The 56966-nt window shown below is 71.4% G+C and carries 49 protein-coding genes, 6 tRNA genes and 1 riboswitch (1 of these 56 running past the window's edge); of the genes, 29 read left to right on the top strand and 26 right to left on the bottom strand.

The features are described from left to right. Nucleotides 1-188, top strand: the end of a protein-coding gene (gene purL, locus QC283_RS35835; RefSeq protein WP_279565959.1) for a phosphoribosylformylglycinamidine synthase subunit PurL. The gene continues 2071 nt to the left of window position 1, outside the view; the window shows 188 of its 2259 coding nt (coding positions 2072-2259); its start codon lies beyond the left edge, outside the window; its stop codon occupies nt 186-188. A gap of 73 nt (nt 189-261) precedes the next feature. Here the strand turns inward: purL and QC283_RS35830 are convergent, their stop codons facing one another. Next, a complete protein-coding gene (locus QC283_RS35830) occupies nt 262-846 on the bottom strand; it encodes a Uma2 family endonuclease (protein WP_279565969.1) in 585 nt (194 codons plus the stop codon). A gap of 183 nt (nt 847-1029) precedes the next feature. On the opposite strand from QC283_RS35830, the gene QC283_RS35825 reads away from it, so the two are divergent. The 5 genes from QC283_RS35825 (at nt 1030) to purM (ending at nt 6674) form a co-directional block, all read left to right on the top strand. After that, entirely contained in the window at nt 1030-2274 is a 1245-nt protein-coding gene (locus QC283_RS35825) for a hypothetical protein (RefSeq protein ID WP_279565958.1), read from the top strand. A 10-nt stretch (nt 2275-2284) separates the two neighbouring features. Continuing rightward, a complete protein-coding gene (locus QC283_RS35820; RefSeq protein WP_279565957.1) occupies nt 2285-3082 on the top strand; it encodes a maleylpyruvate isomerase family mycothiol-dependent enzyme in 798 nt (265 codons plus the stop codon). Between the two features lie 44 nt (nt 3083-3126). Further along, on the top strand, nt 3127-3975 hold the full coding sequence (locus QC283_RS35815; RefSeq protein ID WP_279565956.1) for an META domain-containing protein: 849 nt from the start codon (nt 3127-3129) through the stop codon (nt 3973-3975). 62 nt (nt 3976-4037) lie between these two features. After that, a complete protein-coding gene (purF, locus tag QC283_RS35810) occupies nt 4038-5564 on the top strand; it encodes an amidophosphoribosyltransferase (RefSeq protein ID WP_279565955.1) in 1527 nt (508 codons plus the stop codon). A 42-nt stretch (nt 5565-5606) separates the two neighbouring features. Beyond that, nucleotides 5607-6674, top strand: a complete 1068-nt coding sequence (gene purM, locus QC283_RS35805) for a phosphoribosylformylglycinamidine cyclo-ligase (RefSeq protein ID WP_279565954.1) — start codon at nt 5607-5609, stop codon at nt 6672-6674. Nucleotides 6675-6830: 156 nt separating this feature from the next. Here purM and QC283_RS35800 read toward each other — a convergent pair whose 3' ends face one another. Together QC283_RS35800 and QC283_RS35795 are read right to left on the bottom strand one after the other, a co-directional pair. Then, nucleotides 6831-7085, bottom strand: a complete 255-nt coding sequence (locus QC283_RS35800) for a DUF3073 domain-containing protein (protein WP_279565953.1) — start codon at nt 7083-7085, stop codon at nt 6831-6833. A 404-nt stretch (nt 7086-7489) separates the two neighbouring features. Further along, on the bottom strand, nt 7490-8584 hold the full coding sequence (locus QC283_RS35795) for a Leu/Phe/Val dehydrogenase (RefSeq protein ID WP_279565952.1): 1095 nt from the start codon (nt 8582-8584) through the stop codon (nt 7490-7492). Nucleotides 8585-8803: 219 nt separating this feature from the next. Between QC283_RS35795 and QC283_RS35790 the strand changes: the two genes are divergently transcribed. Continuing rightward, nucleotides 8804-9655, top strand: coding sequence for a hypothetical protein (locus QC283_RS35790; RefSeq protein ID WP_279565951.1), 852 nt, complete (start codon nt 8804-8806; stop codon nt 9653-9655). A 544-nt stretch (nt 9656-10199) separates the two neighbouring features. Beyond that, complete coding sequence (gene bldC / locus QC283_RS35785) at nt 10200-10406, top strand: developmental transcriptional regulator BldC (protein WP_003949541.1); 207 nt, start codon at nt 10200-10202, stop codon at nt 10404-10406. A 492-nt stretch (nt 10407-10898) separates the two neighbouring features. Here bldC and QC283_RS35780 read toward each other — a convergent pair whose 3' ends face one another. The 7 genes from QC283_RS35780 to QC283_RS35750 all read right to left on the bottom strand — a co-directional run bounded on the left by QC283_RS35780 (nt 10899) and on the right by QC283_RS35750 (nt 19661). Continuing rightward, a complete protein-coding gene (locus tag QC283_RS35780; protein ID WP_279565950.1) occupies nt 10899-11093 on the bottom strand; it encodes a DUF6274 family protein in 195 nt (64 codons plus the stop codon). A gap of 222 nt (nt 11094-11315) precedes the next feature. Beyond that, nucleotides 11316-11390 (bottom strand) — tRNA-Asp (locus QC283_RS35775). Nucleotides 11391-11484: 94 nt separating this feature from the next. Beyond that, entirely contained in the window at nt 11485-15444 is a 3960-nt protein-coding gene (hrpA, locus tag QC283_RS35770) for an ATP-dependent RNA helicase HrpA (RefSeq protein WP_279565949.1), read from the bottom strand. A gap of 274 nt (nt 15445-15718) precedes the next feature. Next, entirely contained in the window at nt 15719-16966 is a 1248-nt protein-coding gene (locus QC283_RS35765) for an ABC transporter permease (RefSeq protein WP_279565948.1), read from the bottom strand. Continuing rightward, complete coding sequence (locus QC283_RS35760) at nt 16963-17646, bottom strand: ABC transporter ATP-binding protein (RefSeq protein ID WP_279565947.1); 684 nt, start codon at nt 17644-17646, stop codon at nt 16963-16965. The genes QC283_RS35765 and QC283_RS35760 overlap by 4 nt, the downstream gene beginning before the upstream one ends. After that, nucleotides 17643-19100: a peptidoglycan-binding protein gene (locus tag QC283_RS35755; RefSeq protein WP_279565946.1), complete on the bottom strand. Its 1458-nt coding sequence runs from the start codon at nt 19098-19100 to the stop codon at nt 17643-17645. Before QC283_RS35755 ends, QC283_RS35760 begins: the two co-directional genes overlap by 4 nt. A gap of 60 nt (nt 19101-19160) precedes the next feature. After that, nucleotides 19161-19661 carry a hypothetical protein gene (locus tag QC283_RS35750; protein ID WP_279565945.1) on the bottom strand — a complete coding sequence of 167 codons (501 nt, stop codon included), beginning with the start codon at nt 19659-19661 and terminating at the stop codon, nt 19161-19163. Between the two features lie 243 nt (nt 19662-19904). Here QC283_RS35750 and QC283_RS35745 point away from each other — a divergent pair, with 243 nt between their 5' ends. The 3 genes from QC283_RS35745 (at nt 19905) to QC283_RS35735 (ending at nt 21880) form a co-directional block, all read left to right on the top strand. Next, nucleotides 19905-20351, top strand: a complete 447-nt coding sequence (locus tag QC283_RS35745; protein WP_279565944.1) for a hypothetical protein — start codon at nt 19905-19907, stop codon at nt 20349-20351. Between the two features lie 154 nt (nt 20352-20505). Continuing rightward, a complete protein-coding gene (locus QC283_RS35740; RefSeq protein ID WP_279565943.1) occupies nt 20506-21468 on the top strand; it encodes a hypothetical protein in 963 nt (320 codons plus the stop codon). A 79-nt stretch (nt 21469-21547) separates the two neighbouring features. Further along, nucleotides 21548-21880 (top strand): helix-turn-helix domain-containing protein, encoded by a 333-nt coding sequence (locus QC283_RS35735; RefSeq protein WP_279565941.1) that lies wholly within the window; start codon nt 21548-21550, stop codon nt 21878-21880. A 118-nt stretch (nt 21881-21998) separates the two neighbouring features. On the opposite strand, the gene QC283_RS35730 is transcribed toward QC283_RS35735, so the two are convergent. The 4 genes from QC283_RS35730 to QC283_RS35715 all read right to left on the bottom strand — a co-directional run bounded on the left by QC283_RS35730 (nt 21999) and on the right by QC283_RS35715 (nt 24042). Then, nucleotides 21999-22072: transfer RNA gene (locus QC283_RS35730), tRNA-Phe, on the bottom strand. 24 nt (nt 22073-22096) lie between these two features. Then, a tRNA-Asp gene (locus tag QC283_RS35725) sits at nt 22097-22171 on the bottom strand. 35 nt (nt 22172-22206) lie between these two features. Continuing rightward, nucleotides 22207-22279 (bottom strand) — tRNA-Glu (locus QC283_RS35720). Between the two features lie 80 nt (nt 22280-22359). Then, nucleotides 22360-24042 carry a metallophosphoesterase family protein gene (locus QC283_RS35715; RefSeq protein ID WP_279565940.1) on the bottom strand — a complete coding sequence of 561 codons (1683 nt, stop codon included), beginning with the start codon at nt 24040-24042 and terminating at the stop codon, nt 22360-22362. Between the two features lie 143 nt (nt 24043-24185). On the opposite strand from QC283_RS35715, the gene QC283_RS35710 reads away from it, so the two are divergent. The 5 genes from QC283_RS35710 to QC283_RS35690 all read left to right on the top strand — a co-directional run bounded on the left by QC283_RS35710 (nt 24186) and on the right by QC283_RS35690 (nt 29802). Beyond that, the gene (locus tag QC283_RS35710) at nt 24186-24536 is read left to right on the top strand and encodes a metallopeptidase family protein (RefSeq protein WP_279565939.1); all 351 of its coding nucleotides are present in this window, start codon (nt 24186-24188) and stop codon (nt 24534-24536) included. Between the two features lie 164 nt (nt 24537-24700). Beyond that, nucleotides 24701-25264, top strand: coding sequence for a hypothetical protein (locus tag QC283_RS35705; protein ID WP_279565938.1), 564 nt, complete (start codon nt 24701-24703; stop codon nt 25262-25264). Nucleotides 25265-25653: 389 nt separating this feature from the next. Next, nucleotides 25654-27924: a DEAD/DEAH box helicase gene (locus QC283_RS35700; protein ID WP_279565937.1), complete on the top strand. Its 2271-nt coding sequence runs from the start codon at nt 25654-25656 to the stop codon at nt 27922-27924. Between the two features lie 161 nt (nt 27925-28085). Next, a complete protein-coding gene (locus QC283_RS35695; protein WP_279565936.1) occupies nt 28086-29621 on the top strand; it encodes an amino acid permease in 1536 nt (511 codons plus the stop codon). Nucleotides 29622-29729: 108 nt separating this feature from the next. Next, nucleotides 29730-29802 (top strand) — tRNA-Lys (locus tag QC283_RS35690). A gap of 80 nt (nt 29803-29882) precedes the next feature. Here QC283_RS35690 and QC283_RS35685 read toward each other — a convergent pair. The 5 genes from QC283_RS35685 to QC283_RS35665 form a co-directional block, all read right to left on the bottom strand. Then, on the bottom strand, nt 29883-30281 hold the full coding sequence (locus QC283_RS35685; protein ID WP_279565935.1) for a hypothetical protein: 399 nt from the start codon (nt 30279-30281) through the stop codon (nt 29883-29885). Between the two features lie 20 nt (nt 30282-30301). Then, nucleotides 30302-30649 carry a hypothetical protein gene (locus tag QC283_RS35680; protein ID WP_279565934.1) on the bottom strand — a complete coding sequence of 116 codons (348 nt, stop codon included), beginning with the start codon at nt 30647-30649 and terminating at the stop codon, nt 30302-30304. A 153-nt stretch (nt 30650-30802) separates the two neighbouring features. Continuing rightward, entirely contained in the window at nt 30803-32059 is a 1257-nt protein-coding gene (locus tag QC283_RS35675) for a M20 family metallopeptidase (RefSeq protein WP_279565933.1), read from the bottom strand. Nucleotides 32060-32080: 21 nt separating this feature from the next. Beyond that, nucleotides 32081-32737, bottom strand: a complete 657-nt coding sequence (locus tag QC283_RS35670; RefSeq protein ID WP_279565932.1) for a trimeric intracellular cation channel family protein — start codon at nt 32735-32737, stop codon at nt 32081-32083. A 30-nt stretch (nt 32738-32767) separates the two neighbouring features. After that, nucleotides 32768-33064, bottom strand: coding sequence for a GntR family transcriptional regulator (locus QC283_RS35665; protein ID WP_279565931.1), 297 nt, complete (start codon nt 33062-33064; stop codon nt 32768-32770). Between the two features lie 168 nt (nt 33065-33232). Here QC283_RS35665 and QC283_RS35660 point away from each other — a divergent pair, with 168 nt between their 5' ends. The 9 genes from QC283_RS35660 to QC283_RS35620 all read left to right on the top strand — a co-directional run bounded on the left by QC283_RS35660 (nt 33233) and on the right by QC283_RS35620 (nt 39715). Next, the gene (locus tag QC283_RS35660; protein WP_279565930.1) at nt 33233-33553 is read left to right on the top strand and encodes a hypothetical protein; all 321 of its coding nucleotides are present in this window, start codon (nt 33233-33235) and stop codon (nt 33551-33553) included. Next, on the top strand, nt 33553-33888 hold the full coding sequence (locus QC283_RS35655; protein ID WP_279565929.1) for a hypothetical protein: 336 nt from the start codon (nt 33553-33555) through the stop codon (nt 33886-33888). Before QC283_RS35660 ends, QC283_RS35655 begins: the two co-directional genes overlap by 1 nt. A gap of 79 nt (nt 33889-33967) precedes the next feature. Then, the gene (locus tag QC283_RS35650; protein WP_279565928.1) at nt 33968-34315 is read left to right on the top strand and encodes a DUF6247 family protein; all 348 of its coding nucleotides are present in this window, start codon (nt 33968-33970) and stop codon (nt 34313-34315) included. Then, nucleotides 34312-34533: a hypothetical protein gene (locus tag QC283_RS35645; RefSeq protein ID WP_279565927.1), complete on the top strand. Its 222-nt coding sequence runs from the start codon at nt 34312-34314 to the stop codon at nt 34531-34533. Before QC283_RS35650 ends, QC283_RS35645 begins: the two co-directional genes overlap by 4 nt. Next, complete coding sequence (locus QC283_RS35640; RefSeq protein ID WP_279565926.1) at nt 34533-35663, top strand: dihydrofolate reductase family protein; 1131 nt, start codon at nt 34533-34535, stop codon at nt 35661-35663. The genes QC283_RS35645 and QC283_RS35640 overlap by 1 nt, the downstream gene beginning before the upstream one ends. Nucleotides 35664-35730: 67 nt before the next feature. After that, nucleotides 35731-35804 (top strand) — tRNA-Met (locus tag QC283_RS35635). 194 nt (nt 35805-35998) lie between these two features. After that, nucleotides 35999-37207 carry a PP2C family protein-serine/threonine phosphatase gene (locus QC283_RS35630; RefSeq protein ID WP_279565925.1) on the top strand — a complete coding sequence of 403 codons (1209 nt, stop codon included), beginning with the start codon at nt 35999-36001 and terminating at the stop codon, nt 37205-37207. 243 nt (nt 37208-37450) lie between these two features. After that, a riboswitch (cyclic di-AMP (ydaO/yuaA leader) is annotated at nt 37451-37607 on the top strand. An 11-nt stretch (nt 37608-37618) separates the two neighbouring features. Further along, the gene (locus QC283_RS35625) at nt 37619-38653 is read left to right on the top strand and encodes a M23 family metallopeptidase (RefSeq protein ID WP_279565924.1); all 1035 of its coding nucleotides are present in this window, start codon (nt 37619-37621) and stop codon (nt 38651-38653) included. A gap of 117 nt (nt 38654-38770) precedes the next feature. Then, nucleotides 38771-39715 carry an aldo/keto reductase gene (locus QC283_RS35620; protein WP_279565923.1) on the top strand — a complete coding sequence of 315 codons (945 nt, stop codon included), beginning with the start codon at nt 38771-38773 and terminating at the stop codon, nt 39713-39715. 22 nt (nt 39716-39737) lie between these two features. Here the strand turns inward: QC283_RS35620 and QC283_RS35615 are convergent, their stop codons facing one another. The 4 genes from QC283_RS35615 to QC283_RS35600 form a co-directional block, all read right to left on the bottom strand. Beyond that, a complete protein-coding gene (locus tag QC283_RS35615) occupies nt 39738-41117 on the bottom strand; it encodes a PrsW family intramembrane metalloprotease (protein WP_279565922.1) in 1380 nt (459 codons plus the stop codon). A gap of 10 nt (nt 41118-41127) precedes the next feature. After that, the gene (gene trmB, locus QC283_RS35610) at nt 41128-41976 is read right to left on the bottom strand and encodes a tRNA (guanosine(46)-N7)-methyltransferase TrmB (RefSeq protein ID WP_279565921.1); all 849 of its coding nucleotides are present in this window, start codon (nt 41974-41976) and stop codon (nt 41128-41130) included. 229 nt (nt 41977-42205) lie between these two features. Next, nucleotides 42206-43429: an L-2-hydroxyglutarate oxidase gene (gene lhgO / locus QC283_RS35605; protein WP_279565920.1), complete on the bottom strand. Its 1224-nt coding sequence runs from the start codon at nt 43427-43429 to the stop codon at nt 42206-42208. 75 nt (nt 43430-43504) lie between these two features. Then, on the bottom strand, nt 43505-44929 hold the full coding sequence (locus QC283_RS35600) for an MFS transporter (RefSeq protein ID WP_279565919.1): 1425 nt from the start codon (nt 44927-44929) through the stop codon (nt 43505-43507). Between the two features lie 701 nt (nt 44930-45630). Here QC283_RS35600 and QC283_RS35595 point away from each other — a divergent pair. Continuing rightward, nucleotides 45631-47754, top strand: a complete 2124-nt coding sequence (locus QC283_RS35595) for an asparagine synthase-related protein (protein WP_279565918.1) — start codon at nt 45631-45633, stop codon at nt 47752-47754. An 80-nt stretch (nt 47755-47834) separates the two neighbouring features. On the opposite strand, the gene QC283_RS35590 is transcribed toward QC283_RS35595, so the two are convergent. Beyond that, entirely contained in the window at nt 47835-49907 is a 2073-nt protein-coding gene (locus QC283_RS35590) for a sigma-70 family RNA polymerase sigma factor (RefSeq protein ID WP_279565917.1), read from the bottom strand. A gap of 186 nt (nt 49908-50093) precedes the next feature. Further along, a complete protein-coding gene (locus tag QC283_RS35585) occupies nt 50094-50978 on the bottom strand; it encodes a TetR/AcrR family transcriptional regulator (protein WP_279565916.1) in 885 nt (294 codons plus the stop codon). Between the two features lie 374 nt (nt 50979-51352). On the opposite strand from QC283_RS35585, the gene QC283_RS35580 reads away from it, so the two are divergent. Beyond that, nucleotides 51353-52726, top strand: a complete 1374-nt coding sequence (locus tag QC283_RS35580; RefSeq protein ID WP_279565915.1) for an NAD(P)/FAD-dependent oxidoreductase — start codon at nt 51353-51355, stop codon at nt 52724-52726. A 195-nt stretch (nt 52727-52921) separates the two neighbouring features. After that, nucleotides 52922-54571, top strand: a complete 1650-nt coding sequence (locus QC283_RS35575) for an ATP-binding SpoIIE family protein phosphatase (protein ID WP_279565914.1) — start codon at nt 52922-52924, stop codon at nt 54569-54571. Nucleotides 54572-54639: 68 nt separating this feature from the next. Here QC283_RS35575 and QC283_RS35570 read toward each other — a convergent pair whose 3' ends face one another. Next, nucleotides 54640-55917, bottom strand: coding sequence for an MFS transporter (locus QC283_RS35570; RefSeq protein ID WP_279565968.1), 1278 nt, complete (start codon nt 55915-55917; stop codon nt 54640-54642). 136 nt (nt 55918-56053) lie between these two features. Here QC283_RS35570 and QC283_RS35565 point away from each other — a divergent pair, with 136 nt between their 5' ends. Next, nucleotides 56054-56602 (top strand): MarR family winged helix-turn-helix transcriptional regulator, encoded by a 549-nt coding sequence (locus QC283_RS35565; RefSeq protein WP_279565913.1) that lies wholly within the window; start codon nt 56054-56056, stop codon nt 56600-56602. Nucleotides 56603-56966: the final 364 nt, after the last annotated feature.

Genomic DNA, 56966 nt, shown 5'->3' with positions numbered 1-56966 from the left:
GCGCGGTCGTCGCCGTCCCGCGCTCGGAGGAGCTCCGCTTCACCGACATGTGCGGCGCGCGGGGCCTGCCCGCCACCCGCGTCGGCGTCGTCGACGGGGACGCGGTGGAGGTCCAGGGCGAGTTCTCGCTGCCGCTGGCCGAGCTGCGCACGGCGCACGAGGAGACGATCCCGGCGCTGCTCGCGTAGCGGTCGCGGGAGTTGTCACGAGCCGAGGTCCCGTCCGGTTGCTTCCGGGCGGGACCCCGTCGTTCTCGTCGCTTCAGCGCACGTAGTTCTTGAGGATCTCCGTGTCGAGTTCGATGCCGACCGGGTCGGGGAGGACCACCCGATCACCGAACTTCGCGACGCGTACGTCACGGTAGCCACCAACACTCCGGTCCGGAGAGCTGTGCACTGTGACCGTGCAGGAATCCCGGTCGATCAAGAGGTACACGGGAATTCCCGCCTCGCCGTAGGCGGTCGGCTTCTCGCGACGGTCTCGTCGGTCCGTGTCCGAGTCGTACGAGGTCACCTCGACGACCATGAGCGCTCCGTCCGGGTCAGCCCACTCCCCGTGTCCGGCGAAGTGGGCCTCCGCAGTGAGGATGGCATCCGGTTTCGCCCGGCTCCGCCGGTACGCGTCCACGCGTAGGCCTTGGCCCTGCGCCAGGTCCAGTTCGGGCCGACTCTGCATACAGCGCCGGGTCAGCCAAGACAAGATGGCGGTGTGGTCTCCGTCAGTCACTGCTTTGGTTCCGATCCGTCCGTCGATGAACTCCAACGTGACGGTCTCGGGAGCGGCGGAAGCGATCGTTTCGAACTCGTCCACCGACATCTGAGACGTGTGCTCGGCCATAACCGTCATGTTGCACCTCCTTCCAGGCGCGGACCAGTGTTTCCGTGGTTCGGCGCTCCACGTGCGGTTTTCCCGGCCGGACACACGTACGGGTGACCGCCCCGGGCCCCTCGGCGAGCCCACCGCGGCTGTTAGTTTCGTCGGGCGGTCGCGTGGCGGACCCGGGCCGCGATACGGGGAGACGGGGGAGCGGTGCGGGTTCCAGACGGTGTGCGCAAGTCCGTGAACGTCCTGCTGTGTCTGGCCGCCGTCGTGGCCATCGGCTGGAGCGGCCGCGAGATATGGCAGGTGTGGGACGGTCGGCGGCAGATCGACGAGGCCTGTGCGGGGCTCGTCCCGGCCGGGCGGGTGCTGGCGCTTTCCCCGGCCGGCGGCACGATCACCCACCGCGTCGCCGACGAGGGTGTGATCGAAATCGACGGCGGCCTCGATGCCGGGTCCGCACAGGACTGCGAGATCTTCAGCACCGAGGCCGGTGAGAAGGACGGCGAGGAGCGAGGCTCGCGGTGGTTCTTCACTGGAGCGGTGGGGGTACTGCCGGCGGGCCGCCCGCTGATCGCCGACGGGCCGCTGACGGAGCTCGTCGACAGCTACGGCGGTCCCACCCATCCCGACCAGCCGCTCGGCGGCGACATCGCCGGCTGGGTCACGGAGTCCGACGTCGTCGTCCAGCTGCCGTGCGCCGAGGGCAGGCTGGACGGACGGGTGGGGAAAGCCCTGTGGGCGCGGGCCTCGTTGCAGAATCCCGGGCGGCGGTTCACAGTCGACGGTCAGGTCAGCGCGCACGACCGCGACATCCTCGCCGAGACCGCCGTGATCACGGCCAACAACCTCGCCGGCCGGCTGGGCTGTGCCGACCGGCTGCCCGACGCGCCGGAGAACGTCCCCGCGCTGCCCGAGGGGCCGGTCCCGGCGGCGCGCGCCGAGGGCACCTGTGCCTGGTACGGCAAGGCCGGCTTCGCCCGCCGGGCGGGATTCCCGGACCAGGTCGTCGAGAGCCGCACGGACGACCGGCTGTGGGACCAGCGGTGCGGCCTCGTGCTCGGCGCGAGCCGGGCCAGCGCGCTTTACCGGGCCGAGGGGAGCGAGCACCACGTCAGCCGTCCGGAGCGTCTCGCACGATGGTTCGTCTCCCTGCACACCTACGCCGGCGAGAACGCGAGGAACCTCCTGCTCACCAGCACCGACCTGCGCGAGGACCCCGAGCCCGCGACACCCGGCCGGGCCGGACGCAGCACCGAGGACCCGATCTGGTGGGCGTCCTCCGTCTGCGACGGCAAGCCGCAGATCCACACCATGACCATCTCCCTGGGCTACGACAGCATCATGACCTCGCGGATGGAGCAGGTCTTCCGTGCCTACGTCGACGACGTGACGAACCGCCGGCACTGCACGGACCTGGTATTTCCCGAGAGCTCCACCTTCCGTGCCGACTAGGCTCACCGCCATGCCGCCCGTCAGGAAACGTCTCCGCGCCTACGACCCCGCCCGGACCCGTACCGCCGTACTGGCCCAGTTCGGGAACGTACGGGCGGCCGTCCGCACCCTCACCCCCGAGCAGTTCGCCCTGCCGACACGGCTCGGCGACTGGACCGTACGGGAGCTGGTGGCGCACGTCGGCATGGCCCTGACGGCGGTGGACCGGCTGCTCGGTGAGCCGGAGCCCGCACGGCAGGACGGGCACCTGCTCGACTGGCCGTTCGCGATCGCCGCCGACGCGGACGCCATCGCCGGCACCGCCCGGCGCCTCGCGGCCGAGCACCCCGACCTCGACGCCCACCTCGCCGAGACCGAGCGGCGCTTCACCGACCGCCTCGACGCCCACCCCGGTAGCCGGCTGCTGCCCACCAGCGCGGGCGCCCTGCCGCTGGCCGACTACGTCGTCACCCGCACCGTCGAGCTGGTCGTCCACACCGACGACCTGAACGCCGCCGTGCCCGGCCTCGACGTGCCGTACGACCGGCAGGCCCTGGCCGCCGCGACCCGGCTGCTGGCCGACGCGCTCGCGGCGAAGGCGCCCGGCGGCTCGACGGAGGTGCGGGTCCCGCCGTACGCCGTCGTGCAGTGCGTCGAGGGCCCCCGGCACACCCGCGGCACCCCGCCCAACGTCGTCGAGACCGACCCGCTGACCTGGGTCAGGATGGCCACCGGGCGGCTGGCCTGGAAGGACGCCGTGGCCGGGGCGAAGGTGAGCGCGAGCGGGGAGCGGGCCGACCTGGGGGAACTGCTGCCACTGCTCAGGTGAGCAGGCGGGGGGAACCGGATCCTCCGCGCCTCCGTCGAATCGGCATGTACAGGCAGAAGCAGCAGAGGCAGAAGCAGCAGAGGCAGCACGAGCAGGGGCAGCAGAAGCGGCGGCAGCAGCGCGGCAGGAGCCTGGCCGTCGCGGCCGTTGTCGCGCTCGTCCCGCTCGCGGCGGCCTGCGGCAGCGAGAAGGCGGACGGCGGCAGCGGCAGCGGATCCGTCGGCGCGGACAAGCCCGTCACCGGTGTCCGGTGGAGCATCGACAGCGTCACCGTGGACGGCACCACCCACAAGGCACCGGACGCGGCGCGCGTCCGGATCGACGACAGCGGCGAGGCGGTGGGCAGCACCGGCTGCAACACCTTCAGCGCCCGCGCCGCCGTCGACGGCGAGCGGGTCCGGCTGAGCGACGCCGTGTTCACCGAGAAGGCCTGCGACAGGACGCCCATCGGCTTCGAGAAGTCCCTCGGCCGCGCCCTCACCGCCGGTTCGCTCACCACCGACACGGCGGGCGAACGCCTGACCCTCACCACTTCCGACGGCGACACCGTCCGGCTCAGCAGGCAGCCGGACGCGTCCCTGTACGGCACGAAGTGGACCGTCACGGCCCCGGGGCCCGAGGGCCGCGCCCACCTCACCTTCGACCGGGACGCGAAAACCGTCGCCGGCCGCCTGCCCTGTAACCACGTCAACGCCGGGGCCACCGTCAGCGACGGACATATCACCCTCGGCGTCCCGTCCACCACCCGAATGATGTGCGAAGGCTCACTCATGGACGCCGAGAAGCGGATGCTCCGCTTCTTCGACGGCCGGGTCGACTACCGGATCGATCATGAAACCCTCACGCTGACCAGCGAAGACGGCACCACCGTCCGGGCCGTCGCCGACCAGTGAGCCACGCGTGAGCCGATGTCCCCAATTCGGACCAGTGGTCGACCTCGCCTACACTCGGAGACGTGCCACGTGGTGACGGTCGACTCAATCACGATCTGCTTCCCGGCGAGAAGGGCCCCCAGGACGCTTGCGGCGTCTTCGGTGTCTGGGCCCCGGGCGAAGAGGTCGCAAAGCTCACGTACTTCGGGCTGTACGCCCTCCAGCATCGGGGCCAGGAATCCGCGGGAATCGCGGTCAGCAACGGCTCCCAGATCCTCGTCTTCAAGGACATGGGCCTGGTTTCCCAGGTCTTCGACGAAACCTCTCTCGGTTCGCTCCAGGGTCACATCGCGGTCGGTCACGCCCGCTACTCGACCACCGGTGCCTCCGTGTGGGAGAACGCCCAGCCGACGTTCCGTGCCACCGCGCAGGGCTCCATCGCGCTCGGGCACAACGGCAACCTCGTCAACACCGCCCAGCTCGCCGAGCTGGTCGCCGACCTGCCCAAGCAGGACGGCCGCTCGACGCGGGTCGCGGCGACCAACGACACCGACCTGGTCACCGCGCTGCTCGCGGGCCAGGTGGACGACGACGGCAAGCCGCTGACCGTCGAGGAGGCGGCCGGCAAGGTGCTGCCCCAGGTGCGCGGCGCCTTCAGCCTCGTCTTCATGGACGAGCACACCCTCTACGCCGCCCGTGACCCGCAGGGCATCCGCCCGCTGGTCCTCGGCCGGCTGGAGCGCGGCTGGGTCGTCGCCTCCGAGTCCGCCGCCCTCGACATCTGCGGCGCCTCCTACGTCCGCGAGATCGAGCCGGGCGAGTTCGTCGCCATCGACGAGAACGGCCTGCGCACTTCCCGATTCGCGGAAGCGAAGCCCAAGGGCTGTGTCTTCGAGTACGTGTACCTGGCCCGCCCGGACACGGACATCGCCGGCCGCAACGTCTACCTCTCGCGTGTCGAGATGGGCCGCAAGCTGGCGAAGGAGGCCCCCGCCGACGCCGACCTGGTCATAGCGACCCCGGAGTCCGGCACCCCCGCCGCCATCGGGTACGCCGAGGCCTCCGGCATTCCGTTCGGCGCCGGCCTGGTGAAGAACGCCTACGTCGGCCGTACCTTCATCCAGCCCTCGCAGACCATCCGCCAGCTCGGCATCCGCCTCAAGCTGAACCCCTTGAAGGAAGTCATCAAGGGCAAGCGGCTGGTCGTCGTCGACGACTCCATCGTCCGCGGCAACACCCAGCGGGCCCTGGTCCGCATGCTCCGCGAGGCGGGCGCCGCCGAGATCCACATCCGGATCTCCTCCCCGCCGGTGAAGTGGCCCTGCTTCTTCGGCATCGACTTCGCGACCCGTGCCGAGCTCATCGCCAACGGCATGAGCGTCGAGGAGATCGGCACCTCCATGGGCGCCGACTCCCTGGCGTACATCTCCATCGACGGCATGATCGAGGCGACCACCATCGCCAAGCCGAACCTGTGCCGCGCCTGCTTCGACGGCGAGTACCCGATGGACCTCCCCGACCCCGAGCTGCTCGGCAAGCAGCTCCTGGAGACCGAGCTGGCCGCCGGGCCCGCCGGTACGGCCGCCACCGACGCCATCCGTCGCCCGTAGCCGTCCGCCTCCCTGCCGTACGACACGAAGGTTCTCATCGTCATGCCTGACACAACTGGTGCCAGCTACGCAGCCGCGGGCGTCGACATCGAGGCGGGCGACCGCGCCGTCGAACTGATGAAGGAGTGGGTGAAGAAGACACAGCGCCCCGAGGTCCTCGGCGGCCTCGGCGGCTTCGCCGGCCTCTTCGACGCCTCCGCCCTCAAGAACTACGAGCGCCCCCTGCTCGCCTCCGCCACGGACGGTGTCGGCACCAAGGTCGACATCGCCCGGCAGCTCGGCGTCTACGACACCATCGGCCACGACCTGGTCGCCATGGTCATGGACGACATCGTGGTGTGCGGTGCGGAGCCGCTCTTCATGACCGACTACATCTGCGTCGGCAAGGTCCACCCCGAGCGTGTCGCCGCCATCGTCAAGGGCATCGCCGAAGGCTGTGTACTGGCCGGCTGCGCCCTGGTGGGCGGCGAGACGGCCGAGCACCCCGGCCTGCTCGGCGCGGACGACTTCGACGTCGCCGGCGCCGGCACCGGCGTGGTGGAGGCCGACCGGCTGCTCGGCCCGGACCGCATCCGCAAGGGTGACGCGGTCGTCGCCATGGCAGCCTCCGGGCTTCACTCGAACGGGTACTCGCTCGTTCGCCACGTCCTGCTGAACGAGGGCGGCCTGTCCCTGGACGCGCACCTCGACGGCCTCGGCCGCACCCTCGGCGAGGAGCTCCTGGAGCCGACCAAGATCTACTCCCTGGACTGCCTGGCCCTCATGCGCACCACCGAGGTCCACGCCTTCAGCCACGTCACCGGCGGCGGACTCGCCGCCAACCTGGCCCGTGTGATCCCCGAAGGCCTGCACGCCGTCGTCGACCGCTCCACCTGGACCCCGGGCGCGATCTTCGACCTCGTCGGTACGACGGGCCGGGTGGAGCGCCTGGAGCTGGAGAAGACCCTCAACATGGGCGTGGGCATGATCGCCATCGTCCCCGAGGAGTCGACGGACGTGGCGCTGGCGACCCTGGCCGACCGCGGTGTGGACGCCTGGGTGGCCGGTGAGATCACCGACCGCGACGACCACGAGACGGGCGCCGCCCTCGTCGGCGACTACGCCGGCTGAGACGAGACGACGGCCGTTCGGGTGATGGCGAACGTGCGGGTGATGACGGCCGTGCGAGCGGTGCGCGCAGTGGCACATCGCCCGAACGGCCGTGCGGGTAGCACAGAACCCGGTCGGTGACGTGAGTCACCGACCGGGTGAGTGTTCAGTGCAGGGTCAAGCGCCGCGTCGCTGTTGCGGGGACTGGCCGTCCTCGTCGTGGTCGTCGTCCTCATAGAGGTCGGCGTACCGTGCGTACACGTCATCGTCCTGCTCATCGTCCTCGAATTGCTCGCCGCCGTTAGGCGGTTGCGGATTCGACGGCGATGCGCCCAGCTCCTCGGCCAGGCGGGAGAGATCAGTCCCACCGCTGTTGTACTTCAGCTGGCGGGCGACCTTCGTCTGCTTGGCCTTGGCCCGGCCGCGCCCCATGGCTCGACCCCCTCAACGACGGGGCTCGACGGCCCCAGAGTCTTGACACGCGTTCATGGTCCGGAACGGGCTCTCCGTGGAGAGACCGGTCCGTAGGGCTTCCACGGTACCTGAGCCCACGCCCATACGGTACGTCGCCCGTAGGACGTGGCTACGCCCAGGACCATCGAGGCGCCCCGTCCTCGCTGGTCAACGGCGATTTTAACCACCTTTCGACGGTCGACCCGCCGGGATAAGTGAGAGTTCTCTCTAACTGCCCCCCGGCGGGTACCGGTCAAACCTTCGAGGACCCTTCCCCGAACCAGCACGCGATCACCGGCCGGATCACCGCCGGATCACCGGCCGGATCACCGCCGGATCACCGGCCGGATCACCGCCGGATCACCGGCCGGACGGTCACGGGATCACTGCCCGGTGCGTGCCTCCGCCATCCGCTGCTCGGCGATCCGGTCGGCCGCGGCGGCCGGCGGAATACCGTCCTCCTTCGCACGTGCGAATATGGCCAGCGTGGTGTCGTAGATCTTCGCGGCCTTCGCCTTGCACCGGTCGAAGTCGAAGCCGTGCAGCTCGTCGGCGACCTGGATGACACCGCCGGCGTTCACCACGTAGTCCGGCGCGTAGAGGATCCCGCGGTCGGCGAGGTCCTTCTCCACCCCCGGGTGGGCGAGCTGGTTGTTGGCCGCGCCGCACACCACCTTGGCGGTCAGCACCGGCACGGTGTCGTCGTTCAGCGCGCCGCCGAGCGCGCAGGGGGCGTAGATGTCCAGGTTCTCCACCCGGATCAGCGCGTCGGTGTCGGCGACGGCGACCACCGACGGGTGCCGCTCGGTGACGGACCGCACGACGTCCTTGCGGACGTCCGTGACGACGACGTGGGCACCCTCCGCGAGCAGGTGCTCGACCAGGTGGTGGCCGACCTTGCCGACACCCGCGATGCCGACGGTGCGGTCGCGCAGCGTCGGGTCGCCCCACAGGTGCTGGGCGGCGGCCCGCATGCCCTGGTAGACGCCGAAGGAGGTCAGCACGGAGGAGTCACCCGCGCCGCCGTTCTCGGGGGAGCGGCCGGTGGTCCAGCGGCACTCGCGCGCCACGACGTCCATGTCGGCGACGTACGTACCGACGTCGCACGCGGTGACGTACCGGCCGCCGAGGGAGGCGACGAACCGGCCGTAGGCGAGGAGCAGCTCCTCGCTCTTGACCTGCTCCGGATCACCGATGATCACGGCTTTGCCACCGCCGTGCTCGAGACCGGCCATGGCGTTCTTGTACGACATTCCGCGCGCGAGGTTCAGCGCGTCGGCGACGGCCTCCGCCTCGCTCGCGTACGGGTAGAAACGCGTACCGCCGAGCGCGGGGCCCAGATCGGTGGAGTGGATGGCGATGACGGCCTTGAGGCCGCTCGCCCGGTCCTGGCAGAGCACGACTTGCTCATGTCCCCCCTGGTCCGAGTGGAACAGGGTGTGCAGTACATCAGCAGGTGCGCCGGTTACGTCGGTCACGGTGGTGACTCCTGTGTAGTTGCGGCGGGTGGAGAGGGTCCCCGTGCGGGTGGCGGGGACTGTGGCATGAGATTAGAGCCTGGGGGCGTCAGCCCGCCGCACAGTGCTCAGGATCACCTCCGCACGGAGTACGGGCGTGCGACGATTCGCGGAGGTTCCCGCGCGTTTGTGATCGGCTTCCGCAGGTTTTCGCCGCGGTGCGCGGGGGAGGGAGCAGGCGTGCCCAAGGTGTCCTCGGTGGTCGTCCCGTACGCGGCGTACCTGCGTGTGTACGAGCCGCTGGCCGCCTTCCCGGAGGCGGAGCGCGGCCACTGGACCCGCTATGCCCGCCGCGCCGACCTGCCCTCCTACCAGGACGAGCTCCGCCGTTCCCTGGCCGACCTGCTGCCCACCCCGCCCGTGGCGGTACCGGTGCACGAGAGCGCGGACGCCTTCGTGACCGAGGTCGACGGCGTGGTCTGCGTCTGCCCCTGGCGGACCCGGCTGCGCGGCTGGCAGGCACTGGGGGAACTGGCCGAGGACTTCCCGGAACCGGTGCTGGACGCCCTGCTCCCACCGGTCGTGCGCCGCGAGAGCGCCCAGGACTACGAGCGCTGGCTGGAGCGCAACCCGGACGCCCGCCCCTGGATCCGCACCGCGACCTGGCAGGTGCCGATCAACTGGTTCGTGCTGGTCTCCGACGCGGAGCGCGAGTACGACAAGGGTGGCGACGGCCAAGGGGCGACCGCGCCCGTGCTGCGCTACCGGACGCCGATGGTGCAGGCCCGCCGGCGGGTGGCCCGGGGGCTGCGAGCCCTGAAGGAGGCCATGGACGAGGGGCCGCTCATCGACGGCCTGGTGGACGTGGGGCGCTGGCTGGAGGAGTTCCATCCGCGGTCCCTGGTGGAGTTGGACTACGGCGGGCTCGTACACGCCCTCCCGGCCGGTGAGTTGGAGGACGACCACTCCGCCGCGGATGTGGCCGAGGGTATCGAGGCGCTCCGGCACGGCGACGGGGTCACGGCGGGGGCGGCGTACGGGCGGCTCGTGGAGCGCTGGCGGACGGTGCGGGACCGGCGGTCGGCGAACTGACGTTTGACGTACCGCCCGATGTGGGGTTTCGTCTTCCGATCCGACACCCGCCCGGAGTGGGCTGATCTTCCGGCAACAGGGGACGTAGGTCCCGATCCGGGCGTATGCGTCAAGCGTGACGGACCGCACGTACAGCACTCTTGCGCCGCTTCCCCCTCCTCATGCCAAAATAGGACAAGGAGTCCGGGGAGGGCTCCTTCCGTCCTGCTGTGATGCACTGTGGGCGGAATCTTCGCATTGCACGCTTTGGGGGGTCTGGTGTCAGGTCTGGTGACCTCTGATCGCTCTGTGACTGATCGTCACAGGGGCGTGACTGTCCGCTATGGCATGGTCCATCGGCTTCCGTCGCTGATGAACACCTGGGAGGGCAATTCCATCGGTTTGGCCGACGCGGCTGGACGGATGGTGTAGTTGTAGTGCCGAGGACAAGCCGTTCGTCCTATAACCGACTCGACTCGCGTCCGCCATTTCGGGCAACGCGGGTCAAGGTGCAGAATTTAGAGGAAAGAACCGAGAAGGTTCGGTTCTCCCGAGGAGGCCGCTCATGACCGCTCGCACCCCTGATGCCGAGCCGCTGCTGACCCCGGCTGAGGTCGCCACCATGTTCCGCGTCGACCCGAAGACGGTCACGCGCTGGGCGAAGGCCGGCAAGCTCACGTCGATCCGCACGCTCGGCGGGCATCGCCGCTACCGCGAAGCCGAGGTCCGCGCTCTGCTCGCGGGCATTCCGCAGCAGCGCAGCGAGGCCTGAACAACTGAATAACCGGGCAAAACGGCAGGTCCCCCAACCTGTCGGGACGCTCGGCACCACAGCTACAAACGATGCCGTTCCTGCCCCAACAGGGGTGCGTCGTGTGATCGCGCTGGACTCCGCCGGGTCCAGCGCGATCTTTTTGTGTCCGGCCTCGCGTCCGGCCGCGTCCGGCCGCGTCCGACCGTGCGGCAGGCCCGCCCCGGTGTCCGGTCCTGTGCCGGCCGGTGGGCGGCGGGCCGGCTGTCGTGAGCGGCCTTGTCGGAGTCTGGGGAGGGGTGTCGGATCCGCTGTGCGAGGACCCCGGAGACGGGTGCCATTGCACATATTAAATTGACTAGTTGTAGGAGAGCTGTAAGTGCCACGGTTTCAAAAACTCATGCGGTGACACCCGTCACACGGCGCGCTGCTTGTTGGCTCTGGCATATGTGCGCTATTGGAGGCGAGGACTCCAGCAGGTCGGCGTGGCAAGGGCGTTGAGGCCGGCGGGCTTCACCCGGTGGGCGCGCTTCCGTCCTCGGGGCCCTCTTGACGGCCCGTCGGCGACTGTGAGGCGGGCGAGTCCAACGCCAGCCGCAGCAGCCGGTGGCAGATCGGGCAGTGGCGCGTCAGGTGGCCGTACGACGACGCGGCCGACAGATGCGCGCGGAGCAGGGCCCGCGTCTCGTGCCTGACCGATGCCGCCATACGCCACCTCCAGGGGGCACACGGGGAACGTGCCCTGTCTTTGGAGTACCGAGCGAATGTGACGCCGTCAAGGCCGTGAGACGGGCACTGAGGGCTTTTGGTGGCCACGGGGCGGGAAGCGACGGAAGAGCGGCAGCGAACAGCGCCCCGGCCGCGGCCGGGGCGGGCGCGCGGGGCACACAAGAAGAGACCCGCACCGATCGGTGCGGGTCTCTTCTGCTGCGGTCCTGACGGGATTTGAACCCGCGGCCTCCACCTTGACAGGGTGGCGAGCACTCCAAACTGCTCCACAGGACCAGGTTCTGCGGCGCTTTTCTTGCGTTGCGCTGCGAGAAGAGACTCTACAGGAGGGTGAGCCCCTTGGTCGAACTCACCCTCCGTGCGGGCCTCGTCACGGCGCGAGCGCGTCGATCGCCTTCACGATCCGCTTGTCGGAGACCGGGTACGCCGTGCCCAGCGCGTGCGCGAAGTAGCTGACCCGCAGCTCCTCGATCATCCAGCGGACGTCCAGGACCTGACGCGGGACCGGCCGCCCCTGCGGCATCTGCTCCAGCAGCCACGCGTACTCGTCCCGCATCTCGTGGACCTTCTCCATCCGGGACGTGTCCCGCTGGACGCCGGTCGGCATCTGCTGCAGCCGCCGGTCGGCCGCGACCAGGTACCGCATCAGGTCAGGCAGCCGCCCGACCCCCGCCTCCGTGACGAAGCCGGGCTTCACCAGCGCGTCCAGCTGCCCCCGCACGTCCTGGAGGTTCGCCAGCAGCGCCGGGCTCTTCGTGGCCTTCAGACGGCGCCCACAGGCCTGCCAGGCGGCCAGCACCTGCTGCACCTGTCCCACCGTGCGGACGGTCGTGTCGACGATCTCCGCGCGGACCTTGTCGTAGAGCTTGCGGTACGACTCCTCGTCCCACACCGGCCCGCCGAAGTCCGCGATCAGCTTGTCCGCCGCGGCCATCGCGCAGTCGTCGAACAGGGCCTGGATCGAACCGTGCGGATTCGCGGACAGGTTCAGCTTCTGCTGGTTGGTCAGGCGATCGCTCGCGAACTTCGCGGGGCTGACCGGGATGTTGCGCAGGATCAGCCGACGCGTGCCCTTCCACATCGCCTGCGCCTGCTCGGCCTCGGTGTCGAAGAGACGTACGGAGACGGTGTTCGCCGCCGGACCGTCGTCGACCAGCGCCGGATACGCCTTCACCGGCTGGCCCGCCCGGCGCGTCTCGAAGACCCGGGACAGCGTGCCGATCGTCCAGTCCGTCAGCCCGGTGCGCTCCAGGGACTCGCCGCCACTGCGCTCGGCGGTGGCGGCCGCGGCCTGCGACAGCGCCTTGCGCGCCTTCGGCCTCAGCCGGACCTTAAGGACCTCCAGGTCCTTGTCCTCCGCCAGCTTGCGGCGCCGCTCGTCGACGATCCGGAAAGTGATCTTCAGGTGGTCGGGCACCCTGGCCCAGTCGAAGTCCTCCGCGTCGAACGGCACCCCCACCATGCGCTTCAGCTCCCGCGCCATGGTCACCGTCAACGGCTCCTGAAGGGGCACGGCCCGGTCCAGGAACGCCTGCGCGTAGTTCGGCGCCGGTACGTAGTGGCGGCGGATGGGCTTGGGCAAGGACCGGATGAGTTCCGTGACGACCTGCTCCCGCAGGCCCGGGATCTGCCAGTCGAAGCCCTCGTCCGTGACCTGGTTGAGCACCTGGAGGGGCACGTGGACGGTCACGCCGTCCGCGTCCGCCCCCGGCTCGAACTGGTACGTCACGCGGAACTTCAGCGGCCCCTGACGCCAGGAGTCCGGATAGTCGTCCTTGGTGACCGCACCCGCCTTCTCGTTGATGAGCATCTCGCGCTCGAAGTCGAGGAAGTCGGGCTGCTCGTGCCGTTTGTGCTTCCACCACGAGTCGAAGTGCGCACCCGAGACGACGTGTTCGGGCACCCGCTGGTCGTAGAAGTCGAACAGCGTCTCGTCGTCGACCAGGATGTCCCGGCGCCGCGCGCGGTGCTCCAGCTCCTCGACCTCGGTCAGCAGCTTGCGGTTGTCCGCGAAGAACTTGTGGTGGGTACGCCAGTCGCCCTCGACCAGGGCGTTGCGGATGAACAGCTCCCGGCTGACCTCCGGATCGATCCGCCCGTAGTTCACCTTGCGCTGCGCCACGATCGGCACGCCGTACAGCGTGACCTTCTCGTACGCCATCACCGCCGCCTGGTCCTTCTCCCAGTGCGGCTCGCTGTACGTGCGCTTGAGAAGGTGCCCGGCGAGCGGCTCCACCCACTCCGGCTCGATCTTCGCGTTGACCCGGGCCCAGAGACGGGAGGTCTCCACCAGCTCCGCCGACATCACGAACCGCGGCGGCTTCTTGAACAGCGCCGAACCCGGGAAGATCGCGAACTTGGCGCTGCGCGCGCCCAGGTACTCGTTCTTCGCGCCCTCCTTCACGTCCTTCATGCCGACGTGGGAGAGGAGTCCGGCCAGCAGCGAGACGTGGACGCGGTCGTCGGGGGCTGCGTTGTCCTCGTCGTTGAGATGGAGGCCCATCTGCTTGGCGACCGTACGCAGTTGCGTATAGATGTCCTGCCACTCGCGGATCCGCAGGAAGTTGAGGTACTCCTGCTTGCACATCCGGCGGAAGGACGACGAGCCCCGCTCCTTCTGCTGCTCGCGGACGTACCGCCAGAGGTTGAGGAAGGCCAGGAAGTCGCTGGTCTCGTCCTTGAAGCGGGCGTGCTGCTGGTCGGCCTGGGCCTGCTTCTCCGCCGGGCGCTCCCGCGGGTCCTGGATGGAGAGCGCCGCCGCTATGACCATGACCTCGCGGACACAGCCGTTCTTGTCGGCCTCCAGGACCATCCGAGCCAGCCGAGGGTCGACGGGCAGCTGGGCCAGCTTGCGCCCGGTGTCGGTGAGCCGCTTGCGTACGTCCTTCTGCGCCGGGTCCAGCGCTCCCAGTTCCTGGAGGAGCTGCACACCGTCGCGGATGTTGCGGTGGTCCGGCGGATCGATGAAGGGGAACTTCTCGATGTCGCCGAGGCCGGCCGCGGTCATCTGCAGGATGACGGAGGCGAGGTTGGTCCGCAGGATCTCGGCGTCCGTGAACTCCGGCCGCGCGGTGAAGTCGTCCTCGCTGTACAGCCGGACGCAGATGCCGTCGCTGGTGCGTCCGCAGCGGCCCTTGCGCTGGTTGGCGCTGGCCTGCGAGATCGGCTCGATCGGCAGCCGCTGCACCTTGGTGCGGTGGCTGTACCGGGAGATCCGGGCGAAGCCGGGGTCGATGACGTACTTGATGCCGGGGACGGTGAGGGAGGTCTCGGCGACGTTGGTCGCCAGCACGATCCTGCGCCCGGTGTGCTGCTGGAAGACGCGGTGCTGCTCGGCGTGCGAGAGCCGCGCGTACAGCGGCAGCACCTCCGTGAACTTGTACTTCTTCTTCTCCAGCGCGTCCGCCGTGTCGCGGATCTCCCGCTCGCCGGAGAGGAAGACGAGGATGTCGCCCTTGCCCTCGCCCATCAGCTCCTCGACGGCGTCGGTGATCGCCGTGATCTGGTCACGGTCGGCGTCGTCCCCGTCCTCCTCGAGAAGCGGCCGGTAGCGCACCTCCACCGGGTACGTCCGCCCGCTGACCTCGATGATCGGCGCGTCACCGAAGTGCCGGGAGAAACGCTCGGGGTCGATGGTCGCCGACGTGATGACGACCTTCAGGTCCGGCCGCTTCGGCAGCAGCTGGGCGAGGTAGCCCAGCAGGAAGTCGATGTTGAGGGACCGCTCGTGGGCCTCGTCGATGATGATCGTGTCGTAGGCGCGCAGCTCGCGGTCGGTCTGGATCTCGGCGAGCAGGATGCCGTCCGTCATCAGCTTGATGAAGGTGCCGTCCGGATTGACCTGGTCGGTGAACCGCACCTTCCAGCCGACGGCCTCACCGAGCGGGGTGTCCAGCTCGTCCGCCACCCGCTCGGCGACGGTACGCGCGGCGATCCGCCGGGGCTGGGTGTGCCCGATCATGCCGCGCACACCACGGCCGAGCTCGACACAGATCTTCGGGATCTGGGTGGTCTTCCCGGATCCCGTCTCACCGGCGACGATGACGACCTGGTGATCACGGATGGCCTCCGCGATCACGTCCTTCTTCTGGCTGACGGGCAGCTGCTCGGGGTAGCTGACGGCGGGAACCCGGGCCCGGCGTTCACCGATGCGCTGCTCGGCCTTGGCCACCTCCGTCTCGATCTCGGCGAGAACGGCGGCGCGGGCCTCCGGCTTACGGATCTTCCGCGCACCCTCGAGCCTGCGGCCGAGCCGGTGCGCGTCGCGCAGGGACAGCTCGGTCAGCCGGGGGGCGAGGGTGCCGAGGGCGGGGGCAGGATGCGTAGACATACGGATTCCAGGATCTCATCCCGGGGAAAATCCTGGCGAACGCTTTTGCCGCCGCCGCGGCCGCGCGTGCGGGCCCGCCTACGCCCCCGTGTACAAGAAGGCCCGGAATGAACGGCGGAGTACCCGCTGACCTGGTCCGTTGCCCTGGGTCCGGCCATGGTCCGGTGTGGCCCGGTGTGGCCCGGGAGCGCCGGAAAGAGAAGCCGCGCCCCTGAAGGGGAGAACCCTCAGGGGTGCGGCCGGCGTTCCGGGTGGGCGCCGCAGGCCTCACCGGTCAGCGCCGGAGGGCCTCCACCGGCTGGATGCGCGAGGCCCGCCAGGCCGGATAGAGGCCGGCCAGCACGCCGGTGACCAGCCCGATCAGCGGGGCGGCGGCGACGGTCGCGGGGTGCACGACCGGCGTCCAGTCCCGGGCCAGAGCGACGGCGACCACCGTCACGGTGCCCAAGCTGGTGCCCACCAGGCCGCCGAGCGCGCCGAGGGCTCCGGACTCGGCCAGGAACTGGGCGGTGATGTGCCGGGCGCGGGCGCCCAGGGCGCGGCGCAGCCCGATCTCGCCGGTCCGCTCCAGTACGGCGACCAGGGTGGTGTTGGCGATGCCGACCGCGCCGATGACCAGGCAGATCCCGGCCAGCAGCAAGAAGAGCTGACTCAGGTCGGAGCCCACGGTCGAGCGCAGGGTCTTGGGGTCCGGGGGCGGGATGGCCTTGAAGTACTCGGGGTGGTCGGGGCGCAGCGCGGTGGCCGCCTCGGTGGCGACCTGCTGGGCGGCGCCCAGTTCGGTGGCGACCAGCATGCCGGACTCGGTGGGTCCGGGGGCGCCCCAGATCCGCTCGGCGGTGGTGCGCGGGACGACGACGGAGAGCAGCAGGTCGGCCTTGCGCTCCACATCGTCGACGATACCGACGACGGTGAACGCCTCTTCGCCGATGAACAGCGCGGGATGGGTCTCCAGGGTGGTGATGCCCAGCCGGTTCGCGGTTCCCGCGCCGATCAACGCGACCCGGCCGGCCCGGGCCATCCGCTCGTCGTACAGCCGCCCCTCGGCCAGGGTCGGCACGGCGGCCTCGAGGACGCCGGGCGAGGCTGCGACCACGTCGATCCGCTCGCCTCCGGCGTTGTCGCCGACGAGCGCGGAGCGGGTGGTGCTCGCCCGGTCGTCTCGTACGGTCCAGTAGACCCCTGCGGCCTTGACCCCGTTCACCCTGCGCATCCGGGCGTCGGCGTCCGCGGGGAAGGCGGGCCCGGTGAGCTGGTCGGGGTCGTCCACCGTCTCCTCGATCGTCACCTCGGTGGCGGTCAGCGCATTGAACCGGGCGTCGATCTGGGACGAGGTGGTCGCGGTCAGCCCGAGGATCGCCACGAACGTGCCGACGCCGAGCACCGTGCCGAGCGCGGTCAGCGCGGAGCGGGCGGGCCGCTGCAGCATCCCGGCCGTGGCCTCGGCGAGCAGGTCGCGGGGGGCGAAGGCGGAGGGTATGACGCCGACGGCGGCGCGTCGGCGACGGAAGCGCGGCTTCACGCGGTCACCCGCTGCTCACGCAGGACACCGTCGCGGATGGCCACGGTGCGGGCACCACGGGCGGCCACCTCCAGATCGTGCGTGATCAGCAAGATGGTCATCCCATCGGCGTGGAGTTCGTCCAGCAGCTCCAGGACCGCCTCGGCGTTGGCGGTGTCGAGGTTGCCGGTGGGCTCGTCGCACAGCAGCAGCGAGGGGCCGGCGGCCAGCGCCCGGGCGATGGCCACGCGTTGGCGCTCACCGCCCGAGAGGCGGGTGGGCAGCGAATCGATGCGGTGGCCGAGGCCCACGCGGACCAGGGCGTCGCGGGCGCGCGGGGCCCGCTCGGCGTGGGGGACGCCGTTGTAGACCATGGCCAGGGTGACGTTCTCCAGCGCCGAGCGGTGCGGCAGCAGATGAAAGGCCTGGAAGACGAAGCCGATGTGGCGACCGCGCAGCGCGGTTCGATCGGCGTCACGCAGCGCGCCGGTGTCGTAGCCGTCGAGGAGGTACGTGCCATGGGTGGGGGCGTCCAGTAGCCCGGCTATGTTGAGGAAGGTGGACTTGCCCGAGCCCGAAGGCCCGACGACGGTGACGAAATCCCCCGGCTCGACAAGCAGTTCACACGGCTTGAGAGCAAGCACGGGCGGCGGCCCCGGATAGGTGAGGCCGACCTGGCGGAACTCGATGACCGGCGTCACTGGCCCACCGCCGCCCTCTTCACACCCGTGATGACCTGCTCGCCCTTGTCCAGCCGGGCAGCGCCCACCGGCTCCACGGCGACGAAGCCGTCGCCCGCGGTACCCGTGCGCACCTCCACCCGGCGCTGCTCCTCGTCCGGCTGGAGCACCGTGACCGTGGTGCGGCCGTCGGCGCCCGCGGTCAGCGCGGTGATCGGCACGACCAGCGCCTTGCCGTCGGTACGGGCCGCCTCGATGGTCAGCCGCACATCCTGCCCGGCCAACTGGGCGTCCAGCGGCTTGTCCGGGTCGACCCGCAGCAGATAGCCGCTCTGCCCCGGCGCCGCCGGCACCTCACCCCCCGTCTCGCCCTCGCCGCGACCACCCCCGCCCCCGCCGCTGTCCGGCGCGGTCAGCGAATCGGCCAGCGAACCCACCTTCGCCTGCGCCTTGATGCCGGTGAGCTCTGAGTAGATCTGCACCCGCTGCCCCTTGCGCACCAGTCCCCGCTGATGCTCCGGCAGATAGGCCTGGACCGCGAGCTTCCCGCCGGACACCGTCAGCATCGTCCCGTCCACGGGCGCGCCCACCCGTCCCGGCACCGCATCCACCCGGGCGGGAAAGCCCTGCAGGTAGACCACTTCGCCGGCCGGCAGCCGGGGGCCCGACGCGGCCTGCGCGGCGGCCAGATCATCCCGCGTCTCGGCCAGATCGTCCCGCGCGTACTGCACCGCACGGTCCGCCCCCTCGCCCTCGGCGTCCTCGGCCTCCTCCAGGGCCCGCTCAGCCGCCGTCACCGCACCCTCGGCCGCCTCCAGCCCTTCCCCGTTGTCGTCCACGGCCGGCAGCGGGTCGTAACCTATCGCGGCGTAGAAGGAGGTGAGGGCGGCCTTCGTCCCTGCTCCGAAGGTCCCGGCGGTATCACCGCCCGTGCCGTGCCCCAGACCTCGCAGCGCCTCCTGCAACTGCTTCACGTCGTCGCCTTCGGCACCGGGCCTGAGGTCGCGGTAGACGGGTATCCGCCCGGGCAGGGCGAACACCGGCCGCCCGGAGACCTCGAGCAGCACCTGCCCGGCCTTCAGCCGATCGCCCTGCTTGACCGGCAACTTGGTCACGACGGGTGCGGCACCGTCCTCCCCGCCGGCCACCTGCGGCGCCACATCCACACTCTGTCCGGCGACGACCTGCCCGCGCACGATCACCGAAGACGTCAGCACCCGATGTTCCACCGGTGACGTCAACACCGACCGCTCCGGCGGCCTGGCGTCCGCCGCCGCCTGCGAAGGTGACTTGATCAGTGTGGAGGCCACCACCCCGGCCCCCGCGAGCAGCACCGCCCCACCCGCGACAGCGGCGATCCAGCGGCGCTTACGCGCGAGTCCGCCGGTGGGACTGCCGTCTGCGGCGGCAGTCTCCCCGACCTCCTGTGTCGTCTTTACGACGGGTTCGTCCCCAGCATCCGGTTGTGCGGTCACTTCGTCACATTTCCTTGTCGCACCCTGCAGGCCTGCTTCACGGTGTCCCAGCGGGGTCGGTCAGCCGCCGACGATGATGTCCTGGTCGTCGTTCTGGCCGGCACCGCACTTCTTCAGGGCCGCGACGAGGGCGTCGTTGTCGTCGTTCTCGGATCTGTCGTACGTGGTGAAACCCTCGGCCTTCATGCACGCGACGAAGGCCGGGTCCGCCTTCGCCGCCTCGCCTTCGTCCTCGGAAGTGTCCAGCGCGGGCAGGAGATCCGCACACTCACTCTCGGCCTTGGTCAGCACCGTCTTGCCCTCACCGGACTTGACCACACGGAGTTCGCCGTCGGGGGTGGTCTCGATCTTGACCCCGTTCTTCTCCAGGCACCCGTAGTAGTCACGTTCCGAGTCGCTCGCCGCCGAGGGCTCCCCCTTCGCCGCGGGCCTCGTGTCGGCATCGCTCCCGCTGCTCCCGCTGCCCGCGCCGTCCTCCTCGGCGCCGCCGCATCCTGCCAGGGCAGCGGCTGCCAGCAGTGCTGCGCACAGTGATCGCGTGACGCGCGGGGGGAACGGCATGAGCAACTCCGTTTTGCTGAAGGGAGGGGGCGTAGCTGCTCCGCGGCACGTCACGCCCAGCCGTCTTCCCCGGGGTCGTCCGCCGCAGAACGGGCCCAACGGCGACTGACCCCACCACGTGGTGAGAGCCGCCGTCTACTGGCCCGAGGGACAGTAGACGGCGTTTGGCTGACGATCTGTAATAGCGCGGCGAGTCGAACAGATGTACACGCAACAGCACCTCAGGAGCTAGGAGTTCTGCCCATGACCAACCTCATCCGCCGCGTGGCCACCGTCGCGCTGGCCGTCTCCGCCCTCGGCGGCCTCGGCCTGGCCACCGCCGGCACCGCGGCAGCCGAGCAGGTCGCCTACGACGGCTACCTGGACCCGGAGGAGATCGGCTTCTACTACAACTCGAACCAGGGCGGCTGCGTCTTCGACCTGTTCGACAAGGACCAGAACTTCAACAACGACAATTTCAGGTCCTACCCGAGCTCCGGCACGTGCAACGGCAAGGGACAGGTCGTCGGCAACAACACCGCCTCCTACAAGAACCGCAGTGGCGACGAATGGTACGTCCACACCGGCCCCAACAGCGGGGGCACGTACCACGGCTCCATTCCCGCCTATTACGTCGGTAACGCGAGCGCCAACTTCAAGAACAACATCGAGTCGGTCTGCTGGGTGGTCCAGTACTGCGCCCCCTACTAGACCGCACCGGGCGGCACACGCCCGAGCTGTCACCGTCCGCTGTCCCGCTTGCCGTTATCAAGCGGGACAGCGGTTCCCTCACGCTACCCGCACGACGACCGCGAGGATTCCCGCCATGGCTCTCCCAGCCCGACTCCTGGCTGCCACCTGTCTGATGAGCGCTGCCGCACTGACTCTCAGCGGCTGTGCGGGCGAGGAGGCCGCAGCCGACGGCGCGGGAAAGGAGCCGGCCATCGGCAGCATCGAGAAACTGAGCAGCACCGAAGGCCTGGAGTTCCCTATCGCGGCGTACGCGGTCACCCCCGATCAGCAGTATCAGGCGAAAAAGGCCCAGGATCGTCTGATCGAGCAATGCATGAAGCGCTTCGGCTTCGAATACGCCCTTCCCGCTCCGACACCTCCGAGCGGGGATGACTCGAGCTCACGGGTCTTCGGGCTGGCCGACGCGGAGGACGCCGCTCAGTTCGGCTACGCGAGCCCTCGCCGGGCAACCGACCCGGCACCCCCCAAAAGACAGTCGACAGCCTCTCTCAGCAGGACCGGCCAGACGGTGCTCAACGGGGTGGACCCCGTTGCCGAGGCCGCGGCGAAGGCGAAGGGCCAGGCAGCCGCGCCCACCGATGAACCCATGTCGCAGGCCGAGGCGGAGAAGGCGCCGGGCAGCGGCATCATCGTCAACGGCAAGGAAGTGCCCGTCGGCGGCTGTGGTCGCGAGTCGGCTCTGAAGCTGTACGCCCCGAACTCGGAAGCCATCGACATCCTCTTCGCCTTCAATCTGGGTGGTGAGGCCGAGTCCAGGGCGCTGGAGGACTCCAGGGTGCGGGAGGCCACGACCAAGTGGTCGCAGTGCATGGCTGATTCCGGCTTCACCACCTCCAGTCCCGACAGCGTCCAGTCGGACCTGGGCCTGGAACAGGGCGAGCTCTCCAGCCCCGAGGCCATCACCGTCGCCAAGGCGGACGTCGCCTGCAAGACGCAGGTCAACTACATCGGCATCCGCTACGCCGTGCAGAGCGCGTACGAGAAGTCTCTGGTGGAAGAGCACGCCGAGACCCTCGCCCTGTTCAAGGAGCAGACCCAGGACCGGCTCCGTCTCGCGGCACAACTCAACGGCTGATCAGATCAGTTACGATCCCGCACGTCAGAATCGCGCGGGCTCTGATCAGCCGTGCGGCCATTGAACCCGGGGGGGATTCATGTGTTCTGTTGATCAGGCGGACGGGGACTTCTTGCTGGACGGGGTCGGTGGTACCGCGGCAGCCGCGGACATACTCCTCCGTGCGCTCGCCCTCGATCCCCCTCTCACCGAGACCGAGGAGAGAGTCCTCGACCTGCTGCAGGGTGGGCCGACCAATGCGGAGGTCGCCACCCGCCTGGGTATCACGACCCGTACCGTGAAGTTCCATGTGGCGAACCTCCGGATGAAGCACTGCGGGCTCTCCCGCCTCCAGCTCTGCCTGCTGGCCACGTTGCGCCGGCTGGACCCTGTGGCGGCCGGGACCGCTGTGGGGCCGACCGCTCAGAAGTGAACAACGAGGTCCGCGGCGTGCGACTCTTCACCCGGAGCCGCACTTCCACAGGCCGGAAGAGACATTCCGTAATCACAAAGACGCCCCGGACGGCATGTCCGGGGCGTCTTCAGTGTTGTGGCTGGGGCCGGGGTCGAACCGGCGACCTATCGCTTTTCAGGCGATCGCTCGTACCAACTGAGCTACCCAGCCACGAGGTTTCACGTGAAACCTCAGCGGTCCTGACGGGATTTGAACCCGCGGCCTCCACCTTGACAGGGTGGCGAGCACTCCAAACTGCTCCACAGGACCAAGCTTCGTACGACAGTGTCGCACATTGTGCTGCGTGCCCCCAACGGGATTCGAACCCGTGCTACCGCCTTGAAAGGGCGGCGTCCTAGGCCGCTAGACGATGAGGGCTATCGGCCCGCCTGGGCGCTTCTCAGCGCGTCGGGGACGTGAGAAGCATATGGGATGGCGGGGGGTATCGCCAAAACGGTTTACGGAGGACTGGGGGACGGGCTGCTCGGGGTGGCCGTCGCGCCCGGGGGAGACGGGCCCCTACCGGTGGGCGAAGGGTCCGTACCGGCGGCGGAGGGACTCGTACCGGTGGGGGACGGGGTGGCGCCCGGCTGGTTCTCCTTGGGGAGATGACGGCTGACCTCCGCCGTCGTCAGGCCCAGACCGCCCAGCTTGATCTCGTCCCAGGCCTGGAGGCGCCGACTGTCCCGGTCGAAGTAGAGGATCGACGCCTGGATCGGGTCGGGGTACTTGCCCTCGACCGCGCGCAGGCCGCTGCCGCCGGTGGAGCCCTCGATGCGCAGGCGGGTGCCGTACTCCATGACCTCCATGTCCTGGCGGTGGACGTGACCGGCCAGCACCAGCGGCACCTCGCCGTCGACCTCGCGGGCCGCCGACGGCTCGTGGGCGATGGCGACGTCCACGGGCGTGCCGGCCGCGCTCTGGTCGCGCAGGGCGGAGGCCAGGCGGGCACCGGCCAGTTCCTGGGAGGCCTCGGCGCCGTCCGGCTTGGAGCGGTCGGGGGTGAACTGCGGGTCGCCGATGCCGGCGAAACGCAGACCCGCGACGGTCCGGGCCCGGCCGTCGTCCAGGACGTGCACGTTCTTCAGGCCCTTCAGGTACTCCTGGGTGACACGGGAGTCGTGGTTGCCACGGACCCAGACGTAGGGGGCCCCGAGGTCCTCGATGGGGTCGAGGAAGCCGTTCTCCGCGGCGGTGCCGTGGTCCATCGTGTCGCCGGAGTCCACGATCACGTTCACCTTGTACTGCTCCACCAGCGAGGCGATGATCTTCCAGCTCGCCGGGTTCAGGTGGATGTCCGACACGTGCAGGACGCGGAGCGTGGTCGGGTCGGGCTGGTAGGCGGGGAGCGTGGAGGTGACGTCGTAGAGCTTGGTGACGTTCGTGACCAGGCGTGCCAGTTCCTTCTGGTAGACGTCGAACTCGGTCACGATGCTGCGCGCGTCGCCCACGAGGGAGGGCGCGGAGGAGAGCAGGCCGGAGAACCTCGGCTCCAGGACGGAGTCGGGGTTCCACGTCGCGTAGGCGGTGCCGCCGGAGGCGACCAGGAGGGTGAGGGCGAGGCCGCCGGCCGCGAGGGCCCGCCGGGGGCGGCGGTAGACGGCGAGGCCGAGGGCGGTGGCGCCGGTGACGACGGCGACGCAGGAGCGGACGGCGAGGTCGAGCGTGCCGTGTTCGACGTCCTGGGCGACCTCGTCCTGGAGGCCGGACAGGCGTTCGGGGTGGTCGACGAGGGCCTGGGCGCGGTCGGGGTCGAGCTGGTCGACGTTGACGTCGAGACGGACCGGGGCGATGTGGCTGTCGAGCTGGAGGGCGCCCAGCGGAGAAATGTTGATCTTCGTGCCGCCGGAGACGGACGGGCGCAGGGTCATCGTCGTGTTCATGGGGCCGACGGGGGCGCGTACGTCGCCCACGACCAGCAGGCCCAGCCAGGCACCGAGCAGGACGACGGCGACGAGGCCGACGGCGCGGGTCCAGGGACGCGACCGGGGGGCGAGTCCGACCGCGGTGGAGGTCCGGCGAGGGCGAGGGCGTGGGCGGTGTCGGTGGCGGTAGCGGTGGATGAGGGCGCGCGGGGCGTTGCGGATGGGGTTCATCACCTCGGCCAGGACGTGCAGGGCTGCGGCGTGGACGCGGGCCATTGGTCCCGTATGCCCAAGGCCCGGGGCGGGTATGCGGGCGGCGGCCTCCGGCTGCCGTGCGGGGTGGGAGCGCGACGCGGACACGGTGAGGCGCCCGCGGGACGGCTGTGTCGTACTCCACGGTCGTACCCGACAATGGGCCTGTGCTGGAGATGACGCGCGAGGAGTTCGAGGAACTGGTCGCCGAGGCCCTGGACCGGATCCCGCCGGAGCTGACGCGGCTGATGGACAACGTCGCGGTGTTCGTCGAGGACGAACCGCCGGCGGACGATCCCGAGCTGCTCGGGTTGTACGAGGGGACGCCGCTGACGGAGCGCGGGGAGTGGTACGCGGGGGTGCTGCCGGACCGGATCACGATCTACCGGGGGCCGACGCTGCGGTTCTGCGAGTCGCGCGAGGACGTGGTGGCGGAGACCGAGGTGACGGTGGTCCACGAGATCGCGCACCACTTCGGCATCGACGACGCACGGCTGCACTCCCTCGGGTACGGGTGAGCCCCCTGGGCGCGGGCGACGCCTTCGGTCACGGATGACGCCGCCGCGGGCCCCGGAGTACGGCTGACGCGCTCGGGTCAAGGTCCGAGGCGCGCGGCGCGTGTCCTCTTGTGGGTGACGGGAGTTGGACACGGTGACTCCTTGACCCCCGGAGGTGGCCGCCCGTGCGCCCCTTGTACGTACCCGTCCGTCTGGCCGCCACGGCCGTGGCCGTCGCCGCTGCCGCCGGCTGCATGAGCGTCGGCGACGGCGTGTCCGGTGGGGGCGTCAAGCCGTCGCACTCCGCCGGGGAGCGGGGCGGCGACGTGCCCGGGGGCGGCCCAGCGGTGTCGGGCGGGACCGCCGGGCACGGCGCGGCGGCGGCCGACGAGAAGCGCGGACGCGGCAAGGGGAAGAAGGACAGGAAGGGCGAACGCGACCGCGAGGGCGAGGACGAGGAGGCCGGCGAGGGCGGGAAGGGGAAGGGCGCGTCCGCCTCGGCCACGCCGCCCGCGGCCCCGGCCGGGACGACGCCGGGGAAGGGCGGGGACGACGAGCCGGCGCCCACCCGTACGCCGCCCGCGGAGCCCACCCGGACGGTCGAACCGGAGCCGACGCCGCCCCCGGAACCGCCCGCCACTCCGACTCCGGAGCCGACGGAGGCGGAGCCGTCCTCGTCGGCGCACGAGCCTCCGGGGACGCAGCTGGCGCAGCGGGAACCGGCCCCCGAGGCCGGGGCGCCGGTATAGGACCGCCGGGTGCGGCGCGGCGCGGTGCGGTGCGGTGCGGTGCGGTGCGGTGCGGTGCGGTGAGGTGCGGTGAGGTGCGGAGGCGGGGGCCGAGGGCGGGTGTGGGTGCGGTGCGAGCGCGGTGCGGGGGCCGGTCGCGTCTGCGGCGGCATGGTCGAAAGCCCGGCTGACCTGGGCATGTGCTGTCCGGTTTGCCTTCGAGGGTGGGGGGTGCGTATGGTGGTAGATCGTTTGATCCCATTTGCCCGGCGCCACCGCAGAGCGCGCCGTGTGGCGCGTACTCTCCTTTGCCGTGGTGGACCGCATCGAGGCGGTCGTATTGCGAATCGCGATTCACGGAGTTGACGGGCGCGTGCCGACTGAGAGACTCCGGAAGGTTTCGCATTCGCATGTCCATCATCAGTACTGATCACGTCGTCGTGTCCGAGAACGACGACACCAACACCGACACCCCCGACATCGTCGAGACGGTCGAGGACGCCGGGACGGAGGCCGTCGAGGCCGTCGAGACCGCTCCCGAGGTCACCTTCGCCAGTCTCGGACTGCCCGAGGGCGTCGTGCGCAAGCTCGCGCAGAACGGCGTGACCAGCCCCTTCCCGATCCAGGCCGCGACCATCCCGGACGCCCTGGCCGGCAAGGACATCCTCGGCCGGGGCCGCACCGGCTCCGGCAAGACCCTCTCCTTCGGTCTGCCCACCCTGGCCACGCTGTCCGGCGGCCGCACCGAGAAGCACAAGCCGCGCGCCGTCATCCTGACGCCGACCCGTGAGCTGGCCATGCAGGTCGCGGACGCGCTGCAGCCGTACGGGGACGTCCTCGGGCTGAAGATGAAGGTCGTCTGTGGCGGCACCTCCATGGGCAACCAGATCTACGCCCTGGAGCGCGGCGTCGACGTGCTCGTCGCCACGCCGGGCCGGCTGCGCGACATCATCAAGCGCGGCGCCTGCTCCCTGGAGAACGTGCAGATCGCCGTTCTCGACGAGGCCGACCAGATGTCCGACCTGGGCTTCATGCCCGAGGTCACCGAGCTCCTCGACCAGGTGCCGGCGGGCGGTCAGCGGATGCTCTTCTCCGCGACCATGGAGAACGAGATCAAGACCCTCGTCGACCGGTACCTGAACAACCCGGTCAGCCACGAGGTCGACGCCGCCCAGGGCGCCGTGACGACCATGTCGCACCACATCATGGTCGTGAAGCCCAAGGACAAGGCGCCGGTCACCGCGGCCATCGCCTCCCGCAAGGGCCGCACCATCATCTTCGTCCGCACCCAGCTGGGCGCCGACCGCGTCGCCGAGCAGCTGTGCGACTCGGGTGTGAAGGCCGACGCGCTGCACGGCGGCATGACCCAGGGCGCGCGTACGCGCACGCTGGCCGACTTCAAGGACGGGTACGTCAACGTCCTGGTCGCCACCGACGTCGCCGCCCGCGGTATCCACGTGGACGGCATCGACCTGGTCCTGAACGTGGACCCGGCCGGCGACCACAAGGACTACCTGCACCGTGCGGGCCGTACGGCGCGCGCCGGCCGCACCGGCACGGTCGTCTCCCTCTCCCTGCCGCACCAGCGGCGTCAGATCTTCCGGCTGATGGAGGACGCGGGCGTCGACGCCACGCGCCACATCATCCAGGGCGGCGCGGCCTTCGAGCCGGAGGTCGCCGAGATCACCGGGGCCCGGTCGATGACCGAGGTCCAGGCCGAGTCCGCGGGCAACGCGGCGCAGCAGGCCGAGCGCGAGGTCGCCCAGCTCAACAAGGAGCTGGAGCGGGCCCAGCGGCGCGCGACCGAGCTGCGCGAGGAGGCCGACCGGCTGGTCGCCAGGGCCGCGCGGGAGCGCGGTGAGGACCCGGAGACGGCGCTGGCCGAGGTGGCCGCCGCCGCGTCCGAGGCGCCGGCCGAGGTCTCGCTGCCCGAGCAGCCGGGCGCGCGGGACGTGGAGAAGACCGAGCGGAGCGGCGGCAACGGCCGGGACCGTTACGCCGACCGCGACCGCTCCTACGACCGGGGCGACCGTGGCGGCGACCGTGGCGGGCGTTCGTTCGAGCGTCGTGACGACCGCGGTGGTGACCGTGGTGGCTTCCGCCGTGACGACCGTAACGACCGTGGCGGCGACCGTGGTGGCCGTTCCTTCGACCGCCGTGACGACCGTGGCGGGCGTTCGTTCGAGCGTCGTGACGACCGCGGTGGTGACCGTGGTGGCTTCCGTCGCGACGACCGTAACGACCGTGGCGGCGACCGTGGTGGCCGTTCCTTCGACCGCCGTGACGACCGTGGCGGGCGTTCCTTCGAGCGTCGTGACGACCGCGGTGGTGACCGTGGCGGCTTCCGTCGCGACGACCGTAACGACCGTGGCGGCGACCGCGGTGGCCGTTCCTTCGACCGCCGTGACGACCGCGGTGGTGACCGTGGCGGCTTCCGTCGCGACGACCGTAACGACCGTGGCGGCGACCGCGGTGGGCACCGCGGCAGTGACCGTCCGTTCAACCGTGACCGCCAGGGCGACCGTCCCGGCAGCGACCGTCCGTTCAACCGTGACCGCCAGGGCGACCGTCCCGGCTTCCGCTCCGGCGGTCACGACCGCCCGAACGGCCGTCGTGACGACCACCGAGGTTCCTCCTTCGGCCGCCGTGACGACAAGCCGCGCTGGAAGCGCAACGGCTGACGTCAGAACGTCAGAACGTCAGAACGTCAGAACGTCAGAACGTCTGAACAGAGCGCCGTGGCCTCCGCCCCCCGGGTGGAGGCCACGGCGCTTTTTCACCGGGCTGTTTTCGGTCACCGAGTGACGCATGTCACGCCCTCGGCAAGGGAATTGCTGGGGGCATGACAGATGACGCCAAGGCAAGTGGGCTGTCTGACGAGGAACGGCTGGCCCAGCTCGGCTACACCCAGGTTCTGGCCCGCCGCATGTCGGCGTTCTCCAACTACGCGGTCTCCTTCACCATCATCTCGGTCCTCTCCGGCTGCATGACCCTCTACCTGTTCGGCATGAACACGGGCGGCCCCGCCGTGATCACGTGGGGCTGGGTCGCGGTCGGCCTGATGACCCTCTTCGTGGGCCTGGCGATGGCCGAGATCTGCTCGGCGTACCCGACGTCGGCGGGCCTGTACTTCTGGGCGCACCGCCTCGCGCCGCCCCGTACGGCGGCCGCCTGGGCGTGGTTCACGGGCTGGTTCAACGTGCTGGGCCAGGTCGCGGTGACCGCCGGCATCGACTTCGGCGCGGCGTCCTTCCTGGGCGCCTACCTGAACCTCCAGTTCGACTTCGAGGTCACCCCCGGCCGCACGATCCTCCTCTTCGCCGCGATCCTCGTCCTCCACGGCCTGCTGAACACCTTCGGCGTCCGCATCGTCGGTCTCCTCAACAGCATCAGCGTCTGGTGGCACGTCGTCGGCGTCGCGGTCGTCGTCGGCGCGCTGACCTTCGCCCCCGACCAGCACCAGTCGGCGTCCTTCGTGTTCGGCGAGTTCGTCAACAACACCGGCTGGGGCAGCGGCGTGTACGTGGTCCTCATCGGTCTCCTGATGGCCCAGTACACGTTCACCGGGTACGACGCCTCCGCCCACATGACGGAGGAGACGCACGACGCGTCCACGGCCGGCCCCAAGGGCATCGTCCGCTCCATCTGGACCTCCTGGATCGCCGGCTTCGTCCTCCTCCTCGGCTTCACCTTCGCCATCCAGTCCTACGAGGGCGCCCTCACGTCCCCGACCGGCGCGCCGCCGGCCCAGATCCTGCTCGACGCGCTCGGCGCGACCGCGGGCAAGCTCCTCCTCCTCGTCATCATCGGGGCGCAGCTGTTCTGCGGGATGGCGTCGGTGACGGCCAACAGCCGCATGATCTACGCCTTCTCCCGCGACGGCGCGCTGCCCTACTCCCACATCTGGCACTCGGTGAACCCGCGCACCCGCACGCCGGTCGCGGCGGTCTGGCTGGCCGCACTGTCCGCCCTGGTCCTCGGCCTGCCCTACCTGATCAACGTCACGGCGTACGCGGCGGTGACGTCCATCGCCGTCATCGGCCTCTACATCGCCTACGTCATCCCGACGCTCCTGCGCGTCCGCAAGGGGGCCGCCTTCGAACGCGGGCCCTGGCACCTGGGCCGCTGGTCGCAGGTGGTGGGTGTGGTGGCGGTGACGTGGGTCGGCGTCATCACGGTCCTGTTCATGCTGCCCCAGGTCTCCCCGGTCACCTGGGAGACCTTCAACTACGCGCCGATCGCCGTCCTGGTCGTCCTCGGCTTCGCCGCGACCTGGTGGCTGGCCTCGGCCCGCCACTGGTTCCTCAACCCCGACCACGAACGCACCCGCGCCCGCACGGAGGCCCGCGTGAACGCCCCCGAGCCGGTGGATCCGTAGCCGCGCCGCCCACGGAGCCGACCCGACACGGCCGGGACCCCGATACCCGATCGGCGTCCCGCCCGCGTCGGGCTATGCTCGGTATGGCAACATCACGCAACACGCCCCGGGCCCTTAGCTCAATTGGCAGAGCAGTGGACTTTTAATCCATTGGTTGTGGGTTCGAGTCCCACAGGGCCTACGGAACAGCAGGCGGGCGATATGCCCTCTGGCCTGCTACGGCGTCCGGGCCGGCTCCGGCTGGCTCGGACGCCCGCTCAATCAGCCCCAGTCGCCGTTGATCCACGCGAGCAGACGGGCGCGCTTCTTGTAGGAGCAAGGAACGTAGGCAGGGCCGGATGTGACGTGCCCCTCGGACCCGCCCCGCAGGTCGTACCCGTAGTCGCTCGGGCCGTACTCGCCGTCGCGGCGACCGTCCATGTCGTCGGCCCAGTCGAGAAGACCGAGGTCGAGGTCGAGGTCGACGTCGATGTTCTCGAGGTACCGGCCGGGGTCGGCCGGCTCCACCGGAGTGCGATGACCGTTCGCCCCGGCGGTGAGCCGCCGGTCTTCGAGGCAGCCGTCGGAGCGCACGGGCTGCCCCAGCCACCACCCGGCCAGGAACACGGCGTACAGAGTGGTGACGGCGCCGACGCGGCGCACGGTTATCCAGGCAGGCACCCGGGGAGTGTCGCACGACGCTACTGCAGGCGGCCCTCCAACCACGCTCCGAGGCGGGGGCGTTCGCTCGTGTCGTTGGTGCAGGCGACGGCGTAGGTCGTGAACGTCAGGGACATACTGGAGCGGGCGTCGTCCTCAAGCGTGCCGTAGGTCGGGAACGCCGTCGCCGAAGGAGTGGGGGACGGGGCCGGGGGCGGCTCGACTGCCTGTTCTTCTTCGTGTTCTTCGGCGATCCGGTCGAGGGCAGCCTGATCGACGTGGCACTCGGGGGTGACGGGCTGCCCCAGGTACCAGCCCGCGACGAACACACCGTAGACCGCGGCGGCGGCGCCGAGGCGGCGCGGGGTGACCCAGCGGGGGGTGTTCACCGGCGGCCCTGTGCCGACGCGCGAGTGGCGTCGCGGAGGCCAACCCGGCGTACGTCGGGCGGTGTTGGGTTCATGCCGAAGCACCTTACCCGCAGGCGAGGGCCGTGCAGTGGGCGACGAAGTCCCGGATTTGTTGCCGGGCTCCTGTGCGTATCAGGCGCCGAGCCAGGCGAGGGCGGCCACCGTCACCGCGCTGATGCCGGTGTCCAGGGTCGGCTGGACGACGGGGGCGAAGGCGGCGCTGTGGTTGACCGGGATGTCCTGGGCGACGGTCCCCTTCTTCGCCGCCTCGGCATAGCGCTCGGGGTCGGTGCCGCCGATCATCCAGTACGTGAACGGCACCCCGAAAGCCTGGGGAATCTCGCTCATGTCCTCGCTGGCGGTCTGCAACTCGACGGTGTGGGCGTCGTCGCCGAAGTACGCGGCGAAGGCGTCCGCGACGCGCCGGGTCGGCTCCTCGTCGTTGACGGTGGGCGGGAAGGACGAGATCCGCTCGAATCCGGGCTCCTCGGGGGAGCGGGACGCCTCGCACTCGGCTTGGACGATCCGTTCGATCGCGTCCAGGACCTGGGTGCGCGTGGCGTCGTCGTAGGTGCGGACGTTGAGCTCGATGACGGCCCGGTCGGGGATGACGTTGGGGCCGCTGCCGGCGCGGATGCTGCCCACCGTCACCACGGCGGGGGTGGTGGCGGCCAGTTCCCGGGAGACGATGGTCTGCAGGCGTACGACGATCATGGCGGCGATCACCACGGGGTCGACCGAGGCCTGGGGCGCGGAACCGTGCGCGCCCCGCCCGTGCACGGTGACGCGCAGGCTGTCCGCGGCGGACAGGAAGGACCCGGGGCGGGTGCCGACGTAGCCGGCGGGGTAGGGCAGGACGTGCTGGGCGAGTACGACGTCGGGACGCGGCGCCTTCTCGATGAGACCGTCGGTGATCATGGCGTCGGCACCGTCGCCGTTCTCCTCCGAGGGCTGGAAGAGTGCCACGAAGGTGCCTCGCCAGGCGTCCCGGTGCTGGGCCATCAGGCGTGCGCCGCCGATCAGGCAGGTCACGTGCACGTCGTGGCCGCAGGCGTGCATGACGGGCTGCTCGCCGCCGTCCTCGTCGGTCACCGTGGCGGTGGAGGCGTACGGGAGGCCGGTCCGTTCGCGTACGGGGAGGGCGTCCATGTCCGCCCGGACCATGACGACCGGGCCGTCCCCGTTCGCGAGGACCCCGATCACGCCCGTGCCGCCGACGCCCTCGGTGACGTCGTAACCGGAGTCCCGCAGGGCGTCCGCCGCCTTCTTCGCCGTACGGTGCTCCCGCAGGCCGAGTTCGGGGTGCCGGTGCAGGTCCCGGTAGAGGTCCTCCAGGTCGGAACGGATGTCGTCCAGGCCGGACAGGACGGTCCGGGCGGTGTCGGTCATCGCAGCTCCATGTTTTCGAGACTACTCACGGCCCCGTTTTCGGCCACCGGACGAACGGGTCTCGGGTGGTTCGGGCGCGTGGAGGCGGAGGCGGAGGCCGACCACGCGGATCAGGAAGCAGACCGTCGCCGCTCCCAGCGCGGCCGGGAGACCGTAGAGGCCCGTCTCGACGGCGGCGACGGTGAGCGCCGCGCCCACCAATGCGGGGATGGCGTACAGATCGCTGCGCAGCACCGTCGGGATCCGGCGCACCAGCGTGTCGCGGATCGTTCCCCCGCCCACCGCGGTGACCACCCCCAGCAGCATCGCGGGCGCGACGCCCAGCCCGGCGTCCAGCGCCTTGGTCGCGCCGATGACCGCGAAGGTGCTGAGTCCGACCGCGTCGAGCACGGTGATGGCCGGTTCCAGCCGGCGCAGGTGCCTGCTGAGGGCGAAGGCGATCAGCCCACCGGCGGCGGCGAGCGTGTAGTACCGCCAGTCCAGGAGCGTGGCGGGCGGCAGCGAGTCGATGAGGACGTCGCGGATGAAGCCGCCGCCCAGTGCGGTGATCATCCCGAGCACGACCACACCGACCACGTCCAGCCGCGCGGCACGCACCGCCGTCAGCGCCCCGTTCAGCCCGAACGCGAACGTGCCGGTGAGATCCAGGGCGAGCAACGGCCCGGGTTCGGAGCTCATGCGGGGGCGGGTACCCCGCTGGTGGCGGCGTCAGCCGGTGGGTTTGTCCTCGTTGGCGGGAGCGTTCGAGGAGGGCTCCTTCGCGCTCACGAAGGTTCCCTTCACAGGGACGGTGATGAGCAATCCCTGATCGCGCAGTTCTCGGATGGCGCGGCGGACGGTGTTGACGGCCACGCCGTACTCCTCCGCGAGGTCGCGCTCGCCAGGAAGGCGTGCGCCGACTGGAAGCCGCCCCGCCTGAATCTGCTCGGTGATGCGGTGCACGACCTGTAGGTACACGTACACGTGACTCGCTGGGTCGGGCCGCCACTGACGCTCTTCAGCCATACCCGAACGCTAAAGCGGTGGCAAACACGCTGCCACGTACGGGTGCACCCGTCTGCTACCTATTGCGTCCGAGAGCTACCTAGTGCAACCTGCCTTGTGTCAACGCAAAGACCCCGGCGGCCTGGCAGGGCCCCGGGGCGTGGCCAACGCTTATCGAGGAGCGTCGACATGTACGACCTTATCCACCGCATCGCCTATTGGCTGGGCCTTCTCCTGGGCCCGGGCACCGGAACCCACCGTGCGGGCAGCGCCCCGCGCCCCCGCCCCGTACCCAGCGCCGCCCCCGCACTCCTTCCGCTCCACCACTCCCCGTACTGCCGTCACCTCCCCCTCGACGGTGCGGCCTCTCGCCTTGTCCGTCCCTACCTCACCGCCCACGAACAGGAACAGGACCGTCAGCGGCACCGCCGCCTCGCCCTCGTGCTCGCCGCCGACTTCGGCATCGACCTCGACGAGCACGTCGTCGGCGCGCGGAAGGCGGCCGCGTGATGGAGGTGTACACCGCGCTGCGGCTGCTGCCCTGGCTGTCGGCGGAAGGCAAGCCCTGCTTCCTCGCCCCCGGTGACGGAGACGGAATCGTCTCCCGCCTCGCCGACGAGACGGAGGCCCGGCAGCTCGCCGAAGGGCTGGACGTGCTCCGCTGCGCCCGCCGCCTGCTGCACGACCCCGTGTCTCCGAACGCCGAGGTCCGCTACACGGCGATCCGGCTGGCCGAGTGCCTCGCCGATGTACTGCGGGTCGCGGAGTCCCGCGGGCGACGCCTGCCCGTGAGGGACGGCGACACCGATGCCCCCGAGACGACAGCTCAGAGCACCCAGCAGTGAACAGCTCACCCGGTTTTCCGGGACGGACTATCGTCGTAGGCACGGTGCGCCGCAGGAGCACGAAGGAGTACGCCCGGTCATGACCGCACACGCCGCAAAGCCCACGCCGGTCGTTCCGCCCATGCCCGAGCGGAATCCCAAGGCGCTGCGTGCTGCCATCGCCCAGCACGCCCCCCAGCTCCTTCCGGATTTCGACGACCACTGGAAGTGGGCCGTCGCGGACGCGTACGACATCAGTACGGTGCCCGCGTTCATGGCCCGTTGGTGGGGCGAGTACGCGATTGCCAGGGACCCGAAGCTGGACGCGCACATGGCTGACCTGCATCACCGCGCGGCTGAGTCCACGGACCTGGCCGAGGCGAAGGCCCTTCTCGAAGAGGCCTCGCACATCCGGTACGAGGGCCAGCGCCTGGAGCCCGGCCAGTGACCGACGGCGGGTTCATGGGCCCGCCCTGGCAGATGGACTGGACGCTCAAGGCTCAGGCCGCCCGCGACGTACTGCCGGAGCGTGTACGGAAGATGGTCGACGCCGCGCGCGCCGAACTGGTCACTGCGAAGGACCCCTACTTCCGGGGAAGAGGTCTTCTGGCAGTGACCGAAGGTCACTGGCGACGACCGGTCCGCCCGGCCCACCGGAGTACCTGATGCCCCTCCCGTACGTCCTCCTCTCCGCCGCCGTCTCCCTCGACGGCTACCTGGACGACACCGGCCCCGAACGGCTCCTGCTCTCCTCGCCGGCCGACTTCGACCGGGTCGACGAGGTGCGGGCGTCCGTCGACGCGATCCTCGTCGGGGCCGGCACGATCCGGGCCGACAATCCGCGGCTGCTGGTGAACTCCGCCGAGCGGCGGGCCGCCCGGGTCGCGGCCGGGGAGGCGGAGTACCCGCTCAAGGTCACGGTCAGTGGCAGCGGTGAGCTGGACCCGGCGGCGCGGTTCTGGCACACGGGAGGGGAGAAGGTATTCCTCACCACGGACGACGGCGCTCGGCGCGCCCGCGCGCTGGGCATCGCCGCCGACCTCGTGCCACTGGGGCCCGAGCTCGACTGGCGGGCGGCGCTGGAGTACCTGCACGACCGGCGGGGTGTGCGGCGGCTCATGGTCGAGGGGGGCGGGAGGGTCCACAGCCAGTTGCTGCGAGAGGAACTCGCCGACGAGCTGCAGCTCGTCCTCGCGCCGGTGTTCGTGGGGGACCCGGACGCTCCCCGGCTGTTCGGGCCCGGTGGCTACCAGGGCGGTCGGCTGCGGCTGGTGGAGTCGCGGCGTATCGAGGACGTCGTGCTGATGAGGTACCGGCCCACCGCCCCCGGCACCGGGGCCCGCGTCTCCGCCGCCGACCGGCACTGGCTGGCGCTCGCCTGCGAGCTGGCGGAGCTGTGCCCGCCGTCCCGGACGGCGTTCAGCGTGGGGGCGGTCGTGGTCGCCGCCGACGGGACCGAGCTGGCGCGGGGGCACTCGCGGGAGGGGGACGACCCCGTCGTGCACGCCGAGGAGGCCGCGCTGGCCAAGGTCGACCCGCTCGATCCGCGGCTGACGGCCGCCACCGTGTACAGCAGCCTCGAGCCGTGCGCCCGCCGCGCCTCCCGGCCCGCGCCCTGCGCGCGGCTGATCCTCGACGCCGGGGTGCGCCGCGTGGTCACGGCCTGGCGGGAGCCGGACACCTTCGTGCCGGGGGCCGACGGCAGCGGGGTGCTCGCCGCGGAGGGCGCCGTGGTCGTCGTACTGCCCGAGTACGAGGAGCGGGCGAAGGCGCCGAACCACCATCTGTCGAGGTAGCGGGCGGGGCGGGGAGATACGGATGTGCATTCCACCTCCGGGGTGGGGTACAGTAAAGACACAACGACGCGGGGTGGAGCAGCTCGGTAGCTCGCTGGGCTCATAACCCAGAGGTCGCAGGTTCAAATCCTGTCCCCGCTACTCAAGGCCGAAGGCCGGAATCCTTAGGGATTCCGGCCTTCGGTGTGTTCGCGACGTTGTCGTCCGTCGTCCGTCGTCCGTCCCACCGTCGTCACCCGTTCGGCCCTCACCGCTCGCCCCCCGCCCCCGCTCCGGGGAATCTGGAGGACGGGACGGCAAGCGGCGCGGACGTGCGGGGTGGCGGGAGACGAGTGGTGCGGCCAGGTGACGTGCAGGACGGCGAGGGAGCGTACGCCAGGGCCGGCGGCCGGCTCCCCGGCGACCCTGTGCCCGACCCGGGCCTCGGCGACCGTCCGCAGCCGGTACCGGCGGCCGCCGGTCCGACGCGGCGGTGGCGGTCCTCGTACGGGCGGACCTTCGTGCGCCTGCTCCCCGTGCTGCTGATCATCGTCGCCATCCTGTACGACCTCTTCACCCCGAGGTACTTCACCGCCGGCCCCCTCTACACGGCCGCGCCCCTGGTCGCCGCCCCCATCTACTCACGGCGCGGCACGGCGCTCACCGGTGTCGCCGTGGTCGCCGCCGTCATCGGGCTGCAACTGGGCAAGGGCGTCATCCACTTCGTCGACTCCCTCACCGAACTGATCACCATCGCGACGGTCGCCGTGCTCGCCGTCCTCGTCAACGCCTTCGTCCGCCGCACCGGCGAGCGACTCGTCTCCGTCCGCGAGATCGCCGAGGCCGCCCAGCGAGCCGTGCTGCCCGAACCGGCCGAGCGGATCGGCGGATTCGAGATCGCCGCCTGCTACGAGGCCGCGCAGGCCGACGCCTTCATCGGCGGCGACCTGTACGCGGTGCAGGACAGCGCGCGCGGCATCCGGCTCATCGTGGGTGACGTGCGCGGCAAGGGCATGGGCGCGGTGGCCGCCGTCGCCGTGGTGATCGGCGCCTTCCGGGAAGCCGCCGAGCAGGAGGCGACGCTGGAGGCCGTGGCGCAGCGGCTGGAGCGGGCGCTGGCCCGCGAGGGCACCCGGCGGGAGGGGCTGGACGCCTTCGAGGGGTTCACCACCGCCGTACTCGCCGAACTCCCGCACGGCGACGGGGTCGTCCGCATCGTCAACCGCGGCCACCCACCGCCCCTGCTGCTGTACGCCGACGGCACCCTGCGCCCGCTGACCGCCCGGGAGGCGGCGCTGCCGCTCGGCATGGGCGAACTGGGGGTGTGGCCCGACCGCGCGGAGGAGGCGCCGTTCCCCGCCGGAGCCACGCTGTTGCTGTACACCGACGGGGTGTCGGAAGCCCGCGACGGCCGGGGCGAGTTCTACGACCCGCACGCGCGGCTGGCCGGCCGCGTCTTCCGTCATCCGGAGGAACTGCTCGGCACCCTCGCCGACGACGTGCGCAGGCACTCCGGGGGCGGCATGGCGGACGACATGGCGCTGCTCGCCGTACGACGACCTTGATCAACATCACCTGACGTGACCGGCCGACCCCCCTCCGCATAACAACTGACACACCATCAGAAAGTCGTGGCGTGAAAGGGAATACCGAAGCGGGGTCAACTCGCCCGGTTTTCACCGGTCGTGAGGCGTACGTCCCGGCCGGATTCGTTAATGATCAAGAGGAACCGCTTGGAATCCGGGCCTCGCGTCTATTAACGTTCGATAACGCAGCGCGGTCGTCCCAGCCGTCACAGAAGGCGGCTCCGTGCGCACGCGCCGAATCCCGCAAGGGAACCGGGGAACCACCACATTGGGGTGAATCGGGCGTATGACGCCGTGGAGACACGGCGATATACGCGCGTAGGAGACCTTCCTGCTCCGAACCCGTCAGCTAACCCGGTAGGCGATAAGGAAGGAAAGGAGTACGCCCACGTGGCGTCCAACCGGCCTGCCCCCGAGGCCCCGTTCGTGCCGAACCAGCACGACACCGACACCTTCGGCTACGACGGCTACCGCGCCGAAGAGGGCCCCTGGGAGGAATGGAATCCCACCGCGGAGTCCATCCGACCCGTACGGGGCAAGCACCGCGTCGCCAAGCAGCGCGGCGGACTCGCCCGCAGCTCCACCGTCCTCGGCGTCGGTGTCATAGCGGCCGTCGGCGCGGGCGGCATGGCCAGCGCGCAGACCGGCAAGCCGCCGGTGTCGATCTCCATGCCGGACCTGCCGAACGTCGGCTCGCTCATCTCCGACGACGAGGAGCCGGAGCCCAAGGGTTCCGCCACCCCGCTCAGCAGCATCGTCACGGTCGCCGCCGACACCCCCACGGAGAGCGCCACCGACGCCGGTGAGACGCTGCGGGCCCGGATCATGGCGCAGGCCGAGCAGCAGCAGGCCCAGGTCGAGACCAAGGCCGCCGCCGAAGCCGCCGCCGCCGCCGAGAAGAAGGCCGCGGAAGCCGCCGCCAAGGCGGAGAAGGAGGCCGAGGCCAAGGCCGCCGCCGCCAAGAAGAAGGCGGAGGAGGAGGCCGCGAAGAAGGCCGAGGCCGAGCGGCTCGCGAAGCTGGCCAAGCAGTACACGCTGCCGACCTCCTCGTACACCATCTCCTCCAGCTTCGGCCAGGCCGGCGCCTACTGGTCCTCCGGCTACCACACGGGCCTCGACTTCGCCGCCCCCACGGGCACGCTGCTCAAGGCGGTCCACAGCGGCACCATCACGTCGGCCGGGTACGAAGGGTCGTACGGCTACAAGACCGTGCTCACCCTCGACGACGGCACCGAGATCTGGTACGCCCACCAGTCCTCCATCAACGTCAGCGTCGGCCAGAAGGTCACCACGGGTGACGTCATCGGCCGCGTCGGCGCCACCGGCAACGTCACCGGCGCCCACCTCCACATGGAGGTGCACACCAGCGACGGCGGCGGCATCGACCCGATGGCCTGGCTGCAGAGCAAGGGCCTCACCCCCTGAGTCCCGCTTGTCCCCGGCGGTCCTGACGACGACCCCCCGACGTCAGGGCTGCCGGTTTGCGCGATCTTTGCGCCGATACCGGAATCACCGGGTCCGCCGCGCTCGTTGACGCAGGACATGACTTCTCTGCGCAAGCTCGGCTCCTCCGACCTGGAGGTCTTCCCCCTCGCCCTCGGCGGCAACGTCTTCGGCTGGACCGCCGACCAGGACACCTCCTTCGCCGTCCTCGACGCCTACACGGCGGCCGGCGGAAACTTCCTCGACACCGCCGACTCCTACTCCGCGTGGGTCGACGGCAACAGCGGCGGCGAGTCCGAGACCGTCATCGGCAAGTGGCTCGCCTCCCGCGGCAACCGCGGCGACGTCGTCCTCGCCACCAAGGTCAGCCAGCACCCCGAGTACCCGGGCCTGAGCGCCGCGAACATCAAGGCCGCCGCCGACGCCTCGCTGCGCCGCCTGGGCACCGACCACATCGACCTCTACTACACCCACTTCGACAAGCCCGAGGTGCCGGTGGAGGAGATCATCGGCGCGCTCGACGAGCTGGTGAAGGCGGGCAAGGTCCGGCACATCGCCGCCTCCAACATCTCCGCCGAGCGGCTCGAGGCCTCCCTCGCCTTCTCCGACCGCGAGGGCCTCGCCCGGTACGTGGCCCTCCAGCCCCACTACAACCTGGTCTCGCGCGACACGTACGAGGGTGAACCGCGCGACCTCGCGGAGCGGGCGGGCCTGGCCGCCGTGCCGTACTACTCCCTCGCGTCCGGCTTCCTCACGGGCAAGTACCGCACCGGTGCGACGGTCGACAGCCCGCGGGCCGGCGGTGCCGCCAAGCACCTGGAGACCGAGCGCGGCCGGCGGGTCCTCGCGGCCCTGGACGAGATCGCCGAGGCGCACGACGCCCCCGTGGCCACCGTCGCCCTGGCCTGGCTGGCCGCGCAGCCGACGGTGACCGCGCCGATCGCGTCCGCGCGCACGGTGGAGCAGCTGCCGGCGCTGCTGGGGGTGGCGGAGCTGAGCCTGACGGAGGACGAGATCGGAAGGCTGACACAGGCGTCGGCCTGATCCCGCCCCCTACCTGCGGCCGTCACGGCCGCCGGTAGGGGTCGGGCGGGGAGCCGGGGGAAAAGTACGGGGAGTACTGGCTGTACGGGGCGTGCGGGCTGTACGGGGCGTGCGGGGTGTGTGGGGCGTACTGGCCGTACGGCCGGTACGGGTGAGCCCAGGGCGGTACGGCCACCGGTGTGGGCGGTGCGGGCGGTGCGGTGGCCCGGGACGCGTAGTCCAGGGCCGGGCGTGCCACGTCGCGCCGGTGCCACAGGGCGTCCAGCAGTTCCCGCTCCCGTACGGCGAAGTCGGCGCCCGCCCCGCCCCGGCGTCCGCGCTGCCGCAGGAACGCCAGTGAGGTCGCGTACGCCTCGTACTGCGCCACCGCCCGCGCCGCCTCCTTCCCGGCGTGCCGGTGTGCGTGCTGCCGGGCGATGCGGCGGGCGCGCATCGAGCCGAGCGCGTGCGGCGCGGCCGGTGCCAGCCAGCCGGCCATGACGTACACGGGCAGTTCGGCCCGTACGGTGCCCAGTTCGCGCTGCCGCGTCCAGATCGCCAGCCAGGTCAGCAGGCCGAAGGAGGGCGCCATGAACGTCGCGTACACGGCGAGGAAGCCGTACTCGCCGAACGAGGCCGAACCGTTCCACAGCGCGTGCGTGCCCATCGCGAGCAGCAGGCCGCACAGGGGGAGCAGAGCGCGGCGCAGGCGGTGACGGCCCGCGGAGAGCGCGGCGATGCCGAAGCCGATGCCGGTGAGCACGGTGAAGAGCGGGTGGGCGAACGGCGACATGACGATGCGGACGAAGAAGGTCGCCGCGGTGACGGACGCGAGTCCGCTGTCGCCGGTGAGCTGGTCGGTGCCGAAGGCGTTGCCCAGGTAGAGGATGTTCTCGGTGAAGGCGAAGCCGGTGGCGGTGACACCGGCGACGACCACGCCGTCGACGATGCCGGTGAAGTGGCGCCTGCGGAAGAGGAAGACCAGCAGGACGGCGGCGGCCTTGGCCGACTCCTCGACGACCGGGGCTATGACCGTGGCGCCCAGGGTGTCGGCGCCGGCCGGGTCGGCGGTCGCCGTCGCTATCCATCTCGTCGCGAAGCTGTTCGCGACGATCGCCATCAGCGCCGCCGCGCAGGCGCCCCAGGCGAAGCAGAACAGCAGGTTGCGCCAGGGCCCGGGTTCGACCCGGTCCAGCCAGCGGAACGCGGCCAGGAGCAGCGGCACGGGCGGCACCGCGAGCCCGAGCCCCACCAGGAACCCCCGCGTGCCGGTCTGTTCGCGCACCAGGGCCAGGATCACCAGGCCGGCCAGCGCGAGCAGCGCGATGAGTGCGCCGTGACGGACCCAGGAGTGCTGCCACCAGTGCGGACGCGTATGAGAACGCGCCGGCGGACGCCTCGGATACGGGGGACAGGTGGCCACGGCATGGACCCTAACCGGTGGGGGGCAGCTCCTTGGGCTGATCGCCGTGCGGTACGCGGCGGAAGAGCAGGTCGTTCACCACATGACCCTTGTCCAGTCCCTGACCCTCGAAACGGGTCAGCGGCCGGTGGGCGGGACGCGGCGCGAAGCCACCGTCCGCCACGGTGTTCTCGAAGTCGGGGTGCGCGGTGAGGACCTCGAGCATCTGCTCCGCGTACGGCTCCCAGTCGGTGGCACAGTGCACGACCGCCCCCGGCGCGAGCCGGGTCGCGGCCAGGTCCAGGAACTCCGGCTGGATCAGACGGCGTTTGTGGTGCCGCGTCTTGGGCCAGGGGTCGGGGAAGTAGACGCGCAGCCCGGCGAGGGAGTCGGGGGCGAGCATCTCGCGCAGAAGGATGATCGCGTCGCCGTTGGCCACCCGGATGTTGGGCAGCTCGTTCTGTTCCGCGAGACCGAGCAGGTTGCCCTGGCCGGGGGTGTGGACGTCCACGGCGAGGATGTTGGTGTCCTGGTCGGCGGCGGCCATCTGGGCGGTGGCCTCGCCCATGCCGAAGCCGATCTCCAGGACGACGGGACGGGCGTTGCCGAACAGCTCGCCGAGGTCGATGACCCGCTGCCCGTCGATGTCCAGACCCCACACGGGCCACAGCCGCTGCAACGCGTCCGCCTGCCCGGCGGTCACCCGGCTGCGCCGGGGCTGGAAGCTCCGGATCCGCCGCTCGAAGTGCGACCCGGCGGGATCGGCCTTCGGCCCGTCGGGGAACCGGGGCTCACCCTTGTCACGGGTATGCCGAACGGGGACACCGGTGTGCGGCGCGGCGGGCTGGGCGGCTTCGGGAGCACGGTGGAAGTCAGACACAATGCCTCAATTTTACGACCCCGACCGCCCCCCAGCTGCGGGCAGTCGTGCCTTCCCCAGTGCCTGAACGGCCTGGGAGGTACCCCCAGGGCGGCACGGGTGGGCGATGGGGGTCCCCCCGCTCGAGCGAAGCCGAGAGTGGGGGAGGCACCCGGCCAGCGCCGGTCCGCGTCGCCCACCCCCGGCCCGCACCCACGCCGGACAACCAAGGCACCCCCGGCAACCAAGGTCAGGCGGCAGCCCCCAGCATCCCCAGCGCCCTCCGCCCCACCTCCCGCCCGATCGGCAGCGCCGCCGTCGCCGCGGGCGAGGGCGCGTTCAGGACATGCACCGCGCACGCCCCCTCACGGATCAGGAAGTCGTCCACCAGCGTCCCGTCCGCCAGCACCGCCTGCGCCCGCACACCCGCCGGCGCCGCCACCAGATCCCCCTCCGTCACCCCGGGCAGCAGCCTGCGCACGGCGGCGGTGAACGCCCCCTTGGACAGCGACCGCCGCAGCTCGCCCGCCCCGTACCTCCAGTGCCGCCGGGCTATCCGCCACGAACCCGGCCAGGTCAGCGTCCCGCCCAGCTCGCGGGGCCGCACCACGCCCCAGCCGTACCCCTCCCGGGCCAGCGCCGGCACCGCGTTGGGCCCGACGTGCACGCCCCCGTCGATCCCCCGGGTCAGATGCACGCCGAGGAACGGGAACGCCGGGTCCGGCACCGGATACACCAGTCCCCGCACCAGCTCCGGCCGCGCCAGCTCGTAGTACTCGCCCCGGAAGGGGACGATCCGCATGCCGGGGTCGTCCCCCGTCATGCGGGCGATGCCGTCGCAGTGCAGCCCGGCGCAGTTGACCATGACCCGGGCGCGGAGCACGTTCCCGGCGCGGGTGCGGACGGCGACCCCGAGGTCCGGGCGCCGGTCGATGTGCCGCACCTCGGCGCCGTAGCGGATCTCCGCACCGGATGCCCGGGCCAGCTGCCGGGCCACCGCGACGTAGTCGCAGATGCCGGTCGTGCCGACGTGTATGGCGGCGAGGCCGCGCACCTCGGGCTCGTACTCCGGGATCTGGGCGGCGCCCAGCTCGCGCACCGGGATGCCGTTCTCCCGGCCGCGCTGCACGAGGGCGTGCAGGCGGGGCAGCTCGGCGCGGTCGGTGGCGACGATCAGCTTGCCGGTGACGGCGTGCGCGATGCCGTACTCGGCGCAGAACTTGACCATCTCCGCCGCGCCCCGCACCGCGTAGCGGGCCTTCAGCGAGCCCGGGCGGTAGTAGACGCCGCTGTGGATGACGCCGCTGTTGCGGCCCGTCTGGTGCCGGGCCGGTCCCGGCTCCTTCTCCAGCACCGTCACCCGGGTGCCCGGCGCGGCGCGCGTGATCGCGTACGCCGTCGACAGGCCGACGATTCCGCCGCCGATCACCAGCACGTCGCAGTCGTACGCGGCCCCGGTCCGCACTCGTTCCATCTCCGGCCCACCTCCCGGCTTCGATAGTGCACTGCGCCACTGACAATGCCTTCAAACCCGGGAGGCGGTGATGGATCAGGCCGTGGTCATCAGCAGCGGCCGGGCGCGCTCGCGCAGCTCCACCACACGGGGCTCGTCGCCGTAGGGCTCCAGGCGGTGGAGGAGGTCCTTGACGTACTCGGTGGTGCGGGCCGAGGAGATGCGGCCGGCCACCTCGACCGCCCGCACACCCTGCTCGCAGGCCGCGTCCAGATTGCCCGACTCCAGCTCGGCCACCGCCGAGACGACCAGCCTGAGGCCGTGCGAGCGTACGAACTCCTCCGTCGGCTTCGACAGTGCCTGCTCGGTGAAGCGGCGGACCTGGCGTGGTGCCTTCAGGTCGCGGTAGCACTCGGCCGCGTCGGCGGCGAACCGGTCGTAGGAGTAGAAACCCAGCCACGTCGGGTCGCTGTCGCCGGGGCGGGCGCGCTCCAGCCAGCTCTCGGCGGCCTTCAGGGCCGCACCGGCCGCCGGCGCGTCACTCGCGCGCGCGTGGGCGCGGGCCTCGACCAGGCGGAAGAAGCTCATGGTGCGGGCCGTGGCCAGGCCCCGGTTGCGTTCGAGCGCGGCCTGCGCGAGGTCCACGCCCTCGTCGCCGAAGCCGCGGTAGGTCGCCTGGAGCGACATGGAGGCGAGTACGTAGCCGCCCAGGGGCACGTCGGCCGCCGCGCGGGCCAGGCGCAGGGCCTGGATGTAGTACCGCTGGGCCGCCTCCTGCTGGCCGGTGTCGAAGGCCATCCAGCCGGCCAGGCGGGTCAGCTCGGCCGAGGCGCCGAACAGGGCGCGGCCGACCTCGTCGGAGTAGGAGCCGAGGAGCAGCGGGGCGGCCTCGACGCGTAAGCACTCGGGGACCATCGACGAACGCCAGTCGCCGCCGCCGTACTTGGAGTCCCAGCGCCGGGCGTCCTCGGCGGCCTCCCGCAGCTTCTGCACATCACTGTGGCCGACTTTGAGCGGTGCGCCGGAGCCCTCGGCCGGGCTCGCGTCACGTGCCACCGAGCTGTCGGCCGGGGTTATCAGCCACCGCGAGGCCGGCGTTGCATATGCGCTCACCGCGAACGATCCGGCCAGCGACTGCCAGATGCCACCGGCGCCGGACCGGCGGCCGGCGAGGTCGAGACGGTACAACTCGGTGGCCGACCTGACCGCCTGGCCGACGTCCCGGGGGAAGGCGAGGCCCACTTCGGGGGCGGGATCCGCGTCCGCCAGGCCGATCTCGTGGAGCGGCACCGGACGGCCGAGCTTCTGGCCGATGGCGGCGGCGATGAGGTGCGGCGCCGCACCCTGCGGCACCATTCCCTTCGACACCCAGCGCGCCACCGACGTCTTGTCGTAGCGAAGAGTCAACCCGCGTTGGGCGCCAAGGTCGTTGACGCGCCGGGCGAGTCCGGCGTTGCTGATTCCCGCGAGGGCGAGAACGGCGCCGAGTTTTTCGTTCGGCCCGCGTTGCTCCCTGGACATGCGCCACCCCTCGACACAGACGGCTGCCGCGCTGGCATAACCATGCGGCATTCGTAAACACAGCGTAGTTCGCCGGATCCCATGCGTTAAGAGGCATTGTTCCGGATGGCGGGATTGTGGTCCGTACTGAAGTGCGGTGCCTGCACGGTCAGTTGCCACGTGCTCCCGGTGTGTGGCCGTGCGCCCGCCCGTGCGCTCTTCTCCGGCCATCGGGGGAGCGCTTCCATGGATGCCGCGTGGGTCGGCCCGCTGTACTGGATCCAGTGGGCTGGGGGACACCGCCGCCTACATCCCCGCGGGCGGCGGACCGGTCCGGGGGGCGTGCCTCGCCTCCCGGACCGCGCACCGCCGGCCGGTGCGCAAAGCCTGTACGGAGCGTGTTCGAACGTGTCCGCGTGACGCCGATTTGGCTGAAAATCGACCCGGACGTTTCCGGGGCGCCGCGGCCCTCACCATGGGAGTTGAGGGCGCGTTGGGTAGCCAAAGAGCGCGTTGCGGGGGCGCATTCGCGTCGTCTTCGCGTCGTCTTCGCGCCCTCCGAGGAGGTGCGGAGAGGTAGTTGACGTTCTCGCGTGGGTTTCCGCGGGGGCGCATTCCTGGGAGCACATGCGGCTCCGCCGATGCTCTGCGGCGCGCCCTTCATGGCAGCATGGGACCAGTTCGTACGGTGCACTGGTTGTCCCCAGCCTGTGGAGGCGTCGATGCGGTGGTTGGTGGGGTGGAGCAGCACCGCCGTGGGAGGCGCGGGAATCGCCGGAGCGGGCGGCTCCGCGGGAGCCACCGGCTACGACGGCGAGACCGTGCAGCCCGTGGGCTCCCAGCTGTTGTGGGGCGACCCCGACCCCCTGTGGGCGGTCGGCGACTGGCGCCCCGACGAGGTGCGCGTCGTCACGGCCGACCCGCAGACCCGGATCGCCGTCCTCGGCATCTGCGGCGCGACCGACGAGCAACTGCGCGTCGGACTGTTCGCCGCGCGCGGGGGCGCGCTCCGGCATCTGACGGCGTGGCCCGGCAGCTACACGGCCGTCGTCCAGGTCGGCCGGCGGATCACCGTCTGCGGCGACCTCGCGGGCGCGCGGCCGGTGTTCCACACCCCCTGGGCGGGCGGCACGGCGTACGCGACGGCCGCGCTGCCCCTGGCCGACCTCATCGAGGCCAACCTCGACTTCGGGCACCTCGCCGCGCTGCTCGCCGCGCCCGACGTGCCGGCCGCGCTGGACGACTCCACCCCGTACGACGGCGTGAAACGCATCCCGCCGGGGCACGCGCTGATCCTGCGCGCCGGGGCGCGCGAGATCGCCGGGTACGAGCAGGTGGCCTCGCTCGCCGTCGCCGCGCCCGCGGCCGATCCCGACCGGGCGGTGGATGGCGTACGGGACGCCCTGGTGGAGGCCGTGCGCACGCGTCTCGCCGCACCCCGGCACGTCCCCGGGGACGGCATCGACCCCGGGCCGGTGCCCGGCATGGGGCCGGCGGAACGGCGCGCCGCGCGCGGGATGCCCGTTCCGGGTATCGGCGCCGACCTGTCCGGCGGCCCGGCCTCCGGGACGCTGGCGCTGCTGGCCGCCGGGCTGCCGGGGATGCCGGGGACCGTGCTCGGACACGGCACCGGGGCGGGCGAGCGGCTGCTGGCCGTCACCTTCAACGACCTCGCCGTCGGCGGGCAGGAGGCCGAGCTGGAGCGGGCGGGAGCCCTCGCGGCCAACCCGCGGCTGCACCACGTGGTGGTCACCGGCGGCGAGGACATGCTCCCGTACGCCGCGCTGGACGGGCCGCTGACGGACGAACCGGGCTCGTCCCTGGTCGCGTCGGCCCGGCACCGGGCCCGGCTGGCCGCGGGCAGCGCGGACCACTTCACCGGATACGGGGCACGACAGGTGCTGGACGCTCATCCCGCGCGCCTGGCCGACCTGCTGATGGACCGCAAACGCCGCCATCTCGTGCGGCCGGTCGCCGCGCTGGCCAAGGCCGACGGGTCGGTGTTCGTCCCCGCGCGTGTCTACGGGGCGGCCCGGCGGCTGGCGCGCACGCCGTACCGCACCGGGCTCGAGGTGCTCTCCGAACGGCTGCTCCGCCGGCGTTTCGACACGCCGGGCGACGGTGCCATGGAGGCGTCGCTGGCCGCGCTGGCCTGGGCCGGGCCGGGGCCGGCGGCGCGGTGGCTGACCGGAGAGGCACTGGCTGAAGTATCGGTTCGCCTGCAGACGTCCTCCCAGCGGTCCGGGGTCGGGCCCGGGCAGCGGCCCGGTGACTTCCGCGCGCGTGCGGCACTGGCCCGGCACGCGGCGGACGTACGGGTGCTGGAACAGGCCGCCGAGATCCGCTTCCAGCGGCTGCACACACCGTTCCTCGACAACCAGGTCGTCCGCGCCTGCCGTGCGCTGCCGGAGGCGCTGCGGGTGCAGCCGGGGGCGCGGGCGTCGATTCTGCGGACGGTGCTGGAGGGCTCGGGGGTGAGCGAACTGCCGAGCGGCTGGGGAGCGCCCACTCAGGGGGTGGCGGCTTCCGCCGCGCGGACGGGGCTGCGGGTCGCCGCGGACTCCTTGCTGGGGCTCTTCGACACGCCGCTGCTCGCTCAGGCGGGGCTGGTGGAGGCACGGGTCGTGCGCAAGGCGGTGCGTGCGGCGGCCGCGGGCGAGGCGCTGCCCCTGGACGGACTGGCCGACCTCGTCTCCCTCGAACTGTGGCTCGGCCGCCTCCTCGCCCGCCGCGGCACCTGCTGGACCGGCACCCCGGCCCGCCAACGCGCGGTACCGGGCGGCATCGCACCGCAGCGCGGGGCGCTGGGCGGAGCGCAGGCGGGGGCGGTCGTGCGGCGCGTCTGATGGCCGGACGGCGGTCTGATGGCCGGACGGCGGTCTGACGGCCTCCGGGGCGCGGGCTCCCGGAGCGTGTCCCGCAAGCCCTACACGCAGGTGAACCGCGACTGCGCCCAGTCCGCGAGTGCCACCGAGCCGAGGTGACCGTCCGGCTCGACCACCAGCCGTACGGTCTCGCGCCCCGCGAGGTCCACATGGACGGGCACCGCCGGGTCCCCGCCCTCGACCGTCCCGGAACTCCACAGCCGGACGCCGTCGGCGTGCACCGAGAAGCGGACCTTGCCGAGCTTCGTGGTCAGGTCGTCGACGCCGACCAACGCGTCGTAGGAGGAGCAGGAGCGGTTGAGGTCGATGGTGACGGATGAGCGGCCGTGCACGGTGACGCCCCGCGCGTACCGCTCGTCGCCGACCGACAGGGCGGAGCGCTGCCACACCCAACTGCTTCCCGCCAGCCGCATCTCGGGCCCGGAGCCGTCGCCGCCCACGTCGTACGCCAGCTCGCTCCACTGGTAGACGGCCGGGGCGGGCGGCGGTGACGACGGCGGTGGCGGCGGCGGCGGGGTCGGCGTCGGGGTCGGGGTGGGAGCCGGCGTCGGCGGCGGCGTCGGTTTCGATGTGGGGGAGGGCGAGAGTGCTGGGGCAGGTGTCGGCCTGGAGGCGGGCACCGGGGACGAGGGCGGCTCCGGCGCGGCCACCGGCGGACGTGGGCGGGCCGGCTGCGCCGGGGGCGTGGGCGTGTCCGGGGCGGGTTGGGCCACCGGTGAGGAGGGCGGCGGGCCCGCCTTCGGCGGCCGCTCGGCCGGGGCGTCGCCACCGGCCAGCGCGAAGGCCAGCGCCGCCGCGGCGGCCACCGCCACCACACCGGCCGCGATCCCGGCCTTCACCGGCGCGCCCAGCCCTTCGGAGGCCGCCGCACCGCCCCCGGCGCCCGCCCCGCCGGACGTTCCGGACGCTCCGGCCACGCCACCGCCCGCCGTAGCCGCAGCGCCCGCGCCCGCAGCGCCCGCGGCACCGGCGCCCGCGCTTCCGGCGACGAGCCCCGCGACCTTGGCGTACCCGGCGGTGCCGAACCACCCGATGACCGCGACCGGTACCACCGCGGGAATGCCGCTCGCGACCTCCTCGATCTGGACGGCGGCCAGCCTGCACCGGGCACACTCGTCCAGGTGCTCGCGCAGCCCGCGCCGGGCCCGGGTGCGCAGCCTGCCGCGTGCGTAGGTGCCGAGCCGGTCGGCGTAGCGGGCGCACTCCTCGTCGGCGGCGAGGGCATCGCTGACATGGGCCTGGAGGTAGGCCTGCTTCAGGCCCTCCCGGGCGCGGCTGGCGAGCACGCGCGTGCCGTTGGCGTCCAGCCCGAAGAGCACGGCCACCTCGCTCGGCGACTCGTCCTCGACCTCGGTGTGCCACAGCACGGCCTGCCACCGCTCCGGCAGCGACCGGAAGGCCCGCAGGGCCAGCGACTGCTCGGCCTCGTGCAGGGCCCGGACGTCGGCGCCCAGCTCCGAAGTGTCGTCGCCCGGCGCCCTTGAACCGGACGCGGCCTGGGCGGCGAACACGGCGAAGTCGTCGACCAAGTGCTCCCGCCCGGCCGACCGTGTCCAGCCGGCGGCGACGCGCCTGACCGTGGTGAGCAGATAGGCGCGCACGGCGTGCTCGGGGCCCGAACCCCCGCGCACCGCCTGGAGCACGCGGGCGAAGACCTCGGCGGTGAGGTCGTCCGCGGTGTGGGCGTCGCGGCAGCAGGTACGCGCGTACCGGCGCACCGCGTCCGCGTGACGCAGGTACAGCTCCTCGTAGGCCGTGTCGTCGCCCGAGCGCATCCGCTCGAGCAACTCCGCGTCGGACGCCGGCAGCTCGCGCGGCGGAGGCAGGACGCCGCCGTCCTCCAGCTCGATCGGCGGCGGAAGGACGCTGTCCTCACGCGGCTCACGCGGCTCACGAGGCTCACGCGGCGCCGGGACGCCGTCCTCCGGTGGTCCGACATCCTCCGGGCGTCGGATGTTCTCCGGGGACCCGCCGTCCTCCAGGAACCCGCCGTCCTCCACGGGCACGCCGTCCCGGGGGACCCGGACCGGCCCGCCCTGGTCGGGCACCCGCGGCGGGTGGCCGGGTCCGGTGCCGCCGTCACCGAGTGACCCGTCCCGCCCGTCGACGCTCATCGCGGAAAGCCCCCGCCGCCTGCCCAGCCAGTCTCGAACACCGGGTCAGCGTGCCACATTGGCTTTTGGTCAGGACCCCTCGGCGGCGACCGTCACCCGTCCGTGGGGACTTGCCGCGACGCGGCGATAACGCTCAGCTGTTCGGGGAAGGGAAAAGTGCCCCGCCCGTCCGGCGGCCCGACGGCCTCACGCCGGGCGCGACCGCAGTCCCTCCAGCAGGATGTCCAGCAGCCGGGTCGAGGCCGCCGCCTGCTGTGCCGCGTCCGGCAGCGAGGGCGCCGCCGTGGCTATCACCAGCAGTACGTCCGACACCGACACGTCCGGCCGCAGCTCACCCGCCGACCGCGCCCGTTCCACGAGCCGGCCCACGACGTCCAGCAGCTCCGCCGCCCCGTCGTCCCCCGCCACGGAAACCGAATCACCGACCGAACCACCGACCGAACCACCGGCCACCGCCCCGGCCGCCGAACCCGCCCGCACGGTCCCCTCGGACACCAGCCGCAGCTCACCGGGGCCGGAGCCGGAGCCGGAGCCCGGCTGTATCCGCTGCTGGGGCACCCGCGGCTCACCGGCCACAGCGCCACCGCCGTCAACGACGGCGCCGCCGTCACCCACGGCACCGCCGTCACCCTCGTCGGACACCCCGACCCGCAGCACCTGCGGCGGCAGCAGCCGCCCGGCACCCGAGGCCACCGACGTCCGCAGGAAGCGCGACAGCGCCGACCACGGCTCGTCCTCCTGCCCGAGCGCCGTCCGGGCCTGGTCCGTCAGCCGGGCCGTCTCCTCCTCGGCTATTCGCCGCACCAGTACGTCCTTGCTCGGGAAGCGCCGGTACACCGTGCCGACACCGACCCGCGCGCGCCGCGCCACGTCCTCCATCGGCGCGCCGTACCCCAGCTCGCCGAACACCTCGCGTGCCGCGCGCAGCACGTGCTCCAGATTGCGCTGGGCGTCCACGCGCAAAGGCGCGGTCCGTGCCCCGTCCCCGCGTGCGCCGCCCGCCGCCGCACTCATCGCACCGCCGGGCGCGACAGCGGACGCGGACGACCAATGAGAGTCCTGAACATGCATAGAAAATCCCCCGGTAATGACGTCTCCCCCCGGAGACACTCCCCGCCATCGAAAGTCGGAGTGCGCGGAACAGGCCCGGTTCCTCGGCCCGCCTGTCGCGGACCCGGTGAGCACATCCCCTCACACTCCGTGGGAAAGAACATAGTTGAGCGGGGGTCAATTCAGAAGGGGCAGGTTCCGCACCGGGCATCCACCGATCGGACCACGGATCGCATACGCCCCGGATATGCCGCCTTCCGGCCCCCCTCCCACCCCCGCTGACCTGCGCGACCAGTCCGGATCACGGCCGTACGGGACACTCCGCGTCTCCGCGATCTCCGGTCACACAAATCGACGAGCCTGTGGACAAACGCAAGCGTCGGGTGCGTCATGGGATGGTGAAGGAACGTGCGCGCATTCTCGTTGTCGGCGGCGGCTACGTCGGGATGTACACGGCTCTGCGTCTTCAGCGGAACCTCAGGGGGGAACTCCGGCGGGGCGAAGCCGGGATCACGGTCGTCTCCCCCGACCCCTACATGACGTACCAGCCGTTCCTGCCCGAGGCGGCGGCCGGCTCCATCTCCCCGCGGCACGTCGTCGTGCCGCTGCGCCGCGTCCTCGGCCAGTGCGACGTCGTCATCGGCGAGGCACGCTCCATCGACCACACGACGCGCACCGCCACCGTCACCACCCTCGCCACCGACGAGGAGAGGACGGGCGCCCGCCGGCTGACGTACGACGAACTCGTCCTCGCGCCCGGTTCCGTCTCGCGGACCCTGCCCGTCCCCGGCCTCGCCGACCACGGCGTCGGCTTCAAGACCGTCGAGGAGGCCATCGGCCTGCGCAACCACGTCCTCGAACAGATGGACATCGCTTCCTCCACCCGCGACCCCGCCCTGCGCGACGCCGCCCTCACCTTCGTCTTCGTCGGCGGCGGCTACGCGGGCGTGGAGGCCCTCGGCGAGCTGGAGGACATGGCCCGCTACGCCACGCGGTACTACCACAACGTCACGCCCGACGACATGAAGTGGATCCTCGTCGAGGCCTCGGACCGCATCCTGCCCGAGGTCGGCGCGGACCTGGGCCGCTACACGGTCACCGAACTGCGCCGCCGCAACATCGACGTACGCCTGGACACCCGCCTGGAGTCCTGCGCCGACCGCGTCGCCGTCCTCAGCGACGGCGCCCGCTTCCCCACCCGTACGGTCGTCTGGACGGCCGGCGTCAAACCCCACCCGATCCTCGCCGCCACCGACCTCCCCCTCGACGACCGCGGCCGGCTCACCTGCACCCCCCACCTGTCCGTCGACGGCGCCGCACACGCGTGGGCCGCGGGAGACGCCGCCGCCGTCCCCGACGTCACCGCCGCGGAACCCGGCCGGGAATGCGCCCCCAACGCCCAGCACGCCGTCCGCCAGGCCAGGGTCCTCGGCGACAACATCACGCACACGCTGCGCGGCGAGCCCCTCGACACCTACGCGCACAAATACGCCGGCTCCGTCGCCTCCCTCGGCTTCCACAAGGGCGTCGCACACGTCTACGGGCGCAAACTGAAGGGCTACCCCGCGTGGTTCATGCACCGCGCCTACCACCTCAGCCGCGTCCCCACCGTCAACCGCAAGGCGCGCGTACTGGCCGAATGGGCCCTCGCCGGACTCTTCAAACGAGAGGTCGTCTCGCTGGGTTCACTCGAACACCCGCGAGCGGAGTTCGAACTCGCGGCCGGTGGAAAGCCTTCTCAGGAACCACCTCGCAACCCGAAGGGGTAGTCCTGGCCGGACTCAGGAACTCCCCCGGCCGGTCCGGCGTCTGACGGATGTCGGCCCGGTCGGCACCCTGCCAGACTGGTCCACCACCGCGGGCACGCCGACGCTCGCTCCCGCGCGGCCTCCGGGGCCCCGGCCGTTCCCGAACGCGGCCCGCCCCGGCCCTGGGCCGCCGACAACTACACGAGGCAAGGATTCGTGAACTTCACGCGCTGGAGCGCCCGACTCCCCGGAACGCAGCGCCGCGCCGCAGCGCGGACCGACACGACCCTCTCCCCGGACAGGCGAGGAGACGGCTCCGTACCCGCCGCCCGCGCCGAACAGCTGACCGACGAGGCCCCGCCCGTTCCCGCCGTCGACGACCTCCCCGTGCGCGACGTCCTCGACCGCGTCCCGGCCCTCGTCGCCCTCGTCCACGGCCCCGACCATCGCCTCGCCTACGTCAACGACGCCTACGTCACGGCCTTCGGCATGCGCGACCTCGGCGAACGGGCCCGCACGGCCCTCCCCGAACTCGACGAGCTCGGCCTCTTCCCGCTCCTGGACCAGGTCCAGCGCAGCGGCAGGCCCCGCACGCTCAAGTCCCGCAAGGCCCCCGACGGCCGCTCCTATACCTTCACCTGCACGCCGGTCACCGAGAGCCACAGCGACGGCGGCCGCGGCGTACTCGTCTTCGCGACCGACGTCACCGACCACGCCGAGGCAGCGGCCCGCCTGCGCGCGAGCGAGGGCCGCCAGCGCGAGACCGCCGTCACCCTCCAGCGCTCCCTGCTCCCGCAGGAACTGGAAGAACCCGACGACCTGCGCGTCGCCGCCACCTACCACCCCGGCGGCACCGAGGCCGCGGTCGGCGGCGACTGGTACGACGTGATCACCCTCGGCGGCGGCCGCACCGCCCTGGTCATCGGCGACGTCATGGGCCGCGGCGTCCGCGCGGCAGCCGTCATGGGCCAGCTCCGTACGGCGGTCAGGGCCTACGCCCGCCTCGACCTGCCCCCGCACGAGGTGCTCCAGCTCCTCGACGGCCTGGCCATCGAGATCGACGCCAACCAGATCGCCACCTGCGTCTACGCCATCCACGACCCCAACGAGGGCCGGCTGGTGTACGCGTCCGCCGGCCACCTGCCCATCCTGGTCCGCGACGAGGACGGCAACGTCCAGCGCGCCGACGAACCCACCGGCCCCCCGCTCGGCACCGGCGGCTGGATGCACGCCTCCGGCTCGATCGCCCTGACCCCCGGCTCCACCGCCGTCCTCTACACCGACGGCCTGGTGGAACGCCGCAACGAGGACCTGGACGAGGGCATCGCCGCCCTGGAGCGCGCCCTGTCCGGCGCGACCGGCAGCCCCCAGGTGGTCTGCGACCGCCTGGTCCGCTCGGCCGGCGTCACCCCGGACCACGACGACGACGTCGCCGTCCTGGTCCTCCAGCACCCCGCCCGCAAGGGCGCGCAGGCCGAGCTCTTCCGCAACGCCGCGCTGGAACTGCTCGGCGGCGTGGAAGCGGCCCCCCGCGCGCGTGCCTTCGCCTCGGGCGTCCTGACCAGCTGGCGTTTCCCCACCGACCTGCACGACCTGGGCGTCCTGGCCACCAGCGAACTGGTCGCCAACTCCCTCCAGCACGGCACGCCCCCCATGCGGCTGCGCCTGCGCCGCACCGACCGCCGTCTGATCGTCGAGGTCACCGACGGCGACGACCACCTGCCCAGACGCCGCCGCGCGGAACCGGCGGACGAGTCCGGCCGGGGCATCGCCATCGTCGCGACCATCGCCTCCAACTGGGGGTCCCGACGCACACCCGGGGGCGGCAAGGCGGTCTGGTGCGAGTTCCTCCTGCCGAAGCCGTGACCCACGGGCGTCGGCCGTGACGGGCGCGACCCGCCACGGCTGACGTAACGGCCTCCGTCGCGGCCTCCTCACGCCTCCGCGGCCGCCACCGCGTCGGCCGGAGCCCCGCCCTGCGTGACCACCCGGCTCCTGGCAAGCGACGGCTGGTTCTGTACGTCCGTGAGCTCCCGCCCCAGCCGCAGCGCCAGCACCGTGATGCCCAGCGAGAACAACAGGAACGCCACGATGTACGGCGCGTGCAGCGAAGCCGCGAGCGGACCGCCCACCGCCGGCCCGATCGCCAGCGCGAGCTGCTTCACCAGGGCGAAGGCGGAGTTGTACTGCCCTGCCAGCCCGGTCGGCGCCAGATCCGCCACCAGCGGCGCCAGCGTCGGCGACAGCAGCGCCTCACCCAGCCCGAACAGCGCGTACGTCGAGATGAACGCGGCCGTCGCCATCGCCTGGCTGCCGTGCCCGAGCCCGGCGTACCCGGCCACGGCCCACGCCACGGCCCAGATCAGTCCCACGGAGGCGATCACACGCGACCGCTTCCGCCGCTCCACGAACCTCAGCACCGCGAACTGCGCGACCACGATCACCAGCGTGTTCGCCGCCAGCGCGGTCCCCAGCGTGGACGTGGAGATCCCGGCCGCCTCGACGCCGTAGGCGCTCAGCCCCGACTCGAACTGCCCGTAGCAGGCGAAGAACAGCACGAAGCCCAGCACGCACAGCTGCACCATGGCCCGGTTTCCCAGCAGCTGCTTCCAGCTGTTGCCGGCGGCCTGCCCCGGTACCCCCGACACGTGGGGCGCGCGCGGCGCGCGCACCGTCGCCATCACGGCGACCAGCACCAGGAACATCGCCGCCTCGATGGAGAACAGCAACGTGAAGGAGGAGGCGCTGGTCGTGTCGACCAGATGGCCGCCGATGAGTCCACCGACGCCGAGTCCCAGGTTCTGCAGGAAGAACTGCATCGCGAACGCCCGCGACCTGGTCTCCGTCGTGGAGCAGTCCACGATCATCGTCGCGAGCGCCGGCTGCATCACGGCCTGCCCCGCCCCCAGCGCGGCGGCGGACAGCAGAACGGTGGCCGCCGAGGCCGACAGGCCCAGGCTCAGCGCGCCGAGCGCGGCGGTGACCAGGGCGGCGAGCAGTACCGGCAGCGGGCCCCGGCGGACGATGGCCCGCCCGGCGAACGGCAGCACGATCAGCGCGGCCACGGCGAAGACGGCGAGCACGAGACCCGCCGTGACAGAACCGAGTCCCCGTACCTGCGCCACATAGACGTACAGGTAGGGGACGGTGAAGCCGAGCCCGAACGCGCTGAGTGCGTTGCCCACATGAATCCGGCGCATCGCTGCGCCCATTGCCCTGGTCACGTTCACCCTCTCTGGGTAGATCGCTCCAGCCATTAGAGCTGAAGACTTAGAAGCTAAAGTTCGATGTTGAAGAGTACACAGCGAAGGACTTCAAGGCAAAGGAGTCCCGTGCCATACTGCGGCCATGGGCGACACCTCCGGCGCCGGCGAGCCGACACTCGAAGAACAGATCGCCGCCTACCAGCGCGAGTTCCAGGACCTCGACCCGCAGGTCGAGAAGATCGTCTCGGCGCTCTCCCGCCTCAACCGCCGCATGAACGTCGCGTACGGGAGGCAGACCGCCGAGCTCGGCATCAGCAACACAGACTGGGAGGTACTGAAGGCGCTCGTCCTCTCCGGTGCCCCCTACCGGCTGGGCCCCGGCGACCTCGCCAAGCGCCTCGGTCTGACGCCGGCCGCGATGACGCACCGCATCGACCGCATGGTGGGGGAGGGGCTGGTCACCCGCGACCGCGACGAGACCAACCGGGTCCGCGTCATCGTCGAGCTGACGGCGGAGGGGCGCGAGAAGTGGCTGGAGGCCATGCGCCTGGCCTCGGTGTTCGAGGAGGACCTGCTCCAGGACCTGTCCGCGGACGACCGGACCGCTCTGGGGGACGTCCTCACCCGCCTCCTGCGCAGGGTGGAGCACGCACAGCCGGACGCCGGCGGCAGGCTCAGCGACCTCGATTAAAAGATCTTGACAGGTGCGGTTGACAGCTACCTGCGGGATCCGTAGAGTTCTTCGGGTTGCCACGGGGCCGTAACGGTTCTGCGGCAGCACCTCCCGCCGCGGTAGCGGCAACAAACCACTCGCACGACCCCCTCAGTGGGAATGGCTTCGGCGCGTCCGAATTCAATTTCGACTGAGGCTCGACGGCCCGGTCCACTCCGATTGGGAATCGCCGAGAGAGTCCGCTAAGGTTTGGAACGTCGGAACGGCCCAACAGCCGCAAAGACAAACCCCGCTGACTGGGAATCAGGCCCGAAAGGATCTGATAGAGTCGGAACCGCCGGAAAGGGAAACGCGAAAGCGAGAACCTGGAAAGCACCGAGGA

Source organism: Streptomyces sp. DH41 (genome assembly GCF_029813785.1).
Lineage (GTDB): Bacteria > Actinomycetota > Actinomycetes > Streptomycetales > Streptomycetaceae > Streptomyces.
This window is presented reverse-complemented; position numbering and strand designations above follow the sequence as displayed.

What these genes read in the sequence shown, in the direction of transcription:
- QC283_RS35830 (WP_279565969.1), bottom strand. Translation starts at nt 846, where the DNA reads ATGACGGTTATGGCCGAGCACACGTCTCAGATGTCGGTGGACGAGTTC.
- QC283_RS35820 (WP_279565957.1), top strand. Translation starts at nt 2,285, where the DNA reads ATGCCGCCCGTCAGGAAACGTCTCCGCGCCTACGACCCCGCCCGGACC.
- QC283_RS35815 (WP_279565956.1), top strand. Translation starts at nt 3,127, where the DNA reads ATGTACAGGCAGAAGCAGCAGAGGCAGAAGCAGCAGAGGCAGCACGAG.
- purM (WP_279565954.1), top strand. Translation starts at nt 5,607, where the DNA reads ATGCCTGACACAACTGGTGCCAGCTACGCAGCCGCGGGCGTCGACATC.
- QC283_RS35800 (WP_279565953.1), bottom strand. Translation starts at nt 7,085, where the DNA reads ATGGGGCGCGGCCGGGCCAAGGCCAAGCAGACGAAGGTCGCCCGCCAG.
- bldC (WP_003949541.1), top strand. Translation starts at nt 10,200, where the DNA reads ATGACCGCTCGCACCCCTGATGCCGAGCCGCTGCTGACCCCGGCTGAG.
- QC283_RS35780 (WP_279565950.1), bottom strand. Translation starts at nt 11,093, where the DNA reads ATGGCGGCATCGGTCAGGCACGAGACGCGGGCCCTGCTCCGCGCGCAT.
- hrpA (WP_279565949.1), bottom strand. Translation starts at nt 15,444, where the DNA reads ATGTCTACGCATCCTGCCCCCGCCCTCGGCACCCTCGCCCCCCGGCTG.
- QC283_RS35750 (WP_279565945.1), bottom strand. Translation starts at nt 19,661, where the DNA reads ATGCCGTTCCCCCCGCGCGTCACGCGATCACTGTGCGCAGCACTGCTG.
- QC283_RS35745 (WP_279565944.1), top strand. Translation starts at nt 19,905, where the DNA reads ATGACCAACCTCATCCGCCGCGTGGCCACCGTCGCGCTGGCCGTCTCC.
- QC283_RS35740 (WP_279565943.1), top strand. Translation starts at nt 20,506, where the DNA reads ATGAGCGCTGCCGCACTGACTCTCAGCGGCTGTGCGGGCGAGGAGGCC.
- QC283_RS35735 (WP_279565941.1), top strand. Translation starts at nt 21,548, where the DNA reads ATGTGTTCTGTTGATCAGGCGGACGGGGACTTCTTGCTGGACGGGGTC.
- QC283_RS35715 (WP_279565940.1), bottom strand. Translation starts at nt 24,042, where the DNA reads ATGGCCCGCGTCCACGCCGCAGCCCTGCACGTCCTGGCCGAGGTGATG.
- QC283_RS35700 (WP_279565937.1), top strand. Translation starts at nt 25,654, where the DNA reads ATGTCCATCATCAGTACTGATCACGTCGTCGTGTCCGAGAACGACGAC.
- QC283_RS35695 (WP_279565936.1), top strand. Translation starts at nt 28,086, where the DNA reads ATGACAGATGACGCCAAGGCAAGTGGGCTGTCTGACGAGGAACGGCTG.
- QC283_RS35675 (WP_279565933.1), bottom strand. Translation starts at nt 32,059, where the DNA reads ATGACCGACACCGCCCGGACCGTCCTGTCCGGCCTGGACGACATCCGT.
- QC283_RS35670 (WP_279565932.1), bottom strand. Translation starts at nt 32,737, where the DNA reads ATGAGCTCCGAACCCGGGCCGTTGCTCGCCCTGGATCTCACCGGCACG.
- QC283_RS35665 (WP_279565931.1), bottom strand. Translation starts at nt 33,064, where the DNA reads ATGGCTGAAGAGCGTCAGTGGCGGCCCGACCCAGCGAGTCACGTGTAC.
- QC283_RS35660 (WP_279565930.1), top strand. Translation starts at nt 33,233, where the DNA reads ATGTACGACCTTATCCACCGCATCGCCTATTGGCTGGGCCTTCTCCTG.
- QC283_RS35655 (WP_279565929.1), top strand. Translation starts at nt 33,553, where the DNA reads ATGGAGGTGTACACCGCGCTGCGGCTGCTGCCCTGGCTGTCGGCGGAA.
- QC283_RS35650 (WP_279565928.1), top strand. Translation starts at nt 33,968, where the DNA reads ATGACCGCACACGCCGCAAAGCCCACGCCGGTCGTTCCGCCCATGCCC.
- QC283_RS35640 (WP_279565926.1), top strand. Translation starts at nt 34,533, where the DNA reads ATGCCCCTCCCGTACGTCCTCCTCTCCGCCGCCGTCTCCCTCGACGGC.
- QC283_RS35620 (WP_279565923.1), top strand. Translation starts at nt 38,771, where the DNA reads ATGACTTCTCTGCGCAAGCTCGGCTCCTCCGACCTGGAGGTCTTCCCC.
- lhgO (WP_279565920.1), bottom strand. Translation starts at nt 43,429, where the DNA reads ATGGAACGAGTGCGGACCGGGGCCGCGTACGACTGCGACGTGCTGGTG.
- QC283_RS35600 (WP_279565919.1), bottom strand. Translation starts at nt 44,929, where the DNA reads ATGTCCAGGGAGCAACGCGGGCCGAACGAAAAACTCGGCGCCGTTCTC.
- QC283_RS35595 (WP_279565918.1), top strand. Translation starts at nt 45,631, where the DNA reads ATGCGGTGGTTGGTGGGGTGGAGCAGCACCGCCGTGGGAGGCGCGGGA.
- QC283_RS35590 (WP_279565917.1), bottom strand. Translation starts at nt 49,907, where the DNA reads ATGAGCGTCGACGGGCGGGACGGGTCACTCGGTGACGGCGGCACCGGA.
- QC283_RS35585 (WP_279565916.1), bottom strand. Translation starts at nt 50,978, where the DNA reads ATGCATGTTCAGGACTCTCATTGGTCGTCCGCGTCCGCTGTCGCGCCC.
- QC283_RS35580 (WP_279565915.1), top strand. Translation starts at nt 51,353, where the DNA reads ATGGTGAAGGAACGTGCGCGCATTCTCGTTGTCGGCGGCGGCTACGTC.
- QC283_RS35570 (WP_279565968.1), bottom strand. Translation starts at nt 55,917, where the DNA reads ATGGGCGCAGCGATGCGCCGGATTCATGTGGGCAACGCACTCAGCGCG.
- QC283_RS35565 (WP_279565913.1), top strand. Translation starts at nt 56,054, where the DNA reads ATGGGCGACACCTCCGGCGCCGGCGAGCCGACACTCGAAGAACAGATC.